General features: G+C 68.5%; 50 protein-coding genes and 2 pseudogenes (1 of these 52 only partly in view). 21 read left to right on the top strand and 31 right to left on the bottom strand.

Translation table 11 applies throughout. The features are described 5' to 3' along the window. On the top strand, window positions 1-673 hold the 3' portion of the coding sequence (locus AC2YG9_RS20645) for a dicarboxylate/amino acid:cation symporter (protein WP_487299883.1). Its footprint begins 602 nt before the window's first position; the window shows 673 of its 1,275 coding nt (coding positions 603-1,275); its start codon lies off the left edge, out of view; its stop codon occupies window positions 671-673. Here the strand turns inward: AC2YG9_RS20645 and AC2YG9_RS20640 are convergent. The 6 genes and pseudogenes from AC2YG9_RS20640 to AC2YG9_RS20615 form a co-directional block, all read right to left on the bottom strand. Further along, window positions 641-765: pseudogene (locus AC2YG9_RS20640) on the bottom strand (hypothetical protein); the annotation flags it as partial. The gene AC2YG9_RS20645 and the pseudogene AC2YG9_RS20640 overlap by 33 nt on opposite strands. A gap of 7 nt (window positions 766-772) precedes the next feature. Next, a complete protein-coding gene (locus AC2YG9_RS20635; RefSeq protein WP_487299882.1) occupies window positions 773-1,417 on the bottom strand; it encodes a glutathione S-transferase family protein in 645 nt (214 codons plus the stop codon). Next, complete coding sequence (locus tag AC2YG9_RS20630; RefSeq protein WP_487299881.1) at window positions 1,417-2,226, bottom strand: glutathione S-transferase family protein; 810 nt, start codon at window positions 2,224-2,226, stop codon at window positions 1,417-1,419. Before AC2YG9_RS20630 ends, AC2YG9_RS20635 begins: the two co-directional genes overlap by 1 nt. Before the next feature lie 326 nt (window positions 2,227-2,552). After that, window positions 2,553-3,833 carry an NAD(P)/FAD-dependent oxidoreductase gene (locus AC2YG9_RS20625; protein ID WP_487299880.1) on the bottom strand — a complete coding sequence of 427 codons (1,281 nt, stop codon included), beginning with the start codon at window positions 3,831-3,833 and terminating at the stop codon, window positions 2,553-2,555. Window positions 3,834-3,975: 142 nt separating this feature from the next. Next, the gene (locus AC2YG9_RS20620) at window positions 3,976-4,827 is read right to left on the bottom strand and encodes an alpha/beta fold hydrolase (protein ID WP_487299879.1); all 852 of its coding nucleotides are present in this window, start codon (window positions 4,825-4,827) and stop codon (window positions 3,976-3,978) included. 14 nt (window positions 4,828-4,841) lie between these two features. Continuing rightward, a complete protein-coding gene (locus AC2YG9_RS20615) occupies window positions 4,842-6,533 on the bottom strand; it encodes an alpha/beta fold hydrolase (RefSeq protein WP_487299878.1) in 1,692 nt (563 codons plus the stop codon). Window positions 6,534-6,635: 102 nt separating this feature from the next. On the opposite strand from AC2YG9_RS20615, the gene AC2YG9_RS20610 reads away from it, so the two are divergent. Beyond that, window positions 6,636-7,217: a TetR/AcrR family transcriptional regulator gene (locus AC2YG9_RS20610; RefSeq protein ID WP_487299877.1), complete on the top strand. Its 582-nt coding sequence runs from the start codon at window positions 6,636-6,638 to the stop codon at window positions 7,215-7,217. Between the two features lie 50 nt (window positions 7,218-7,267). On the opposite strand, the gene AC2YG9_RS20605 is transcribed toward AC2YG9_RS20610, so the two are convergent. Continuing rightward, window positions 7,268-7,762, bottom strand: a complete 495-nt coding sequence (locus AC2YG9_RS20605) for a phasin family protein (RefSeq protein ID WP_487299876.1) — start codon at window positions 7,760-7,762, stop codon at window positions 7,268-7,270. 104 nt (window positions 7,763-7,866) lie between these two features. On the opposite strand from AC2YG9_RS20605, the pseudogene AC2YG9_RS20600 reads away from it, so the two are divergent. From AC2YG9_RS20600 to AC2YG9_RS20575, 6 genes and pseudogenes are all read left to right on the top strand, one after another. Then, window positions 7,867-8,154: pseudogene (locus AC2YG9_RS20600) on the top strand (response regulator transcription factor); the annotation flags it as partial. 121 nt (window positions 8,155-8,275) lie between these two features. Beyond that, window positions 8,276-8,620, top strand: a complete 345-nt coding sequence (locus AC2YG9_RS20595) for a hypothetical protein (protein ID WP_487299955.1) — start codon at window positions 8,276-8,278, stop codon at window positions 8,618-8,620. A gap of 178 nt (window positions 8,621-8,798) precedes the next feature. Next, a complete protein-coding gene (locus tag AC2YG9_RS20590) occupies window positions 8,799-9,149 on the top strand; it encodes a hypothetical protein (RefSeq protein WP_487299875.1) in 351 nt (116 codons plus the stop codon). 54 nt (window positions 9,150-9,203) lie between these two features. Beyond that, window positions 9,204-9,635: a hypothetical protein gene (locus AC2YG9_RS20585; RefSeq protein ID WP_487299874.1), complete on the top strand. Its 432-nt coding sequence runs from the start codon at window positions 9,204-9,206 to the stop codon at window positions 9,633-9,635. A 141-nt stretch (window positions 9,636-9,776) separates the two neighbouring features. Continuing rightward, on the top strand, window positions 9,777-10,727 hold the full coding sequence (locus AC2YG9_RS20580; RefSeq protein ID WP_487299873.1) for an alpha/beta fold hydrolase: 951 nt from the start codon (window positions 9,777-9,779) through the stop codon (window positions 10,725-10,727). Window positions 10,728-10,779: 52 nt separating this feature from the next. Beyond that, a complete protein-coding gene (locus AC2YG9_RS20575) occupies window positions 10,780-11,589 on the top strand; it encodes a DUF7847 domain-containing protein (RefSeq protein WP_487299872.1) in 810 nt (269 codons plus the stop codon). Here AC2YG9_RS20575 and AC2YG9_RS20570 read toward each other — a convergent pair whose 3' ends face one another. From AC2YG9_RS20570 to AC2YG9_RS20515, 12 genes are all read right to left on the bottom strand, one after another. Continuing rightward, window positions 11,590-12,591, bottom strand: coding sequence for an NAD(P)H-dependent flavin oxidoreductase (locus AC2YG9_RS20570; protein WP_487299871.1), 1,002 nt, complete (start codon window positions 12,589-12,591; stop codon window positions 11,590-11,592). It lies immediately after the preceding gene. Between the two features lie 104 nt (window positions 12,592-12,695). Beyond that, on the bottom strand, window positions 12,696-13,154 hold the full coding sequence (locus AC2YG9_RS20565) for a hypothetical protein (RefSeq protein ID WP_487299870.1): 459 nt from the start codon (window positions 13,152-13,154) through the stop codon (window positions 12,696-12,698). Continuing rightward, complete coding sequence (locus tag AC2YG9_RS20560) at window positions 13,151-13,759, bottom strand: response regulator (protein WP_487299869.1); 609 nt, start codon at window positions 13,757-13,759, stop codon at window positions 13,151-13,153. The genes AC2YG9_RS20565 and AC2YG9_RS20560 overlap by 4 nt, the downstream gene beginning before the upstream one ends. A 118-nt stretch (window positions 13,760-13,877) precedes the next feature. After that, window positions 13,878-14,639: a hypothetical protein gene (locus AC2YG9_RS20555; protein ID WP_487299868.1), complete on the bottom strand. Its 762-nt coding sequence runs from the start codon at window positions 14,637-14,639 to the stop codon at window positions 13,878-13,880. Window positions 14,640-14,713: 74 nt separating this feature from the next. Beyond that, on the bottom strand, window positions 14,714-15,682 hold the full coding sequence (locus AC2YG9_RS20550) for an acetyl-CoA carboxylase carboxyltransferase subunit alpha (protein ID WP_487299867.1): 969 nt from the start codon (window positions 15,680-15,682) through the stop codon (window positions 14,714-14,716). A gap of 139 nt (window positions 15,683-15,821) precedes the next feature. Beyond that, window positions 15,822-18,572, bottom strand: coding sequence for a beta strand repeat-containing protein (locus AC2YG9_RS20545; protein ID WP_487299866.1), 2,751 nt, complete (start codon window positions 18,570-18,572; stop codon window positions 15,822-15,824). A gap of 113 nt (window positions 18,573-18,685) precedes the next feature. Beyond that, window positions 18,686-19,636: an L-histidine N(alpha)-methyltransferase gene (egtD, locus tag AC2YG9_RS20540; RefSeq protein ID WP_487299865.1), complete on the bottom strand. Its 951-nt coding sequence runs from the start codon at window positions 19,634-19,636 to the stop codon at window positions 18,686-18,688. Further along, window positions 19,633-20,883, bottom strand: a complete 1,251-nt coding sequence (egtB, locus tag AC2YG9_RS20535) for an ergothioneine biosynthesis protein EgtB (RefSeq protein ID WP_487299864.1) — start codon at window positions 20,881-20,883, stop codon at window positions 19,633-19,635. The genes egtD and egtB overlap by 4 nt, the downstream gene beginning before the upstream one ends. Before the next feature lie 139 nt (window positions 20,884-21,022). After that, window positions 21,023-28,774, bottom strand: a complete 7,752-nt coding sequence (locus AC2YG9_RS20530) for a hypothetical protein (RefSeq protein ID WP_487299863.1) — start codon at window positions 28,772-28,774, stop codon at window positions 21,023-21,025. Window positions 28,775-29,135: 361 nt separating this feature from the next. After that, window positions 29,136-30,185: an HpcH/HpaI aldolase/citrate lyase family protein gene (locus tag AC2YG9_RS20525; RefSeq protein WP_487299862.1), complete on the bottom strand. Its 1,050-nt coding sequence runs from the start codon at window positions 30,183-30,185 to the stop codon at window positions 29,136-29,138. A gap of 68 nt (window positions 30,186-30,253) precedes the next feature. After that, window positions 30,254-30,832, bottom strand: coding sequence for a hypothetical protein (locus AC2YG9_RS20520; RefSeq protein WP_487299861.1), 579 nt, complete (start codon window positions 30,830-30,832; stop codon window positions 30,254-30,256). 11 nt (window positions 30,833-30,843) lie between these two features. Beyond that, window positions 30,844-31,923, bottom strand: a complete 1,080-nt coding sequence (locus tag AC2YG9_RS20515) for an AraC family transcriptional regulator (RefSeq protein WP_487299860.1) — start codon at window positions 31,921-31,923, stop codon at window positions 30,844-30,846. Between the two features lie 77 nt (window positions 31,924-32,000). On the opposite strand from AC2YG9_RS20515, the gene AC2YG9_RS20510 reads away from it, so the two are divergent. After that, window positions 32,001-32,696 carry a DUF2306 domain-containing protein gene (locus tag AC2YG9_RS20510; RefSeq protein ID WP_487299859.1) on the top strand — a complete coding sequence of 232 codons (696 nt, stop codon included), beginning with the start codon at window positions 32,001-32,003 and terminating at the stop codon, window positions 32,694-32,696. Here the strand turns inward: AC2YG9_RS20510 and AC2YG9_RS20505 are convergent. Together AC2YG9_RS20505 and AC2YG9_RS20500 are read right to left on the bottom strand one after the other, a co-directional pair. Next, the gene (locus AC2YG9_RS20505) at window positions 32,693-33,616 is read right to left on the bottom strand and encodes a tyrosine recombinase (protein ID WP_487299858.1); all 924 of its coding nucleotides are present in this window, start codon (window positions 33,614-33,616) and stop codon (window positions 32,693-32,695) included. The genes AC2YG9_RS20510 and AC2YG9_RS20505 overlap by 4 nt on opposite strands. Continuing rightward, window positions 33,613-34,872: a hypothetical protein gene (locus AC2YG9_RS20500; RefSeq protein WP_487299857.1), complete on the bottom strand. Its 1,260-nt coding sequence runs from the start codon at window positions 34,870-34,872 to the stop codon at window positions 33,613-33,615. Before AC2YG9_RS20500 ends, AC2YG9_RS20505 begins: the two co-directional genes overlap by 4 nt. Window positions 34,873-34,942: 70 nt before the next feature. On the opposite strand from AC2YG9_RS20500, the gene AC2YG9_RS20495 reads away from it, so the two are divergent. From AC2YG9_RS20495 to AC2YG9_RS20485, 3 genes are all read left to right on the top strand, one after another. Beyond that, window positions 34,943-35,479, top strand: a complete 537-nt coding sequence (locus tag AC2YG9_RS20495; RefSeq protein WP_487299856.1) for a shikimate kinase — start codon at window positions 34,943-34,945, stop codon at window positions 35,477-35,479. After that, window positions 35,476-36,585 (top strand): 3-dehydroquinate synthase, encoded by a 1,110-nt coding sequence (gene aroB / locus AC2YG9_RS20490; RefSeq protein WP_487299855.1) that lies wholly within the window; start codon window positions 35,476-35,478, stop codon window positions 36,583-36,585. Before AC2YG9_RS20495 ends, aroB begins: the two co-directional genes overlap by 4 nt. A gap of 107 nt (window positions 36,586-36,692) precedes the next feature. Beyond that, window positions 36,693-37,070 carry a response regulator gene (locus AC2YG9_RS20485; RefSeq protein WP_487299854.1) on the top strand — a complete coding sequence of 126 codons (378 nt, stop codon included), beginning with the start codon at window positions 36,693-36,695 and terminating at the stop codon, window positions 37,068-37,070. Here AC2YG9_RS20485 and AC2YG9_RS20480 read toward each other — a convergent pair. Beyond that, window positions 37,067-37,348: a BolA family protein gene (locus AC2YG9_RS20480; protein ID WP_487299853.1), complete on the bottom strand. Its 282-nt coding sequence runs from the start codon at window positions 37,346-37,348 to the stop codon at window positions 37,067-37,069. The genes AC2YG9_RS20485 and AC2YG9_RS20480 overlap by 4 nt on opposite strands. A gap of 45 nt (window positions 37,349-37,393) precedes the next feature. Between AC2YG9_RS20480 and AC2YG9_RS20475 the strand changes: the two genes are divergently transcribed. After that, entirely contained in the window at window positions 37,394-38,038 is a 645-nt protein-coding gene (locus tag AC2YG9_RS20475) for a J domain-containing protein (protein ID WP_487299852.1), read from the top strand. Between the two features lie 218 nt (window positions 38,039-38,256). Here the strand turns inward: AC2YG9_RS20475 and AC2YG9_RS20470 are convergent, their stop codons facing one another. Further along, window positions 38,257-38,955 (bottom strand): phosphatase PAP2 family protein, encoded by a 699-nt coding sequence (locus tag AC2YG9_RS20470; RefSeq protein WP_487299851.1) that lies wholly within the window; start codon window positions 38,953-38,955, stop codon window positions 38,257-38,259. A 199-nt stretch (window positions 38,956-39,154) separates the two neighbouring features. Between AC2YG9_RS20470 and cobS the strand changes: the two genes are divergently transcribed. Both cobS and AC2YG9_RS20460 read left to right on the top strand, forming a co-directional pair. Next, window positions 39,155-40,165 carry a cobaltochelatase subunit CobS gene (gene cobS / locus AC2YG9_RS20465; protein ID WP_487299850.1) on the top strand — a complete coding sequence of 337 codons (1,011 nt, stop codon included), beginning with the start codon at window positions 39,155-39,157 and terminating at the stop codon, window positions 40,163-40,165. Beyond that, window positions 40,162-40,407, top strand: a complete 246-nt coding sequence (locus tag AC2YG9_RS20460; protein WP_487299849.1) for a hypothetical protein — start codon at window positions 40,162-40,164, stop codon at window positions 40,405-40,407. Before cobS ends, AC2YG9_RS20460 begins: the two co-directional genes overlap by 4 nt. Here AC2YG9_RS20460 and AC2YG9_RS20455 read toward each other — a convergent pair. Further along, entirely contained in the window at window positions 40,404-40,790 is a 387-nt protein-coding gene (locus tag AC2YG9_RS20455) for a VOC family protein (protein ID WP_487299848.1), read from the bottom strand. The two genes, AC2YG9_RS20460 and AC2YG9_RS20455, sit on opposite strands and share 4 nt — an antisense overlap. 102 nt (window positions 40,791-40,892) lie before the next feature. Further along, window positions 40,893-41,447 (bottom strand): hypothetical protein, encoded by a 555-nt coding sequence (locus AC2YG9_RS20450; RefSeq protein ID WP_487299847.1) that lies wholly within the window; start codon window positions 41,445-41,447, stop codon window positions 40,893-40,895. Between the two features lie 90 nt (window positions 41,448-41,537). On the opposite strand from AC2YG9_RS20450, the gene AC2YG9_RS20445 reads away from it, so the two are divergent. After that, window positions 41,538-42,137 (top strand): SOS response-associated peptidase, encoded by a 600-nt coding sequence (locus tag AC2YG9_RS20445; RefSeq protein ID WP_487299846.1) that lies wholly within the window; start codon window positions 41,538-41,540, stop codon window positions 42,135-42,137. 236 nt (window positions 42,138-42,373) lie between these two features. On the opposite strand, the gene AC2YG9_RS20440 is transcribed toward AC2YG9_RS20445, so the two are convergent. The 5 genes from AC2YG9_RS20440 to AC2YG9_RS20420 form a co-directional block, all read right to left on the bottom strand. Further along, window positions 42,374-43,195: a flagellin gene (locus tag AC2YG9_RS20440; RefSeq protein WP_487299845.1), complete on the bottom strand. Its 822-nt coding sequence runs from the start codon at window positions 43,193-43,195 to the stop codon at window positions 42,374-42,376. Between the two features lie 71 nt (window positions 43,196-43,266). After that, window positions 43,267-45,051, bottom strand: a complete 1,785-nt coding sequence (locus tag AC2YG9_RS20435; RefSeq protein WP_487299844.1) for an SLC13 family permease — start codon at window positions 45,049-45,051, stop codon at window positions 43,267-43,269. Window positions 45,052-45,098: 47 nt separating this feature from the next. Next, complete coding sequence (locus AC2YG9_RS20430) at window positions 45,099-48,275, bottom strand: efflux RND transporter permease subunit (RefSeq protein WP_487299843.1); 3,177 nt, start codon at window positions 48,273-48,275, stop codon at window positions 45,099-45,101. Between the two features lie 9 nt (window positions 48,276-48,284). Beyond that, complete coding sequence (locus AC2YG9_RS20425; protein ID WP_487299842.1) at window positions 48,285-49,391, bottom strand: efflux RND transporter periplasmic adaptor subunit; 1,107 nt, start codon at window positions 49,389-49,391, stop codon at window positions 48,285-48,287. Window positions 49,392-49,539: 148 nt separating this feature from the next. Next, entirely contained in the window at window positions 49,540-49,944 is a 405-nt protein-coding gene (locus AC2YG9_RS20420; protein WP_487299841.1) for a response regulator, read from the bottom strand. Window positions 49,945-50,062: 118 nt separating this feature from the next. Here AC2YG9_RS20420 and lepA point away from each other — a divergent pair, with 118 nt between their 5' ends. Further along, entirely contained in the window at window positions 50,063-51,874 is a 1,812-nt protein-coding gene (lepA, locus tag AC2YG9_RS20415) for a translation elongation factor 4 (RefSeq protein ID WP_487299840.1), read from the top strand. Further along, a complete protein-coding gene (locus tag AC2YG9_RS20410) occupies window positions 51,874-52,065 on the top strand; it encodes a hypothetical protein (RefSeq protein ID WP_487299839.1) in 192 nt (63 codons plus the stop codon). Before lepA ends, AC2YG9_RS20410 begins: the two co-directional genes overlap by 1 nt. On the opposite strand, the gene AC2YG9_RS20405 is transcribed toward AC2YG9_RS20410, so the two are convergent. After that, entirely contained in the window at window positions 52,062-53,612 is a 1,551-nt protein-coding gene (locus tag AC2YG9_RS20405) for an AMP-binding protein (RefSeq protein ID WP_487299838.1), read from the bottom strand. The genes AC2YG9_RS20410 and AC2YG9_RS20405 overlap by 4 nt on opposite strands. A gap of 112 nt (window positions 53,613-53,724) precedes the next feature. Here AC2YG9_RS20405 and AC2YG9_RS20400 point away from each other — a divergent pair, with 112 nt between their 5' ends. The 3 genes from AC2YG9_RS20400 to AC2YG9_RS20390 are packed head-to-tail and all read left to right on the top strand — an operon-like array spanning window position 53,725 to window position 55,715. After that, window positions 53,725-54,306 (top strand): TetR/AcrR family transcriptional regulator, encoded by a 582-nt coding sequence (locus AC2YG9_RS20400; RefSeq protein ID WP_487299837.1) that lies wholly within the window; start codon window positions 53,725-53,727, stop codon window positions 54,304-54,306. Window positions 54,307-54,356: 50 nt separating this feature from the next. Continuing rightward, window positions 54,357-55,241 carry an SDR family NAD(P)-dependent oxidoreductase gene (locus AC2YG9_RS20395; RefSeq protein ID WP_487299836.1) on the top strand — a complete coding sequence of 295 codons (885 nt, stop codon included), beginning with the start codon at window positions 54,357-54,359 and terminating at the stop codon, window positions 55,239-55,241. A 51-nt stretch (window positions 55,242-55,292) separates the two neighbouring features. After that, window positions 55,293-55,715 (top strand): hypothetical protein, encoded by a 423-nt coding sequence (locus tag AC2YG9_RS20390; protein WP_487299835.1) that lies wholly within the window; start codon window positions 55,293-55,295, stop codon window positions 55,713-55,715. Window positions 55,716-55,938 lie beyond the last annotated feature (223 nt).

Below are 55,938 nucleotides of genomic sequence, written 5' to 3'. Positions count from 1 at the left end.
GGCGCCGGTCGGGGTGTTCGCCCTCAGCTTGAGCGTCGGCCTGCGCACGGGCGTCGCCAGCGCCGCCACCCTGTTGCAGTACATCGTCATCGTCTCGACCATCACCGCCTCCATCACGGTCATCATGTTCATCGTCGTGGCCCTGAGCCGGGCGGCGAAATTCGGCGAGTTCCTGCGGGCCTCCGGGCCGGTGCTGGCGGTCGCCTTTTCGACCCAGTCCTCGCTGGCCAGCCTGCCGCTGATGATCGAGCGGACGCGGGACAACCTCTTCGTTCCCGACCGCATCACCGGCCTGGTGCTGCCGCTGGCGGTGGCCGTGTTCCGCGCCACCAGCCCGGTGGCGAACCTGGCCGCCGCCCTGTTCGTCGCCCACCTCTATGGCGTCGAGCCGGGCCTGCCGCAGATCCTGGCGGCCATCCTGGTGTCCTTCGCCGTGGCCGTCGGTTCGGTCGGGCTGCCGGGCCAGATCAGCTTCTTCGCCAGTGTGGCCCCGATCTGCATCGCGCTGGGGGCGCCGATCGACCTGCTGCCGATCCTGCTGGCCGTCGAGGTGGTGCCGGACATCTTCCGCACGCTGGGCAATGTCACCGCCGACATGGGGGTGACGACCATGCTGGCGAAGGGCGAGCGGGAAATGCCCAACACTGTCATCCCGGACAGCCCGCAGGGCTGAGCCGGGACCCAGGGGCCGCCAGCACAAGAGGTTGACGCAGCCAGATCACGCACCCCTGGGTCCCGGCTCTTCGCTACGCTACGGCCGGGATGACGGAGATTATGAGGGGAACTGAGGCGCCGCGACGCTGTCGTTCTTCTGGGCAGCCTTGGCGCGTTTGAAGCCATCACGCTCGCGCAGCCGGTCCCAATAGGCAGCGACGGCAGGCGGGAAGCCGCTGTCGATCTTCAGGCTGCGGGCCAGCAGCAGGGCGTAGCCGACCGAGATGTCGGCGGCGGTGAAGCGGCCGGCGCAGAGCCAGTCGCGGCCATCGGCCAGGGCCCGGTCGAGACCCTTGAGGCGGGCGAAGAACCAGCGTTCGTAGTCGTCGGCGGCGGCCTCGGCCCGGCCGGGCTCGAAGGTGCGGTAGCGCAGCACCAGGGTCTGGGGGAAGGTCAGGGTCGCCTCCCCGAAATGCAGCCAGTTGAGCCAGGCGCCGTAGGAGGCCTCACCGGGCTGGACCGACAGGGGCGTAGGGCCTTCGCGGGTGGCCAGGTACTGGGCGATGGCCGCCGACTCGCTCATCCGGGTGTCGCCATCGACCAGGAAGGGGATGGTTCCGAGCGGATTGACCTGCAGGTATTCCGGCTGACGCATGCGCGGCGGGAAGGGCAGCAGCTTCAGCTCATAGGGAAGACCCAGTTCCTCCAGGGCCCAGAGGGCGCGGAAGGAGCGGGCGTCGGCGCAGTGCCACAGCTGGATCATCAGAGCGCTCCCAGGCCCCCGACCGGGGCGCTGTTGAAGCGGATATTGTCGCGCTCGATCCCCTGTTGCACCACCGACAATCCGCCCGAGCGGATCATCCATTCGAGGCGGTGGTCGCGGTACTGCCGCTTGAACAGGCCAGCCTCGACGATCTGGGCGACGCCGGCCATGGCGGCGGCCATTTCACGGGCCTGGCCGATGGCGGTGGCCACGGACGGGCGGGCGGCGGCGCGGGCGAACCACTCCGACAGCTTGCCGGTCGGGGGGAAGCCGAATCCGATGGCGCCGGCGACGAAGGGCGCGACGCAGAGGTCGCCCCAGCCGAAGGCCTCGCCGTTGAACCAGGGGCGGTCGCCGAGCTGGGCTTCCAGCCAGGCGTGGAGTTGCGCCAGCTCCTCGCCGGCCTTCGCCTGCATGGCGACGGCCTGGTCGCCGGTGGCGCGCTTGAAGTTGGCGATCTCCGACAAGCCCCAGGTGATGGCTTCGTAGTGGGTATCGACCAGATCCTCGATCATCCGCACGCGGGCGCGGTCGGCGGGGCTGGCGGGCAGCAGCGGGGGGCTCGGGAAGCGGTCCTCGATGAACTCCAGGATGATGGTGGAATCGAAGATGGCCTGACCCTCGACGTAGAGCACAGGCACCTCGCCGCGCGGATTGGCGCGGGCGAACTCCGGCGACACCTGGCCCGAGCCGATGGCGCCGGGAATCCTGGCCTCGAACGGCACGCCTTTTTCGCTGAGGGCGATCTTGACCTTCTGGGCGTAGGGCGAGAGCGGGTGCTCGAGGAGCTCGACAGTCGGGTGGGTCATGGCGGCGTTTCCCTGTGTTTCCGGGACGCTCGCGTGGTTTCCCTCGGGGGCGTCAACAGGCGCTATCAAAGCGGGACCATTATAGCACGGCAGGGGGCGCCAACGATCCATCCCGGGAATCCGGGGCATTCCGACAGAAGGCCCGGAATCGTTGGGGATTAGGTAGCGATAGGCGGCGTGAATGTAGGCGCCGGCGTTGACCGGGCGTAGGCGCCGGCGCGGGGAATGTTGGTGGCCCAGGCCTACGTCGAGCCAACAGTCGCGTCGCGGCCGGATCGGGCTCCATCGAGGCCGAATAATTTTGCCCGGAGTTTATTTCGCGCGGCTCAGTGCAGCTTCAACCGACCCGAAACCCGTTCCTGCAGCAGTCGCGCCAGGGCCAAGACCACGGTCTTGGTCGTGCCCAGGATGGCGCGGTGGTGGGCCAGGTGGAGGCTCATGTAGATCCACTTGGCGATCAGGCCCTCGATGAAGAAGTTGGGGCCGCCAAGCCCGCCCATCAGCGAGCCGACGCCCCGGCTTTCGCCGAGCGACACCAGGGAGCCGAAGTCGCGGTACTGGAAGGGAACCTCGTGGCGGCGCTCGGCCAGGCGGGCGGTCAGGACCTTGGCCAGGTAGTCGGCCTGCTGGTGGGCGGCGGCGGCGCGGGCCGGGATGGTGCGGCCTTCCGTCCAGGGGGCGGCGGCGCAGTCGCCCATGGCCCAGATGTCGGGGGCGGAGGTTTCGAGCCGGTCGTTGGCGACGAACTGGTTGAGGCGGTTGGTTTCCAGGCCGAGCGTGGCGTTGCTCTCGGCCGCCTTGACCCCGGCGGCCCAGACGATGATCGAGGCGGGGATGTCGCCCTTGCTGGTGACGACCAGGTCCTCGTCGATGCGGCTGACCTTGGCGCCGGTCAGGACCTTCACCCCTTTGCGTTCGAGGGCGGTCTGGGCCTGGGCCCCGATGCGCTCGGGCAGTTGGCCCAGGATGCGCTCGGCCGCTTCCAGGATGGTGATGTCCAGGCGGAAGCGCTGGTCCTTGGCCAGACCGCCCAAGAACTCGTTGTGGGCCTCGATCAGCTCGGCCGACAGCTCGACGCCGGTGGCGCCGCCGCCGACGATGGCGATGGCCAGGGACTTGTCGGTCGCGAAGCTGGCGCGGGTGAAGGCGGTCAGCAGGCGGGTGTGGAAGCGCATCGCGTCGGCGGTGTTTTCGAGCAGGTGGGCCTGGTCGGCGCCGGCCGTGCCGAAGAGGTTGGCGCCGGCCCCGATGGCCAGGACCAGATGGGTGAAGGTGATGCTGCGTTCCGGCGCCAGTTCCCTGCCCTGCCCGTCGGTCATGGCGCCGAGGGTCAGACGGCGGGCGGTAGGGTCGAGGGCGGCAAGCTCGCCCAGCGTGAAGCTGAAATGATTGCGGCGGGCGAGGATGGGGTAGCTCAGCCCCTCCTGGTGGGTGTCGAGCGTGCCCGCCGCGACCTCGTGCAGGGTCGGCTTCCAGATGTGGAAGACGGTGCGGTCGATGAGCAGGACCTTCTCGGCGCCCCGCCGTCGGCCAAGCTTACGGCCCAGCTGGGCGGCGAGTTCGAGCCCGCCGGCGCCGCCGCCGACGATGACGATGTCGTAGTGCATGCGGCTATCCCCTTCCGCTGACGGCTGGGGTTTAGGCCTGTTGGGCGTGTGGGGGAAGGCGCCTGTCGCCCCTCCCCGCTATCGTCATCCTAGGCACAAGGCCTAGGATGACGGTAGCAAATGCGGAAACGGCGGGAGAGGCCTACGCCGCCTTCTTCCGCTTCACCCGACCCTCGTCGAGGAACTCCCGGATCAGGGGCGCGCTGAGGCTGGCCTTGCTGACCAGGAACAGGTGGCCGCCATCCTTGATGACCTCCAGCCGGGCGTCGGGGATCAGGCTGGCCAGGAACTTGCCGTTGACCAGGGGGACGATCTTGTCGGCGTCGCCCATCATCACCAGGGTCGGGGCCTTCACGAACGGCAGGAAGGGCACGCTGGTCCAGCCGCCCATGGCGATCAGCTGGTAGAGATAGCCGGTGCGGCTGGGCGGTTCGATACGGCCGATGTGACCGTCGGCGCCGTCCATTTCGCCGCCGTAGAGGGTCTGGAAATTGCGGCGCATGAACTCGGGGTCCACGTAGCGCTTGGGGTCGGCCATCTTGCTGAGGGCCTTGATGTCGCCCGGCACCATGATGACGCCGGCCGAGGTCGCGGCCAGGACCAGGCGGCCGGTGCGCTTGGGATGCTGGAAGGCGAACTGTTGAGCGAGCCCCCCGCCCCAGCTGACGCCCATGACATCGACCACCCCATAGCCAAGCTGGTCGAGCAGCCGGGCCGCCGTCCAGGCCATGGTCCAGGGCCGATAGGGGGTAACGGGCTTGGGCGAGCCGCCGATGCCGGGCATGTCGAAGGTGATCAGGTCGCGGTCGGGGAACCAGTCGGCCAGCGGGGCCATCAGTTCGATATTGGCCCCGATGCCGTTGAAGAACAGCAGGGGGACGCCGTGCGACGTCTTCGGCCCTTGAGCCTTCCAGACCGCGACCCGCAGGGTGCGGCCGCCCGCCCGCAGCATGGAGAACTCGGGGGCGTTGGCGGCTTTGGCGGATCGGGTCATGGAGAGTCTTTCAGCTATTCAAACGCGTAGAGGCCGGGCGCGGGGTCCTGAGCCTTGTACTTCCTGGAGCCCAGGGATTTGGGCGCCGCTTTCTTGTCGCCGGAGCGGGCGGTCAGCCATTCGGTCCAGAACGGCCACCAGCTGCCGGCCTTTTCCTCGGCCTGGCCGTTCATCCAGGCGTCGATCGACGAGCCCGGGCGCTCGGCGCTGTGGAAGTATTTGGCCTTCGGGTTTCCCGGCGGGTTGAGCAGGGCCTGGATGTGGCCGGCCTGCGAGAGGACGAAATCAACATTCGGCGAGCCGATCAGTTGCGTCAGGCGGTAGCAGGCCTTCCACGGGGTGATGTGGTCGGTGACGCCGGCGACGACAAAGACGTCGTTCTTGACGGCCGACAGATCGACCTTGTGGCCGGCCAGCTCGACGGCGCCGTGGTTGCGGAACGGCTGGTGCTCATAGACCGACAGGTAGTCGGAATGGAGCGTCGCGGTCAGGTTGGTGCTGTCGTTATTCCAGAACAGCACGTCGAACGGCGGCGGATCGTCGCCGTGCAGGTAGTTGTTGATGACGTAGTTCCAGACCAGATCGTTCGGCCGCAGCCAGGCGAAGGTCCGCGACAGGCTCGAGCCCTCGAGGATGCCCTTCTTGGCCGAGCGTTGGCGGGCCATCTCGATGCCGTGTTTGGAAACGAGCGCCCCGGCCTCGCTGTCGCCGGCGTCCGGATCGAGGACGCAGACCATCAGGGAAACGGCGCCGATGCGCTCATCGCCCTTCGATTGCAGCTTGCTCAGCAGGGTGGCGGTGGTGATGCCGCCCGAGCAGGCGCCGGAGACGTTGATCTTCTTCGACCCCGTGATCTGGGTGACGACGTCGGTGGCCTCGATCAGGCTGTCGACATAGTCACAAAGGCCCCAGTGGGCGTGTTCCCTGGTCGGGTTGCGCCAGCTGACCAGGAACACCTGGATGCCTTGCGAGGTCAGGTAGCGGACCATCGACTTGTCCGGCGACAGGTCGTTGACATAGGCCTTGTTGATCTGCGGCGGGATGATCATCAGCGGGATCTCGCTGACCGTCTCGGTGGTCGGCTGATACTGGATCAGCTCCATCATCTCGGTGCGGTGGACGACAGCGCCGGGGCCGGTGGCCAGGTTCTCGCCGACCTTGAAGGGGCGTTTGTCGACCTGGCTGACGATGCCGTCGTTCTTGGTCATGTCGTCGTAGGCGTTCTTCAGCCCCTTGAGCAGGGAGCCGCCGCCGGTGTCGTAGGCGCGCTTGATGGCCGAGGGGTTGCCGACCAGGGTGTTGGACGGCGACAGGCTGTCGAGGATCATGCCGGTGACGAAGTTTGCGCGGGCGCGTTCAAGCTCGTCGAACTCGACATCGTCGATCCAGCCGGCGACGCCCTTCTGGACCGCCAGATAGTACTGCATGCCGGCCTTGTAGAGCGGGTTGTAGCGCCAGGCCGGGTCTGCGAAACGCTTGTCCTTCGCAGCGGCCTCGAGCTCGGACTTGCCGGTCAGGATCTTGACCACCTCGCCGTTGAACTTGGCGACATGCTTGAGGGTCTTCACCGGCCGGCCGGCGGTTTCGCGCAACAGCACGCCGACGGCGCCGATCAGGTCTTCACGCGCCACGCCGACGATCGGGTTCAGGCCCCCGGCGTTGTCGGTGGCGCCGCCGGTATCAAGACGGATTCCGGGCTTGGTCATGGTTGCTTCCTCCCCGCGCGCCAGATCGTTCTCGCCCGGCGTCCTCGTTCGGACATATGCTGGACCACGGGTCGGCCAAGTCAACGGGGGAGCAGGATTGCGGTGAGGACAAAGGATCGCATCCTCGAAGCGTCTCGGGAGCTCTTCAACGAGGAGGGCGTCGGGCCGCTGTCGGCGGTCGACATCGCCTCGGCCCTGAACATGAGCGCCGGCCACCTCTACTACCACTTCAAGGGCAAGCCCCAGATCCTGGCCGAGCTGATGGCCCTGCATGCGGCCGAAATCGAGATGGTGCTGGAGGCCATGCGGGAGGCCGTCGCCGCCAGGCCGGACATCGAAACCCTGTGGACGCATGTTCACATCCTGGTCGAGGAGGCCTGGGACGCCCGCTTCTTCTGGCGCGAACCCGCTTTGGCGCTCGGCAACGAGGCGGCGGCGGCGGCGGCGCGGCGGGTGATGGCGGGCCTGGTTTCGGGGCTGGGGGACGCCTTGAAACGCCTCCACGAGAAGGGGGCGATCAGGGCCAAGGCGGAGGCGCGGGACGGTCTGTCGGGCCAGCTGGCGACCGGCATCCTGTTCCATGCCATCGCCCTGGAACTTGGGGGTGACACTGGGCCGCCGCGAGAGCGCGTGGCTCGGGCGGCGGCCCAGGTCATGCTTCCGGCGGCTACGCTCGCGACCTGATCCCGTGGGGGGAGGGGGAGTGGGAAGGGCCGCTATCGCCGGAAGGGTGCTCAGGCGGCTTCGTCAGCGGCCTTCGCGGGGGTCTTCTTCGAAGCCTTCTCGGCCTTGAGGGCCGCGACTTCGCCGGTCAGGGCTTCGACCTGGGTGGTCAGGGCCTGAACCGCCTCGCCGAGGGCGGCGAGGTTGTAGGGGGCGAAGGTTTCGGTCAGCGACTTGCGGACCTTGCCGATACGCTCTTCCAGGGCCGCGCGGCGGTCCTTGGATTGCTTGGTCAGGTCGCCGACCAGGGAGACGACCTTCTTGCCGGCCGGAGCCTTGGCGATGCGGTCGCGGACTTCGTCCTCGATGACTTCACCCTTGGCGACCAGTTGGTCGAACGCTTCGGTGGCGCCATGGGCCAGCTTCTCGGCGCTGTCCTTGGCTTCGGTGAAGGCGCGGCCGTAGGCGCCGACGCCGGCGAGCCAGATCTTGCGGGCGATGTCGAGATCGGCGCCGGTTTCGGCGGCGGGCTTCTTGTCGGTCTTGGTCTTCTTGGCGGCGGCCATGGGAGGCTCCTTGGTATGTCGTGACGCCGGGGGAGCGGCGAATGGCCTCACGATCTAGAGGAGACGTCTAGAAAGATCATTCTAGTCCGACGCGGAACTGGGTTATGGTTACAGCCGGGGGTGTCTGGAGGCCGCAACGGAACCTGCGGTGGACCAAAACGCCCGGTATGGGGAAACGCCGAGCACTTCGCATGGACGGGACAGACGACAACAGACCCCAGGGCGACGACAAGCTCGGTCGGCTGACCAAGCGCGAGCGTGAGATTCTGTGGCTGGTCGACCAGCACCTGAGCAGCAAGGAGATCGGCCGGCGCCTGGGCCTCTCCAACCACACCGTCTCGAACCATGTTCGCAACGCCCTTGAGCGGCTGGGCATGGATGACCGGTTCGCCGCCGCGCGGCTGCTGAGAACCGCCGAAGATGGCATGACACACGGCGTGTCAGGCATGACGGGCGTCATGGCGAACGACGCCGACGCCGACGCAACCTTGGCTCCAGAACACGGAGCCGACCATGACACCCGCCAACGACCACCAGGCCAGTATCGCGACGCCGGGCCTCAGCCAGGCGCTGTGGATGAAGCAGGAAGTGGATCGGTTCGAGGCCTCCTTCCAGAAGGCCCCGCAGAGCGGAACGCCCCTGCCCGTCTGGACCTGGGAGCAGCTGGAACGGCAGCTCGTCAGCCTGTCGTCGGGCCCGGCGATGGCCGCCGCGACGCCCGAACTGATTTCCGCGGTCCGCAAGCAGAGCCGCTGGCTGCCGCCCGAGATGGTGCTGCGGGAGATCCTCTGCGCGGCCTTCGCGGTGATGGATGGGGACTTCGCGCCGCCGGGGTCGGAGGACAGCTCAATTCTCTAGGGCCGATCCAACGGCTCGGACTCATCGTCCTGATCATGGTGATCGCGGCGATGACCTTCGGCGGCGCCCTTTCGGGATTGGTCGCCCTGCAACAACTGATCCGCCCCTGACGTGATCCGGGCGGGTCGCCCGGACTTCACAGCAACGCCCCGGACGGGGGGCGTATCAGGAGGGGACTATGCTGCATCAACGACGCACCGCCGCCGAGGCCGTGGCCACCAAACTCTTTGAAGCCGAAGACGCGCTCGACATCGCCCTGGCGGCGGTGGCCGGCCTGGCCATGACCATGCCGTCGGCCCGCAAGGAAGCCAATCTCTCGGTGATGTACGCCCAGGACGCTTTCGAAGGCGCCACCGAGACCCTGGCCCATCTGACCCGCGCCCGCCGCACCATCATCGACACCCACAAGGCGTTGGCGGTCGCGCGTGATCAGCTGGGACTGCGCACGCACATGGGGCCGGGAAACGACAAGCCCGAGACCGACCCGCTGCCGACGGGTGTCCACCTGCGCGAGGTAAAAGCCGCCTGACAGATCGCCTGATCGGCGCCAGAAAGGGGCTCCACACGTTGGGGTCCCTTTTTCGTGTCACTGCCGCTCTGGTTCATTTTCAACTTCAGCGTCACCTTCCTGGTCACCGGACTGGCCATGTGGAAGGGCGGTCGGCCGGAGCGGTTCGCCGGCCTGTTCATCCTCGTCACCACCATCGCCACATTCCTGCTGCCTGACCGGCGCTGGGCCGATGTCCAGTTCTCGGTGCTCTGGCTGGATAGCTTCCAGTTCGTCGTCTACGTGATCCTCGCCCTGACCGCGGACCGTTGGTGGCCGCTGTTCGCGGCCGCCGTGCAGGGCCTGAGCGTCCTGCTTCACCTCGCCTTCTGGGCGCAGATGAAGATCACCAGCTACGTCTACATGACGGGCTTGAACATCGTCGGCCACCTCCTGCTGATTTCCCTGCTGTGCGGGACGATCGCCTACATGCTGCGAGAAAAGCGGCTGACCCGGACGACCGCCTGAACCCGCCCTTCAGCCCCGGTTCAGGGCGCCGGCGCCACATTACAAAAAAGATCAATGACCCGGCGGTTGTTTCGGAGAACCCTGCGCCCACATCGGCGTTGAGTTCCCCGCAGGGACACGGGCGCAAACAGGAGACGGATCGTGGCGCGTAAACGCCCCAAGGGAGTGCTGGAACTGGGCTGGGCCTGCGTCGAGAGCGGGCTTGCGGGGCGCTTCGAGCATGTGCCGACCCACGAGCTCTATGAGGAGAGCGTGGTCAAGCGCATCAGCATGCCCTGCGGCGGCGACCACGGCTGGACCCTGTCGGCCCTGACCACCCCGCGCGACAAGCCCGCTCCCTGGAAGATCGTCGTCGTCACCGGCGCGCCCAGCTGGGCCGAATACTGGGCGCCGGTGCTGGCCGCCCTGCCCAAGGACCGCGAGATGACCGTCGTCGACCGGCCCGGCTACGCCGGCAGCGAGCCGGTGGAATACGTCGGCGACATCCGTGTCCAGGCCGAGGCCCTGATGCCCCTGCTGCAGGTGGCGCCCGGCCAGAAGCTGCTGCTGGTCGGCCAGTCCTACGGCGCCGCCATCTCCAGCCTGATGGCCGCCAGCCGGCCCAAGGGGCTGGCCGGGCTGGTGCTGCTGAGCGGCTACCTCGGTGATCCGGGGCCGACGGCCCGCATGCTGGTCAAGGTCGGGCAGTTGCTGCTGCGCTTCCTCCCCGTTCCGCGCGACCTGCGCAACGCCGTGCTGGAAGTCGCCGGCCAGCCGGGCCAGCTGATCCACATGCGCCAGGCGCTGGAACGGATCGGCGTGCCGATCCATCTGATCCACGGCGATCTGGACGACTTCGCGCCGATCGAGACGGCCGAGAACCTGGTCAAGGAAGTTCGCACGCTGCGGCCGATGCGGTTCCGCCGCGTACCGGGCGCCAACCACTTCCTGAACGACGGGCCGGCCGACGCCCTGATCGCCGAACTGGAAGCCTGCCTGCCGCAACAGCGGCCGGTGCTGGCAACACTGGGCGAACGGCTGAGCGACGCCGTGGATGCCGCCCGCTTCCTGTGGGCCGACCTGTTCGCCCCCCGGAAGACGGCCACCGCCTGACTCCGCGCTGGCGGCCGGCAACTCGGGCCGCTAGCTTCCCGGCGGGGGAGTCATGTCCGACAGCGTTCAAGGTCCGAAGTTTCGCGTCTTTGCGGCTCTGCGCCGGTTCGGGCGGGTCCTGCTGCGCTACAGCCTGCCGGGCATTGTGTTCGTGGTAGTCTCACACGTCGGACTGTTTTTCTCTGCCTTCCTGGTGCTGGCCTCGACCTACTGGGACTATGTGATCAACTCAGAAGGCAAGGCGCCGCCGGACGCGTTGGTCGTCTCGCTGTGGTTCGGCGCCCTGGTCCTGGCCACTTCCACCGCTCCCCCGCTGGCCGCTCATGCCGCCGACTGCGAACAGGAGGGCCGCCCTGCCCGCTTTGGCGATGCCTGGTCGGTTCTATGGCGCCAGACGCCGCTGACGATGGTCGTCCAGGTCATCCAGACCGTGATGGTCGGGCTGGGCATAATCTTGCTGGTCATTCCCGGGATCATCGCCTCGGTGGTGGTCAGCCTGGCGGTACCGGCCCGGGTGGTCGAGGGCGTCAACCCGCTCAAGGCCATTTCCCGGAGTGTCGATCTGACCGAAGGGGTCCGGTGGCGACTGTTCGGCTACCAGTTGCTTACCGGCGCCCTGGTTCCCTTGCTGTTAGCCTTGGGGGTCTACGCCTTGAGCATGGGCGGCCCGGCCATTGATATGCTGAACACCGGTGAGAACGGCGATTCACCTCTCTACATCGTGGTGAGCGTCGCGCTGGCCGTGGCGCTGATCGCATTCATCGGCTTGGTCGCCTTTGTCAGCGGCCTGGGGCCGGCGGTCGCCTATGCGGAAATCCGCGCGAGCAGTAGCGCCCGCGCGGTCTCCGACGTCTTCGACTGATTACTCCGCCGCCACCAGCCTGGGGCTGGAGACCATGCTTTCCAGGCGGCCGCGGATCAGGTCTTCGGCTTCGCTGATGATGCGGTCGACCAGTTCCTTGCAGGTCGGGATGTCGTCGATCAGGCCCTGGATCATGCCGGCCGACCAGATGCCGCCGTCGGTGTCGCCGTTGGCCAGGGCGTCACGGCCACGGGTGCCGGCGACCAGGTGCTGGACGTCCTCGAACTTGGCGCCGCCGGCCCGTTCGATCTGGACCACTTCCTGGCTGACAGCGTTGCGCATGACGCGGGCGGTGTTGTGCAGGGTGCGGAAGATCAGGTCGGTCTGGCGCTCGTCATTGGCCACCATCTGCAGCTTGAAGCTCTCCGGGATCGGCGCCTCCTTGGTCACGCAGAAGCGGGTGCCCATGTTGATGCCGTCGGCGCCCAGCGCCAGGGCCGCGACCAGGCCGCGCGCATCGCCGAAGCCGCCGGAGGCCAGCATCGGGATCTTCACCTTGTTGGCCGCCGCCGGGATCAGCACCAGGCCGGGGATGTCGTCCTCACCGGGGTGACCGGCGCATTCGAAGCCGTCGATGGAGATGGCGTCGACGCCCATCCGCTCGGCCGACAGGGCGTGGCGGACGGCGGTGCATTTGTGGATGACCTTGATGCCGTGCTGCTTGAAGTGGTCGACGTGCTCCTGCGGCTTGTAGCCGGCGGTCTCGACCATGGTGATGCCGCTCTCGATGATGGCGGCGCGGTACTCGGCGTAAGGCGGCGGCTTGATGGCCGGCAGGATGGTCAGGTTCACGCCGAACGGCTTGTCGGTCAGATCCTTGGTGCGCTGGATTTCCTTGGCCAGCTCTTCCGGCGTCGGCTGGGTCAGGGCGGTGATGAAGCCGAGCGCCCCGGCGTTGGCGACGGCGGCGACCAGCTCTGCCTTGCCGACCCACTGCATGCCGCCCTGGGCGATGGGGTGCTCGACGCCGAACAGCTCGGTAAAGCGGGTGCGAATGGCCATGGTGCGTCTCCCAAACGATAGTTCGGCGAATGCCAAACGTTTGTTGGGAGCAAGCTTAGCAGAACATCACGCGGCGTCAGGCAAGGGGCTAATTTACGCGCCCGTCAACCACCGTTCCGGGCGGCCTCGCGGGCCAGCAGGGCCTCCAGGCCCATGAGCAAGGGCGCGGCGGACGCGGCGTCCATGTCGCCGCTGAGCTTGCGGATGGCCTCGACGTGCACGGCGATGGGCGCCCGCTCCAGCCGGCCCGACTGGCGCTGGCGGTCAGTCAGATCGCAGAGGCTCCACGCCGCTTTGCCGAGCGCCGGCAGGTCCGGCGGGCAGACGTCGATGATGTTGGACGAGCCGCGGTAGACGCCCTCCAGCCAGGCCTCGCCGGGCGGCTGGGCGAAGGCGGCGTCGAGGGCCTCGAGGGCCTCCCTGAGGATGGCGCGGCCCTCCTCGCGCAGGCCGGCGGTCTCGGCCTCGGCCCCGCGCAGGGCGGCCAGGACGGTCCGGCCACCGCTTTCGCCAACCATCTTCGAGAGGTTGGAGACGCGGCGGATGATGGTGACGGCGCTCAAGCTTCGCCCTCCGAGGAACTTTCAGTCTCCGGCGGATTGATTGCATTTCCACGAAGACGGTCGGCGCGGCGTTCGGCCTGGCCCTCGGGCAGCGCTTCGTCCTTGAAGCGGCGGTCGGGACCGGCATAGTCGCCGGCGTCGACGAAGGGGCGCGGGTCGCGGGCCATCCACAGGATGCGCTCCAGCAGGATGCCGGCGGTGATCGGCCGGGTGATGATGAAGTTGGCGCCGCAGTCGCGGGCCTTGGTCACCTGCGAGGCGCGGGTGTGGCCGGAGATCATCAGGGTCGGGACGTAGGCGTTGGGCTCGAGGTTGGAGCGCCGCAGCCAGGAGACCATGTCGTAGCCGTCCGGCCCCGGCATGTCGCAGTCGACGATCAGCAGGTCGACCGGATGGGTCTTGAGGATTTCGACGGCCGCTTGGGCGTCGCTGCACAGGTGGCGGGTCTTGATGCCGAAGCCAAGCAGGATCTGGGTGGTCAGGCGCAGGGAGTAGTTGTTGTCATCGACGACCATGACGATGGCGCGCGACAGGTTGAAGATCGTCCCCATGGTCAGGCCGGTCTCGCCCGCCACCGGTGTCGTTGCTGCGCCTGGCAATGCCATTGATCTACCCGTCCCGGGGAGCAAACTGCCCAAGGCCGGTGACCGAAGGGTAAACGAGCGAACGCGCTCACCCGACTTGAGTGTAGAAATCACTGCCTTGAGGCGTCGCCGGCGAAAGCTACCCGGCCACGCACTGACCCTTGGAGGCCCTGAGGTCGGCTTCGGCCTTGGCCGCGGCGGCGGCGTCGGTGGCCGCCTTGGCGGTGGCCGGGGTGATGTCGAAGCCGCCGACGGAGACATATTTGCCGTAGTCTTTCATCAGGATGTCGACGCGGCCGCCCTTCGCCAGTTGTGTAATGATGCCGGCCCCCTTGCGGGCGTCGGCCAGCCCTCCGGCGCCCAGCATTTCAATGTCGGAAGAGCCCAGCAAGGCGCTGGCGTTCTCGTACTGAGAGGCGTCCATCGCGGGCGGCGCCTTGGTCTTCATGGCATCGACCGTCCAGACCGTGGCCAGCGACGGTCCAGCCTTGAGGACCAGGCGATGCTCGAAGGCGGGCGTCGCTTCGCCCGTCAATCCGGCCTTCATCACCGCGCTCATGTTGGTAAAGGCAGGTGCGGCGAGCAGCACCTTGCCCAAGGCCTCGCCATCGGGCCGCTTGCCGTATTCCAGGATCACGACACCCTTGGCCGGCTTGCTGACCCGACCCATGTCAACGTTGACCTCGTAGACGTCGGTCGACTTCCTTTCGGGAAAGGTGACCTGGTAGGTGTAGGTGGCGACCGTGTCGAACACCTTGCCGTCGGCGCGAGTATAGGCAACGTATTTGACGGCCCAGCCTGGCCCACTGCGGAACGCCTTGCATTCCTTGCTTTGGGCGGCGGCGGGCGCGGCGAGCGCCGCGCAGACAGCAGCGGCGGCGAGAGCGATGATCAGGCGCATAAACAGTCCCCCCTGAAGTTCGAGGGGATCATGGCCGGAGGATGGATGCAATGCGCCCCCGAAACGGGGGGTCTTCAGGCGTCCGCCGGCGCCTTGCGACCGATGGCGTAGTAGCGCTCGGCCCGCTGGGCCAGCAGCTGTTCGGGGCTGAGGTTCAGCAGCAGCTTCAGCTCGTCCTCGATCACATCGCCGACCAGACGGATGGCCTCGGCCGGGTCGCTGTGGGCGCCGCCCGGCGGCTCGTCGATGATGCGGTCGACCACGCCGGTCTTGATCAGGTCCTGGGCGGTGATGTGCATCTGGGTCGCCGCATCCTTGGCCCGGGCGCCGTCGCGCCAGAGGATGGAGGCCGCGCCCTCGGGGCTGATCACCGAATAGATGCCGTGTTCCATGATCAGCACCCGGTTGGCCGCCGCGATGCCGATGGCCCCGCCGCTCATGCCTTCGCCGGTGACGGTGGCGATCATCGGGGTCTTCAGGGTGAGGCAGCGCTCGGTTCCGCGGGCGATGGCTTCCGCCTGGCCGCGTTCCTCGGCCCCCAGGCCGGGATAGGCGCCGGCGGTATCGACGAAGCTGAGCACCGGCAGGTTGAACTGCTCGGCCATGTCCATCAGGCGCACGGCCTTGCGGTAGCCCTCGGGCCGGGCCATGCCGAAGTTATGTTTGAGGCGGGTGGTGGTGTCATGGCCCTTCTCCTGGCCGATGACGAGGACCGGCACGCCCCGGAAACGGCCGAGGCCGCCGAGAATGGCCTGGTCGTCGGCGAACTTGCGGTCGCCGCGCAGCTCGACGAACTCCTCGATCAGCCCGCTCAGGAAGTCGACGAAGTGGGGCCGCTGCGGATGACGCGCGACCTGGGTCTTCTGCCACGGATCGAGCTTGGAGTAGGCCTCGCGGCGCAGCTCGTCCAGTCGGCCGCGCAGGCTGTCGATCTCGGTCTCGAAGGAGCTGGCCCCGGCCGACTCGGAGAGCTTGGACAGCTCCTCGATCTTGCCTTCCAGTTCGGCGATCGGCCGTTCGAAGTCGAGATAATGGTGGACCATGGTTCGCCTAACGCACCCCTCGGGGAAAGGTGGCGAACCTAGTCGCAGTCCGCCCCGGATGGAACCCATATGCCACGATTCCGGCCCCGAGGATGGGTCGGGAAGGCGGCCGACGGGGCCGCCCTTCCCTTCCGGTTCATCAGAACACGAAGCTGCTGAACCCGGACTGCTTGCCGGACAGTTCGATGGCGAAGTCGGCCACGCCGTCGCCGTTGACGTCCCCCTGGACCAGGGTGACCGTCTTGGACGCCGCCGTGACGGTCAACTGGCCCGCGACGCCCGTGAAGGCCGCGACCTTGGTGAAGGCCTGATCGCCGGCCAGGCCGCTGTCGGCGTCGATGGCCGACAGGTCGATGACGTCGAACTTGTCGATATCGGCGATGACATCGCGCCCCGCCACGCCGACAGTGCTGTCGCCGATGTCGGTATAGACGAAGGTGTCGCCGCCATTCCCGCCGCTGAGGATGTCGCGGCCGGCCCCGCCGTCGAGGACGTCGTCGCCGTTGCGGCCAGACAGGGTGTCGTCGCCCTCGTAGCCGGTCAGTTCGTTGGCCCCGTTGTCGCCGGTAAGATCGTCATTCAGCGCCGAGCCACCGACATTCTCGATGTTGTAGAGCCGCCCCGAGCCGCCGAAGCCGTCGTCGATGATCTTGCCGTTCTGCAGGTTGACGGTGACGCCGTGGGTCGCCGTCTCGACCTCGGCGATGCCGTCGGCGTTGGTGTCGACCAGTCGCGTCAGGGTGAACTGGGTGATGGTGTCGACGCCGTCGCCGCCGTCGATGCGGGCCGGGGCGTCGTCGACCTGGATGTCGTCGTCGCCGCCAAGCGCATAGAGGATGTCGCCGCCGCCGATCAGGAACAGGTTGCGCTCGTCGCTGCCGGTAAAGCGGTCGACGAAGCGGGTGTGGGAGCCCAGGCCCTCGATGGAGCTCATGGTCTCGGCGTTGCCGAAGCCGTCGTTGGCGATGGTCTGGGTGGAAAGGTCCGCCACGACGCCTTGCGTGGCGTTGAGGTTGTAGAAGCTGACCCGGTCGAAGCCGTCGCCCCCGAGGAAGGTGTCGTCGCCGCTGCCGGTTCGCAGCAGGTCATCACCGTCGCCGCCGTCCAGGGTGTCGTTGCCGCCATTGGCGCGGATCTGGTCGAAGCCGCCCAGGCCGACCAGGACGTTGTTCTGGGCGTCGCCGAACAGGATGTCGTCGAAGTCCGTGCCAGTGACGTTCTCGACGTTGTAGATGAAGCCGCCGTCGCCGAAGCCGTCATCGAAGATGCGGTTGGACAGCAGGTTCACGAAGACGCCCCCCAACGCTTCCTCCTGATCGGGGATGCCGTTCGCGTCGGGATCGGTGAAGCGGAAGGCGGAGAATTCCAGGCTGTCGACGCCAGCTCCGCCGTCGAGGGTGAAGGTCGCCCCGGCCAGCAGGATGTCGTCATCGCCGCCGCGCGCATCGACGGTGTCGCCCGTGCCGGCGTAGATGAAGTTGACCCCGCTGCTGCCCAGGAAGGTGTCGGCGAACAGGGTGCCCAGGCCGACGCCCTCGATGGAGGTCAGGGTCTCGGCGTTGCCGAAGCCGTCGTTGAGCACCTGCTGGGTCTCGAGATCGACGTAGGCGCCCGCCGTGGCGCCGTTCTCGAACAGGCTGATGCGGTCAAAGCCGTCACCGCCGTTGAAGCTGTCGACGCCCTGGCCGCCGCGCAGCAGGTCGTCACCGTCGCCGCCGTTCATGACGTCGTCGCCGCCGAGGCCGCGGATGATGTCGTCGCCGCCCTGGCCGCTCAGCACATTGTTCCCCGGGTCACCGAGCAGCACGTCGGCGAAGGCTCCGCCGCTGGCGTTCTCGATATTGTTGAGGTTGTCGGTCCCCAGGATGGCGTCGCCGGCGGCGTTCAGCCGCTCCCCGTATCCGGAGCCCAGGACGACGGTGACGCTGCCTTCGGCGTCGCTGTAATCGACGGTGTCGCTGCCGGCGCCGCCGTCGAGATAGTTGAAGCCGTTGCCGCCATTCAGCACGTCGTCGGCCGCGAAGCCCTGGTCATCGAAGCGGGTGATCGGCCCCGAGGTGCCGATGGCCAGGAAGCTGATCGTGAATTGGCCGTCGCCCAGCAGGGTGTCGTCGCCGTCGCCGCCGTTCAGCGTATCGGCGCCGTCCTGGCCGGCCAGGACGTTGGCGCCGGCATCGCCGGTCAGCACATCGTCGACCACCGACCCCGACAGGTTCTCGATTCCGGTCAGGGTCATCAGGCCGTGGCCGGTGTCCTGGGCCGCACCCTGCAGCCGCAGGTCGACGGTGACGCCGGCCGGCCCGGCCGCGCCGATGTCGCCGTTGCTGAAGAAGCTGACGGTGTCGGTCTCGGTCCCGCCGTCGAGGGTGTGGTTGCCGGCGCTGACTTCCAGGAGGTCGTCGCCGCCCCGGCCCGACAACACGTCATCGCCCGAGGTCCCGCCGGAACCGGCGACGCTGCCCCAGATCCAGTTGGCGCCGCCGTCGCCGCTGAGGGTGTCGCCATAAATGGTGCCCGAGACATGCTCGATGCCGATAAGGGTGTCGAGGCCGTGACCGGTGTCCTGGGCCACGCCCTGGATGGCCAGGTCGACCGTCGCCCCGACCTGCGGGTCGCCCGGCAGCAGCAGGAAGGCGGCCCGATCGATGCCGGCGCCGCCGTCCATCACATCGTCGCCCTCGCCGCCCTGGACATAGTCGTTGCCACCGCCGCCGATGACCGTGTCATTGCCGTCGCGGCCGCGCAGCAGGTCGTCGCCGTCACCGCCGTCGAGGATGTCGTCACCGCCCTGGCCGACCAGGATGTCGTTGCCTTCGAGGCCGGTGATGGTGTCGTCCGTGGGGGTCCCGCCGATGTTGTCGTCGCCGGGGGTGCCGATGATGTTGGCCATGTGAGAATGCTCCGCTCAAGCCCCTGAAGGGTCGTGGGCGGCACCCTATTTTGAGCACAGGCGCTTTGCAAACCCGTGTTCATCGAAACGTGATCGGCGTGCGGTAAACGGGTTCAGGCGGTCAGCAGCGCCAGGGCGAAAGGGAACTCCGGCGCGATCCACAGCCGCTCGATCGACCAGCCGCCGGCGGAAGCCAATGACTTCAAACGGCTTTCGTCGAATTTGTAGCTGCTCTCGGTGTGGATCGTCTCGCCGGCCGCGAAGGCGAAGCGGCGCCCGTCAATGGTTACCGACTGGGCCTGGCGCGCAACCAGATGCATCTCGATGCGGGCCTGTGCGGCGTTCCAGACCGCCCGGTGCTCGAACCCTTCAAGGTCGAAGTCGGCGCCCAGTTCGCGGTTGGCCCGCTCCAGAAGGTTGAGGTTGAAGCGGGCGGTGACCCCGGCGGCGTCGTCATAGGCCGCCTCCAGGACGGCGGCGTCCTTGATCAGGTCGGCGCCGAGCAACAGCTGGCCACCGGGGCCGAGGTGCTCGCGCATGGCGGCCAGCAGCGGCCCGGCCTCCCCGGGCGGAAAGTTGCCGATGGTCGAGCCGGGGAAGAAGCCCAGGCGCGGCCGTGAGCCGGCGGTCACCTCGCCGGACAGATGGGTGAAGTCGCCCGCTACGCCGCGCACCGGCAGATCGGGAAAGGTCTGGGCCACCGCCTGGGCGGTGGCGCGGGCGGCGCCGGGGTCGATTTCGACGCAGAGATAGCCGGCGGGCGCCTCCAACGCGCCCAGCAGGGCGACGGCCTTGGCGGCCGAGCCGCTACCATACTCGACGACCGTGCGGCCGGGGCCGATGGCCCTGGCGATGTCGGCCCCTTGCTCGGCCAGCAGGGCCATTTCAGTGCGGGTCGGGTAATATTCGTCCAGCCGGGTGATCTCGCCGAACAGGGCCGAGCCGGCCGCGTCATAGAACCACTTGGGCGGCGTCGCCTTGGGGCTGGCCGACAGGCCGGCGATCATGTCTTCGGCGAACAGGGCCCGCTCGAGGTCGGGGTGCAGGCGGGTCAGCTGATTCATGAACAGTCTTTCGCGAGGCGCAGCCCGGAGAACATCCAGCGCTGGTGCGGTTCGAAGAAGTTGCGGTAGCTGGCCCGCATATGGGCCATGGGCGTCACGCAGGCGCCGCCGCGCAGCACCTGACGGCCGGACATGAACTTGCCGTTGTACTCACCCACCGCCCCGGCCGCCGGGGCGAAGCCGCGATAGGGGCTGTAGGCGCTGGCCGTCCACTGCCATACGTCGCCGTATATTTGCTCATCGGCAGAGGCGGCGGTGCGCAGGATGCCGCTGTCGAGGAAGTTGCCGGCGATCGGTCGCGTCTCGGCGACGGCCTCCCATTCGGCTTCGATCGGCAGGCGGGCGCCGGCCCAACGGGCGTAGGCCTCGGCTTCGTAGAAGCTGACGTGACAGACCGGGGCGTCCGGATCGACCACTTCGCGGCCCGCCAGGGTGCGGCGGGTCCAGACCCCGTCGGCCTGCTCCCAGTAGGCGGGGCTGCGCCAGCCCTCGGCCCGGGCGCGGTCCCAGCCGTCGGACAGCCAGTGGGCGGGGCTTTCGTAGCCGCCATCCTCGATGAAGTTCAGCCACTCACCGCAGGTCACGAGGCGGTCGGCCAGCGAGAAGGGTTCGAGCCAGACCTTCTGGCGGGGCCGCTCGCAGTCGAAGGCGAACCCGCCCTGCCCGGCACCGATCTCGACCAGTCCGCCGTCGTGGGCGATCCAGCCCTGGGCGCGCGAGGGGCCGGTGGCGGGAGCGAGGTCCGTGCGGTAGGCCGGGGCGCCCGGGTGCAGGGCGAAGAGGCTGAGGATGTCCATGAGCAGCAGCTCCTGATGCTGCTCCTCATGGTTCAGGCCGAGCTCCAGCAGCGGCGCGAGCTCGGCGACGAGGGCCGAGGGCGCCTCGTGGAACAGCCGGGCGAGCGCCTCATCGACCCGCAGGCGCCAGTCGATGACCGCCTGAACGCCCGGTCGCGTGACCAGGCCGCGGTCGGGGCGCGGATGCCGCTCGCCGACGGCCTCGTAGTAGCTGTTGAACAGGAACCGGGCGCTTTCCGGCGCCTCCGGGGCGTAGCCGTGCGGGCGCAGGATGAACTCGTCGAAGAACCAGGTGGTGTGGGCCAGGTGCCATTTGGTGGGGCTGGCGTCAGGCATGGCCTGGGGCTGCATGTCCTCCGGGCTGAGCGGCTCGGCCAGATCCAGGGTCCGCTGCCGGACCCTTGCCAGCGATGCGGCCAGCGTCTCGCGATCGTCGGTGTCGAATGCCATCCCGCCTCTCCCAACGCGCAAGACGGCTCAACGCTCCGCCGCGGTGCAGGAGAACATATAGGGACCAAACGCCGTTCCGCCACAACGAAAAAGGCCGGCCGCCTGTCGGCGACCGGCCTCTCCCGGATTGTCGTCCGCCCTAGAGCAGGAAACGCGCGGCCGTCAGGGTATGGGCGCCGTTGATCAGCACCTCGAAGTCGGCGACGCCATTGCCATCCACGTCGCCGTAGACATGGGTGTTGGTCCCGTCGAACTCGTAGCGCAGCTCGCCGGCGACGCTGTTGAAGGCGCCCGTGCCGATGAAGCTGAAGGCCTGGTCGGCGGCGAGACCGGTATTGGCGTCGATCGGGCGCAGGTCGATCTGGTCGACGCCGTCGAAGTCCAGGATGACATCGGCGGCCCCGACGGCGCTGTCGGCCAGCGCCTGCAGGACGAAGAAGTCCTTGCCCGCGCCGCCGGTCAGGGCGTCGGTTCCCGCCCCGCCGTAGAGGTAGTCGTTGCCGTTGCCGCCGTCGAGGGCGTCGTCGCCGCCCTCGCCGTAGAGCTTGTCGTTGTCATCACCGCCATTGAGGGTGTCGAGACCCAGGCCGCCACGCAGGGTGTCGGCCCCGGCCGCGCCGTTCAGGGTGTCGTCGCCGGCGCCGCCGTTGATGGTGTTGCCGAGGGCGTTGCCCGTGCCCGTGAAGGCGCCGGAGCCGGTGAAGAGCATGATCTCGACATTATCGGCGAGAGTCAGGCTGGACAGGGCGGTCTTGACGGTATCGGTCGTCCCCTCGCCAACCAGCTCGACCACCACGTCGCCGAGGCTGTCGATGACGTAGGTATCGTTGCCGATGCCGCCGGCGGCGTAGTCGTCGCCGCCCTGGCCGTCGAGGGTGTCGTTGCCCTCGTTGCCGAGCAGGTCGTCGGCGCCGAGGCCCCCGAACAGCTTGTCGTCGCCGACGCGGCCTTCCAGAAGGTCGTCGCCGGTCCCGCCGGTGATGCTGTTGGCGAGGCCGTTGCCGATCCCCGTCACCGCGCCGATGTCCCCGAAGGTCAGGTTCTCGACGTGGTCGGTCAGGGTGTAGCTGTTCAGCAGGCTGATGACCCTGTCCGTGCCGCCGTTCAGCGCCTCGACCACAACGTCGCCGACATCGGTGACGTTGTAGGTGTCGTTGCCGGCTTCCCCGGTCAGGGTGTCGGAACCGCCGCCGCCGTTCAGGGTGTCGTTGCCCTGGCCGCCGAACAGGCTGTCGTCGCCGAGGCCGCCGTTCAGGGTGTCGTCGCCGGCCAGGCCGCTCAGGGTGTCATTGCCCGCCCCGCCGGTGATGATGTTGGCCAGCGAGGTGCCCGTGCCGACGAAATCGCCCGTGCCGTTGAAGGTCAGGTTCTCGAAGACGCTGGAGATGATGGTGTAGCTGTTCAGGTTGGTGACGATGGTATCGATGCCGCCGCCGACGTCGCTGATCGTGTCGCCGGCGCTGTCGACATAGTAGGTGTCGTTGCCGGCCCCGCCCTTGAGCGAGTCCTCGCCGCCGCCGCCGTGCAGGGTGTCGTCGCCCTCGTTGCCGTTGAGCACGTCATTGCCCGTGCCGCCGGTCAGGACGTTGGCGATGGTGTTGCCGTTGGCGGTGAAGTTGCTGGCGCCCGAGAAGGTCATGTTCTCGACGTTTGCCGCCAGGGTGTAGCTGCTCAGGCCACTGACGATCACGGTGTCGATGCCGATGCCGGCCTCGGTGACCACATCGCCGGCGTTGTCGACATAGTAGGTGTCGTTGCCCAGGCCGCCCTGCAGGATGTCGGCGCCGCCGGCCCCGTCCAGGATGTTGTTCAGCGTGTTGCCGACCAGGGTGTTGGCGGCCGCGTTCCCGGTACCGGCGATGGCCGAGCCCAGGAGGACCAGCTTCTCCACCTCGTTGGCGAGGGTGAAGTCGATGGTGGTGTTTATGGTGTCCGTGCCGCCGGCGGCAGCCTCGACCACCACATCGCCGATGTCGTCGACGACATAGGTGTCGTTGCCGGCCGCGCCTTCCATGCGGTCGGCGCCAAGGCCGCCGTTGATCACGTTGTTCGCGGCGTTGCCGTAGATCTCGTTGTTGAGCCCGTTGCCGGTCAGGTTGAAGGCGCCGAGGCCGTCGCCGCGCAGGATCTCGATGTTCTCGCCGAGGGTCCAGTTGATGTCGGTGACGACCGTGTCGATGCCCCCGGTGAGGGTCTCGACCGTCACGTCGGTCCCCTGGGCCACATAGAGGGTGTCGTTGCCGTCGCCGCCGATCAGGGTGTCGCCACCCGCGCCGCCGAACAGGATGTCGTCGCCCGCCCCGCCCGTCAGGACGTTGGCCAGCGAGGTGCCGATGCCATGGAAGTTGCCCGTGCCGGTGAAGGTCAGGTTCTCGATGGTGGTGGCGACCAGATAGTAGGCGTTCAGCGCCGTCTGGACGGTGTCGACGCCGCCGGTGTCGCTGACGACCTCGTCCTGGTGATCGACGATGAAGATGTCATTGCCCAGGCCACCCCTGAGCGTGTCGATGCCCGCCCCGCCGTCGAGGATGTTGTTCTGGTCATTGCCGGTGAGGGTGTTGACCAGGGCGTTGCCGGTCCCGTGGATGGCGGTTCCGGTCAGGGTCAGCCGCTCGACGTTGTCGGTCAGGGTGTAGTCGATGCCGGCCACGACCAGATCGTCGCCCTCGTTGGCCAGTTCGACGACCAGGTCGCCGGCGGCGTCCACCTCGTAGGTATCGTTGTTGGTCCCGCCTTCCATGACGTCGGCGCCGGCGCCGCCGTTGAGGATGTCGTTGCCGGCGCCGCCGACCAGATGGTCAGCGTTGCTGGTCCCGGTCAGGGTGTCGTTGCCGCCCTGGCCCTGGAAGTCGACGGCCACGACCGACGCCGAAACCGACGGCGACACGACGTTGGGTGAGGCGTTGGTCGACACCGGCAGCACGTTCACCGTGCCCTGCGAGGAGCCGAAGGCGCCGGTGACGGTGTAGTTGAACGAGCCGCCCGAGACGCTGCTGGCGACGATCACCAGCTTGCCGTCCACAAGGCTGACGGTGACGCCGTCGCCGCCCGAGACGGCCGTGACCGTCGGGCTGAGATCGTCCGCCGCGAACTCGTCGTTGAGCAGCAGCAGCGAGGCGTCGATCGACGAGGCGATGCCGATCGTGGTTTGCAGGATGTCGGTATTGGCCCCCGGCGCCGTCTGGGCCAGTTCCGCGGCGGTCTTGGTCCCGTCGCGGAACTGGGCCAGCTCGATGCTGATCAGGTGGTCGGTGCCGTCCGGCGATCCGACGCGCAGGTCGGTGATGTAGAGCTCGCCGTCCTGCATGAAGGTGACGTAGTCGGCCAGGGCGCCGGTGAAGACGGCGGTGTCGAAGTCGGCGCCGCCATCGATGATGTCGTTGCCGGCCCCGGCTTCGAGGGTGTCGTCGCCCGCATCGCCGTGCAGCTCGTCGAGGCCCGCGCCGCCGACGATGCGGTCATTGCCGTCGCCGCCGAACATCAGGTCATCGCCGCTGAGAGCGGGGTTGTTCTCGGCGGCCGCGTTGTCTTCCTCGTAGAGGATCTCGCCGCTGAAGCCGGCCGTGCCGCTGATGCCGTAGATGCCGTCGCCGAGCAGCAGGTCGGCGCCTTCGCCGCCTTCAAGCGTGTCGCCGCCCGAGCCGCCGGCGATGATGTTGTCCTGCTCGTCGCCGGTCAGGAAGTCGTCGCCGTCCCGGCCCGAGAGGTTCTCGATGCCGCTGGCGATGAGGGTGCCGGCCCCGAACGCCTGTTCCGAGCCCTGCAAGGCCAGGGAGAAGGTGATGTTGGTCGGGGTTTCGCCCTGGATGCTGAAGATCAGGGTGTCGTTGTCGACGCCGCCGTCGACGGTGTGGTTGCCCGTCCCGACTTCCAGCAGGTCATCGCCTTCGTTGCCGAGCAGGAGGTCATCGCCGTCCTGGCCCCACAGCCAGTTGGCGTCGGCGTTGCCGTCGATGGTGTCGTTGTAGATGGTCCCCGACGCATGCTCGATGCCGATCAGGGTGTCCATGCCATGCCCGGTGTCCTGGGCCACGCCCTGGATGTTCAGGTCGATGGTGGCCCCGACCTGGACCTCGGACGGCTGCAGCGAGAAGGCCACGCGGTCGGCGCCGTCACCGCCGTCGATGGTGTCGTCACCCTCGCCGCCGTGGACATAGTCATTGCCGTCGTCGCCGTAGACCAGGTCCGCGCCGTTGCCGCCGCGCACGAAGTCGTCGTCATCGCCGCCGCGGACGTCGTCGTCGCCGCTTTCGCCGCGAACGGTGTCCTGACCGGCGCCGCCGTAGAGCTTTTCATTGCCGGCGCTGCCGCGGATGAAGTCGCCGAAATCCGAGCCCTCGACCGCCTCGATGGAGCTGAGGGTGTCGTTCAGGCTGCCCCCCTCGGTGCTGGCGAAGCCGTTACCGCCGGTGTTGAGGATAACGGTGACGGCCTCGGTGGCGGCGGTGTAGACCGCACGGTCCTCGCCGTCGCCGCCTTCAAGCGTGTTGTTCCCCGTGCCGCCCGTCAGCTGGTCATCGCCGCCGGCGCCGACCAGCCGGTCGTCGCCCGCGCCGCCGTCCAGGACGTCGTTTCCGATGTAGGCCGGGTTGCTGAACTGGGTGGCCAGGTTCTCGATCACGGTGATCGGACCCGAACCGCCCTGGGTGGAGAGCATCCGGATGTCGCCGTCGCCCAGCAGCAGGTCGGCGCCGTCGCCGCCTTGCAGAATGTCAGCGCCCTGGGCGCCGGCCAGGGTGTTGTTGGCGCTGTCGCCGATCAGGGTGTCGTCCCCGACCGTGCCGGCGACGTTCTCGATGCCGCTCAGGGTCATCAGGCCCTGGCCGGTGTCCTGGGCCGCGCCCTGAAGGTTGAGGTTGACGGTGACGTTGAGCGGCGGGTTGGTGTTGTCGAACAGCCGCACGGTGTCGACGCCATTGCCGCCGATGAAGGTGTTGGCTCCGATCCCGGATTCCAGCAGGTCATTGCCGTCGCGGCCGTCGAGGTAGTCACCGCCGCTTGTGCCCCACAGCCAGTTGTCGCCGCTGTTGCCGTAGAAGGTGTCGGCGAAGGTGGTGCCGGACACGTGCTCGATGGCGATGAAGGTGTCCATGCCATGGCCGGTGTCCTGGGCCGTGGTGATGGCCAGGTCGACGGTGGCGCCGGCCTGGATGTCGGTCGGCAGGGACAGGAACATGCTGGCGCGGTCGAAGCCGTCGCCGCCGTCCATCAGGTCGTTGCCCTCGCCGCCCGAGAAGAAGTCGTTGTCGGCGCCGCCGTAGGCGATGTCGTTGCCGTCGCGGCCGCGCAGGAAGTCCTCGCCGGCGCCGCCGTGCAGGGTGTCGTCGCCGCCCTCGCCGATCAGCAGGTCGTCGCCGCCCAGGCCCGTCAGGACGTTGTTGTTGTTGTCGCCGTCGAGGGTGTCGGAGATCTGCGAGCCGATGACGTTCTCGACGCCGGTGATGATGTCGCCGCCGCCGTCGCCCTGGCTGCGGAACACGTTCTCGGGACGCAGCAGGTAGACGCCGACCCCGATGCCGTTCACCACCGAGATGTCCTCGTAGGAAACGGTGTCGATCCCGTCGCCGCCGGTGATCACGTCGTTCCCCAGGCCGCCCAGCAGCAGGTCGTCGCCGCCGCCGCCGTCGAGGGTGTCGTTGCCCGCCCCGCCGCGCAGAGTGTCGGCGCCGTTGTAAGCCGGGTTGTTGAAAAACACCGCCAGGTCGCTGGTCTGGGTGATCGGACCCGAACCGCCCTGGTTGCTGGTCATCCGGATGGCGCCGTCGCCGAGCAGGACGTCATTGCTGTCGCCGCCGTCGAGGATGTCATTGCCGCTGTTGCCGGCCAGGACGTTGGCGCCGGCATCGCCGGTCAGGGTGTCGTTGAAGGCCGAGCCCGACAGGTTCTCGATGCTGTTCAGCGTAACCGTGCCGCCCGTTGTGGCCTGGGCCACGCCCTGCAGCAGCAGGGAGGCGACGATGCCGCTGGTGAAATCGTTGTTGTTGAAGAAGCTCGCCGTATCCGTCCCGTTGCCACCGGTCAGGACGTTTGCCCCGGCCGAGCCGGTTTCCAGCAGGTCATCGCCGTCGCGGCCGTCGAGGGCGTCGCCGCCGCCGTTGCCCCAGATCCAGTTGGCCTCGGCGTTGCCGTAGAAGGTGTCGGCGAAGATGGTGCCGGAGACGTGCTCGATGCTGATGAAGGTGTCCATGCCATGGCCGGTGTCCTGGGCCGTGGTGATGGCCAGATCGACGGTGGCGCCGGCCTGGATGTCGGTGGGCAGGGACAGGAACATGCTGGCGCGGTCGAAGCCGTCGCCGCCGTCCATCAGGTCGTTGCCCTCGCCGCCCGAGAAGAAGTCGTTGTCGGCGCCGCCATAGGCGATGTCGTTGCCGTCGCGGCCGCGCAGGAAGTCTTCGCCCGCCCCGCCGTCCAGGGTGTCGTCGCCGCCGTGGCCGACCAGCAGGTCATTGCCGCCGAGGCCGGTCAGGACGTTGTTGGCGCCGTCGCCCTCGAGGGTGTCGGAGATCTGCGAGCCGACGACGTTCTCGACGCCGGTGATGATGTCGAAGCCGCCGTCGCCCTGGCTGCGGTTCACGTTCTCCGCCCGCCAGAGATAGACGCCGACCCCGATGCCGTTGGCGACCGAGATGTCTTCGTAGGAAACGGTGTCGACGCCGGCCCCGCCGGCGATGTTGTCATTGCCAAGACCGCCATAGAGCAGGTCGTCGCCGGCGCCGCCGTCGAGGAGATCGGTCCCCGCCCCGCCGATCAGGGTGTCATTGCCCGCCACGGCGCCGTTGGCCGGATTGAGGGTCAGGTCGGTTTCGAACCCGATCGGACCCGAGGCGCCGGTCGCCGAGTTCAGGCGGTAGATGCCGTCGCCGTAGAGCTGGTCATCGCCGTCGGCGCCCATCAGGGTGTCATTGCCCTCGGCCCCGGCCAGGACGTTGTTCGCCGCGTCGCCCGACAGGCTGTCGCCGAAGGTCGAGCCGGACAGGTTCTCGAAGCCGGTCAGCACGACCGAGCCGCCGCCGGCCACGGTCTGGACGAAGCCCTGCAGCGCCAGGCTGATGTTCACGCCGCTGGTGAAGTCGTTGTTGTTGAAGAAGCTGGCGGTATCGGTGCCATTGCCGCCGCTGAGGGTGTTGGCGCCGGTCGAACCGGTTTCGACCAGGTCGTTGCCGTCGCCGCCGCTCAGGGTGTCGCCGCCGCCCTGGCCCCAGATCCAGTTGGCGCCGGCGTTGCCGGTCAGGGTGTCGGCCAGGGTTGTGCCCGAGACGTGCTCGATGCCGATCAGGGTGTCCATGCCGTGACCGGTGTCCTGGGCCACGCCCTGGATGCCGAGGTCGACGGTGGCCCCGACCTGGGCGTCGGACGCCTGGCTGAGGAAGAAGTTGGCGCGGTCGATGCCGTCGCCGCCGTCCATCACATCGTTGCCTTCGCCGCCCTGCAGGAAGTCGTCGCCGGCGCCGCCGTTGAGAATGTCATTGTCATTGCGGCCGCGGAGGACGTCGTCGCCGTCGTCGCCGTTGAGGATGTCGTCGCCGTTCTGGCCGATCAGCACATCGACCCCGCCCCGGCCGGAAAGGACGTTGGCGCTGTTGTCGCCGACCAGCTGGTCGCCGAAGTTCGAGCCGATCAGGTTCTCGATGCCGATCAGGGTGTCGGTCTCGCTGCCCGAGAGGGTCTGTACGCTGAAGACATTGCCGACCACGCCTTCGGTCGCGTCAACGTAGGTCGCCGTGTCCGTGCCCGCGCCGCCGTCCAGGGTGTCGCTTCCGCCGCCGCCATTGAGGACGTCGTTGCCTTCCAACCCCTGCAGGGTGTCGGCGTCGCCGAGGCCGCTGATGGTGTCATCGCCCGTCGTGCCGGGCAGGATGTTCGGGCCGTTGTCGCCGACGATATCAGCCATGATGTGGTGCCCCCAGATTGCGCTATCGGTCGGCTAGAGCATCCCGGCGGGCGGCGGCAGTGCAAAAAACACGACCCATTTCCCCCGAAACCGACACCAGCCCCGTCAGTTTGGGCGGTAATCCTACTCACGGACCGGCGGTCGCCTAGGGACCATGCTTCTCGGGCGAGTGGCGCATCCACCTCGTTTGTCGGCAATCCGACCGAATAATCCGCGATTCTGGACGATCTTGGCTGATAACCGCCCCCAAGGACGCGACAATTCGCCGCGCCTCTTAACCAAGTGCGACAGGCCGTCGCACCCGTAGGAGGTGCAGAATCCCCGACCCCATAAGGGTTTGACCCATTTCGGGGCGCTGGCTTCAGAACCCGTAAAGGTCCTTGAACGCCGGGTCCCGGGCGGCGATCTGGCGGGCGCAGTCCACCATCACCTTGGCCTGTTTCCAGGTGGCGTCGTCCTGCATCTTGCCGTCGAGCATGACCACGCCCGTGCCGTCCGGCATGGCCTCCAGAATGCGGACCGCGAACTTCACCTCGTCCGGATCGGGACTGAAGACCCGCTTGGCGATGTCGATCTGGCTGGGGTGCAGGGACCAGGCGCCGGCGCAGCCGAGCAGGAAGGCGTTGCGGAACTGCTGTTCGCAGGCTTCGGGATCGTCGATCGCGCCGAAGGGGCCGTAGAAGGCCTTGATGCCATGGGCGGCGCAGGCGTCGACCATCCTGGCGAAAGTGTAGTGCCAGATGTCCTGCTGGGCGGCGATGCGCGGGGCTCCGTCGGCGCGAGGGTCTTCGATGACCTTGTAGAAGGGATGGCCGCCGCCGACCCGGGTGGTCTTCATGGCGCGGCTGGCGGCGAGGTCGGCGGGGCCCAGGCTGATGCCCTGCATGCGGGGCGAAGCGGCGGCGATGGCCTCGACGTTGTTCACCCCCTCGGCGGTCTCGAGGATGGCGTGCAGCAGGATGGGCTTCTTCAGGCCATGGCGCGCTTCGAGGATGGCCAGGAACTGGTCCATGTAGTGGATGTCCCAGGGGCCCTCGACCTTGGGCACCATCATCACGTCCAGCCGGTCGCCGACGCCCTCGACGATCTGCGTCACGTCGTCGAAGTGCCAGGGGCTGTTGAGGCAGTTGATGCGGGTCCACAGACCGACGCCGAGGGCGGCGAAATCGGTCGCATTGGCCATCTCGATAAACCCGGCGCGGGCGGCGTCCTTGGCGTCGGCGGGAATGGCGTCTTCCAGATTGCCAAGGATGACGTCGGCCTGCTTCGCCATCTCCGGAACCTTGGCGCGGACCTTGTCCAGATGCGGCGGCACGAAGTGGATCATCCGCTCGACCTGCACCGGCAGCTCGCGCGGCGGCGTCGGGGCGCCGATAGCCAGAGGCTTGAAGTATCCCCGCGGCGTCTTCATGGCGCTGTCCCCTTCGCAGTTGCGAGATGCTGTTTGCGGCGCAGGGTGCGAGGCGTCAAGGACGCCGGCTAAAGCGCGACGATGTAGAGGACCGTCACCAGGGTGGTCTTGCCCTGGCGGGACACGGTGACGAGGTAGCGGTGAGTTTCGGTCAGGTCGCCTTCCAGACCCTCGACCAGATTCACCTGTTCGGAGGCCCGGCGGGCCAGGACGGCGCTGAGCTGCGGCAGGCGGACGAATCCCTCACGATTGGCCGGCGCGACCTCGGCGGTCAGGGCGCTGGCCTTGCGCAGCCAGTAGCGGCTGTCGCTGACCGGCGTCGTGTCGCCGGTGAGCCGGAATTCGTAGCCGTTGGAATAATTCTCGCACCAGCCCAGCGTGACCCGAAGGCCCGCCCCGCTCTTCAAGGTCGCCGTCTCCTCGCCATGGCGAAGCTTGAGCCGGATGCTTTCGTTGTTCGGCCCTTTCTCGAAGCCGATGTCGGACACCACCATGCGGAAGCGCGCGCTGGGCAATTTGGCGCGGTCGAGGCTCGGCTTGTCGCGCTCCGCCACCGTGCAGTCGTCGATGAACTTCTCGGCCGCCAGCGCCGGCGCGGCCATCAGCAGGGCCAGCGCCGCGATCGGCAGAGCGATTTTCAGAGTCACGTCGAGCCCCCTCAGGTCCCGTACCTTACCTCACGCGGCGACCTGCCCGTCCAGCGCTTGAACGCCCGGGAAAAGGCCGCCGGTTCCGAGAATCCGACCAGGTAGGCGGTCTCGTTGACCGAGACCTTGCGGGCCGAGAGGTAGTCGAGGGCCAGGCGGTGGCGCAGTCCGTCGAGCACCGCCTCGAAGGTGGCGCCCTCGGTCTTCAGGCGGCGGAACAGGGTCTGGCGGCTGATCCCCAGCTGGCCGGAAGCGTAGTCGACACTGGCCCTGCCCGTGTGCAGCACCGGCATCAGCAGGGCCTCGACCCGGCCGCGCAGGGAGGTCGCCTGGCGCAGGTCGGCCAGCAGGGCGTCGGCCCGTTCGGTCAACACCCCGAAGGCATAGCCCGGCAGCCGGGCGACCGGGTGGTCGGCAAGGCTCATGTCCATGCGGATGGCGTTCCAGTCGGCCTCGAACCTGACCGGCGCCTGCCAGACCCGCTCGTACTCGGCCGCATGGGCGGGGCGAGGATGGGTGACCTCGACGGCGGTGACGATCTGGCGCGGCAGGAAGCGGCGCGGGCCGCAGATAAAGCGGGTGAAGGTGCTTTCCGTCAGTTCGGGAAAGGCGTTGGGCCCGGCCCGCTGATCGACCAGCCAGACCTCCTCGCCGCGCATGGCGATGGTGAACCGTTCGCCGTCGGCCACGCCCTCGACCTCCATCACCAGGCGGCCGTAGCGGTTCAGCTGGGCGAAGGCGTCGGTCATGGTCTCGGCCGCGTGGCTGATCAGCCCGACCACGGACAGTTCCGACAGGTCGAGCGCCTCGGCGAAGTGCAGCGACAGGGCCGGGGCGTCGCAGGCGGCGATGGCCGCCCGCATCAGGGCCATGTATCGGACGAAAGCCACGCGGCCGTCGAGGTCAACAAGCTCCGCCTCGGTCAGGTCGGCAGCCGCCAGCAAGCCCGCGCGGTTCGCGCCCCGGCCGGCCGCATAGTCGGCCAGGCCCCTCGCCAGGCCGGCGGCGACAGTCGCCCGCGCCGAGCCCGGCGGCGCATAGGTGGCGGCGGGGCTGCAACCTGGGATCAAGTCTTTGGTGTCCGGCGTCATGGCTTCTCGGCGCGTCCTGACGGAGGCTGGCCCTCAATAGCCTCCGGGCCAAGTGACAAACAGGAAAGAGTGCTTCCTTGCTCGGTCTGACCCCCATCGCCCTGGTCCATGTCGCAGGCGGGATGGCCGCCATCATCGCCGGTCCGGTCTCCCTGCTGGCGCCGAAGGGCCGGTGGCTGCACCGCAAGGCCGGAACCATCTTCTACTACGCCATGCTGGTGATGGCCGGGTTCGCCCTGCTGGGCGCCCTGATGCGGGGCCACAAGGTCAACCTCTTCGCCGCCGGCCTGACCCTGTATCTGGTCGTCACGTCCTGGAGCATCGTGAAGGCCCGTATCGGGACCCTGACCCGCGTGGAGCGCTGGGCGCCCTGGGCCGCCCTCGCCCTGGCCGCCGGCGCGGCGGGCGTCGGCGTCGTGATGACGGCGGTTCCGGGCTTGTTGACCGAAGGAGACGCCGGGGCGCCGCCGAGCACCCTGATCTTCGGGGTCTTCACCCTGGTCGCCACGCTGGCGGCCGGCGCCGACCTCTGGACCCTGCGCCGGGGAGGCCTGACCGGCGCGGCGCGGATCTCGCGGCACCTGTGGCGGATGTGTCTGGCCCTGTTCATCGCCATCGGCTCGTTCGCCGTCCAGGCGCCGCTGCTGGCGCGGCGCATGGACCTGCCGCCGCCGCCGTCCCTGAGCATCTTCGGCCCGGCGCTGGCGGTGCTGGTGCTGATGGCGTTCTGGCTGATCCAGGTGCGGATCGGGCGCCGCTTCAAGGCGGCTTAGGTCTTGCGCCCCAGCGGATGCTTGCTCTCGACCACGGCTTTGAGCCGGTCGCCGGCCACGTGGGTATAGATCTGGGTCGTGGCGATATCGCTGTGGCCGAGCAGGGTCTGGACGACCCGCAGATCAGCGCCGCCCTCCAGCAGGTGGGTGGCGAAGGCGTGGCGCAGGACGTGAGGGCTGACCTTGCCGGGGTCGATGCCGGCGGCCAACGCCGCCTCCTCCAGCAGCTGCGAGAACCGCCGGGGCGTCAGCCGGCCCGCCTTGCCCCGTGAGGGGAACAGCCAGGGGCTCTCCTTCAGGCCCTTGGGCAGGAACTGCTGGCGCACCGCAAGCCAGGCCTTCACCGCCTCACGGGCCGCGCCGTTCAAAGGGGCCAGCCGCTCCTTGCCGCCCTTGCCCTTCACAATGAGGTAGGCCGGGTCCCGCGCCAGGGCCGCCAGCGGCAGGGCCACCAGTTCGCTGACCCGCAGACCCGAGGCGTAGGTCAGCTCGATCAGGCAAGCCAGGCGTAACCCCTGTCCGCCGTCCTTCGCCGAAGCGGCGGCGAGCAAGCGGTCGACCTCATCTCGCGTCAGCACCTTGGGCAGCGGCCGGCCCTGTCTGGGCGCCTCGACGCGGCGGGAGGGATCGTCCGTCCGCCAGCCCTCACCGAGCACGAAGCCGTAGAACTGCCGCACCGCCGCCCGCCGCCGGGCCGCCGTCGAGGCCGACAGCCCCCGCGCCGACAGGTCGATGAACCAGGCCTCGATGTCCTCCGCCGCCGCATCGGCGAACCCCCGGCCCCGGCGGGCGAGGAAGCCGGAAACGTCCTCCAGATCCTTGCCATAGGCGGTCAGGGTGTTGCGGGCCGCGCCCCGCTCGGCGGCCATCATTTCGAGAAAGGCTTCGGGCCAGCCCCCGCCTGCTCCGGCAGGGCTCATTTGGGAGACAGGGCGAGGATGCCCTCGACCGCGAAGGCCCGCGCATCCTGCACAAGACCGGCCTTGTTGAGGGCCCGAATGATGAAGGCCCGGTCGGCCGGCGAAAGCGTCCCCGCCTCACCGGCGATCCAGACGGCCAGCAGGCCCGTCTCGCCCTTCAGGCCCGCGTTGGCGGCGTTGTCGAGGGCGAACAGCCGGGCTGGCGGGACCGTCGACTTGTCGACCGCGAACGCCGCGAAGGCGTCCCGCGCCTCGCCGTCCATCGGCGCCCCCAGCGCATTGAGATAGAGCGCCGCTGTCCGGGCCAGCGGATTGCCGACCACGCCGCGCTGCACCAGGGCGTCCTGCACGGCGTCCAGGTTCTGGCCGCTGGCGGCGGCAATGGCGGCGTCGAGCAGGTCGAGGTCGTGCGGCTTGGCGCCGGGGATGACGTCCTGGGTCAGCCCGGCGCGCAGCGCCCGCGCCGCCGCCAAGTCGCCGATCCGCAGATACTGGCGGCCGGCGCGGATCGGATCAGTCTGCAGCAGGTCCGGAGCTGGAGGCTGTTCGGGGACTTCGACCTTGCTCACAGGCGGGACCCGGCCCAGCCGTCGCGCCAGGGCCTTCAGCACGCCGGTGCGTTCCGACGGAATGGTCATCGGCCCGCCGACCATCAGGTTATTCATGAGGCCGCCGAACTCAACGTCCCTGGCCTTTTCCTGGGCGAGGGTCAGGGTCAGTTGGGCGGCGTCGGTCTGACCGGAAATCGCCTGGCAATAGGCGCGCAGCCGCAGCCAGTAGGCCTCGCCCCGCCCGACCGTGACGCCCTGCTCGATGCGACAGGCGCGATCGTCGTCGCCGGTGATCAACGCGGTCTCGGCGGCGACTTCGGCCAGGACCGGATCGGCCGCCAGGTTTGGAATGCGCTCGACCGACAGGCTGGCCGAGGCCGGCTCGCCCAAGGCCAGCAACGCCTTGGCCCGCGCCGCCGCCAGCGCCCGGTCTTCGCCCGCGCCGTCCGGCGCGTTGGCGCCCGTCGACAGCACTCGCACCGCCAGCGCCCGGGCGGCCGGGCTCAGCGGCCTGGCCCCGATGGCCGGCATCACCCGCCGCGCCAGCTCCGCCGAGGAGCCCTTCCACAGGTCGCCGCCAAGCCCCGTGTCCCGGGCTCCGCCGGAGAACACGTCCGGCGCGGTCAGCGGCGCGACCTCGACGCCCTGGGAATTGGCGGCGGTGGCGAGAAGGCAGGCGGCCAGGAGGGGCGGGAGCAGCTTCATGGCCTCTACTCTACGCGCAAAGGACGGAGTTTGTTGAGCAGGTGCGATACGCCGTGTATCGCCATTCCTCGTGACCGCCTCCCCGCCTCTTCCGCGAGCCAGGACCATCGCCCTCGTCGGGCTGATGGGCGTCGGCAAGTCGAGTGTCGGGCGGCGGCTGGCCACCGCCCTGGACCTGCCGTTCAAGGACGCCGACACCGAGATCGAGGTCGCCGCCGGCCGCACCATCCCCGAAATCTTCGAGGCCTTCGGCGAGGCCGAGTTCCGCGATGGCGAGCGGCGCGTTATCGCCCGGCTGCTGGACGAGGCCCCCATGGTGCTGGCCACCGGCGGCGGGGCCTTCATGAACGACCAGACCCGCGCCCTGATCAAGCAGCGGGCGCTTTCGATCTGGCTGAAGGCGGACGTCGAGATTCTTGCCCGCCGGGTCGGACGCAAGGACAACCGGCCGCTGGTCCAGGGCAAGGACCCGCTGGCGGTGCTCACCGCCCTCGCCGAGGTCCGCTATCCCGTCTATGCCCAGGCCGACATCACCGTCGAACTGGGCGAGACCCCGCATCAGGAGTCGGTCGCCGCCATCCTGCGCGCCCTGGAGGCCCACGCTTGACGATTCTCGTTCCTGTCGCGCTCGCCGGTCGTGAGTACGACGTCGTCATCGGGACCGGTCTGATCGACCAGGCCGGCAGTTATATCGCGCCGCTGCTGAAGCGCGGCCGCACCGCAGTGGTCGCCGACGAGACGGTGGCCGGGCTGCACGCCGGGCGGCTGATCGACGCCCTGGCCCGCGCCGGGGTCGAGGCGCATCTGATCACCATTCCGCCGGGCGAGGCCTCCAAGAGCTTCGAGGGCCTGGCCGATCTCTCTGACCGGCTGCTGGCCCTGGAGCTGGACCGGGGCGACCTGATCGTGGCGCTGGGCGGCGGCGTGGTCGGCGACCTCGCGGGGTTTGCGGCCAGCATCTACAAGCGCGGCATCGACTTCATCCAGATCCCGACCACCCTGCTGGCCCAGGTCGACTCGAGCGTGGGCGGCAAGACGGCGATCGACACCCCGCGCGGCAAGAACCTGATCGGCGCCTTCCACCAGCCAAGTCTGGTGCTGGCCGACCTCGACGTGCTCTCCACCCTGCCGGACCGCGAGATGGCCTGCGGCATGGCCGAGGTCATCAAGTACGGCCTGCTCGGCGACGCCGGCTTCTTCGTCTGGCTGGAGGCCAACGCCGCCGCCGCCATGGCCCGCGACCCGGCCGCCCTGGCCGAGGCGGTCCGCCGCTGCGTGGCCATGAAGGCGGAGATCGTCATCGAGGACGAGAAGGAACAGGGCCGGCGCGCCCTCCTGAACCTCGGCCACACCTTCGGCCACGCCCTGGAGGCCGAGAACGGCTATGGCGAGGCCCTCAAGCACGGCGAGGCGGTCGCCGCCGGCTGCGCCCTGGCCTACCGATACGCCGCCGATCAGGGACTGTGCCCGCCGGCGGACGCGGTCCGCGCCGAGGCCCTGCTGGCCTCCGTGGGCCTGCCCACCCGCCTGGATCAGGTCGCCGGCCATCCCTTCGAGGCCGCCGCGCTGGTCGGTCACATGGCCCAGGACAAGAAGGCCGAGGGCGGCGCCATCACCCTGGTCCTGCCCACCGCCATCGGGGCCTCCCACGTCGCCCGCAAGGTCGATCCCGGCCCGCTCACCGCCTTCCTGCGGGCCGAAGGGGCGGTCTGAAAGTTTTTGACCCGCATGGTGGAACCATCGGAAACCCTACCCGTTGTTGACCCTTGCGCGGAGGCAGTACGTCACGCGTGCGGGTTAGGGCGGAGGGGTTCGCATTGATGGTCGATAGCGTCGCGGGTCTCGACGGCCTACGTGTGCTGGTCGTGGAAGACGAAATGCTCGTCTCCATGCTGGTCGAGGACATGCTGACGGAGTTCGGCTGCGCCATTGTCGGCCCGGCCCCCGATCTCGACCAGGCGATGAGCCTCGCCACCGACGCCGAACTCGATGCGGCCATCCTCGACGTCAACGTCGGCGGCCGCCAGATCTTCCCCGTCGCCGACCAGCTGAAGGCCCGGGGCATCCCCTTCGCCTTTGCCTCGGGCTACGGCGAGGCCGGCCTCGTCGAGGCCCATCGCGGCTCCCCGGTGTTGCAGAAGCCGTTCCGCCAGGGCGACCTGGAGCGGGTGCTCAAGGAACTGGCGGCGAAGCGCTAGCTTTCCCCCGGCGCCGTCGCCTTCACCGACAGGGCATGCACCGGCCCGGCCAGCTCTTCACTCAGAACGCTGTAAACCTGCCGCTGGCGCGCCACCCGGCTCACACCCGCGAAGGCGGCGCTCTCGATGGCGACGTTGAAATGGCTCTCCCCGCCCTCGCGGTGACCGCCGTGGCCGCGGTGACGTTCGCTGTCATCCACCACCTCCAGGCGGGAGGGGGCGAAGGCCGAGGTCAGCTTGTCGCGGATGGCGGTCATTATGGGGCTTAGATCGGTCATGTTCAATTCTGGAAAACGCCTATTTGTAAGCCCATACTTCGTGTGATGAGCCGCGCCTTTCAATACCGTCCCAGATTTGTCGACATCCGCGTCCGCCCGCCCAAGGAAGGCGAGCAGGAAGCGGAGAACGACGTCCACGCGCTCAAGCCGGGCGAACGGGCCTGCGACCACGCCGGCTGCCGCCTGGCGGCGACTGCCCGCGCCCCCAAATCCCGCGAGATGATGAACCAGCACTACTGGTTCTGTCAGGGCCACGCGGCCGAGTACAACAAGCAGTGGAACTTCTTCGCCGGCATGAGCGACGAGCAGGTCGCCGAGGTCCAGGCCGCCCGCATCACCGGCGAGCGCCCGACCTGGTCGATGAAGGCCAGCAACCGCAGCCGCGAGGCCCAGGCCGGCACCCGTGACCCGGGCGCCTTCGCCGATCCCTTCAGCCTGTTCGGATCCGGCGCCTCGACCGTACAGCACAAGGCCCGCACCGATGGCCGCCAGCTGGGCAAGATGGAACGCGGCGCCTTGGCCGACCTCGACCTCGACGACACCGCCGAGCCCAAGGACATCAAGAAGCGCTACCACGAGCTGCTGAAACGCTGTCACCCCGACAGCAACGGCGGCGACCGCTCGGCCGAGCACAAGCTGCAGCGGGTCATCCAGGCCTGGAAGACGCTGAAGAAGGCGAAGCTGGCTTAGGTATCCCGGGAGGCAATTCCTCCCCCCTTGGGGGAGGGGGACCGCGCGCGAAGCGCGGGGTGGTGGGGGCAGCGCCGGCCTATCAGAATTCAGAGCGTTCTGGCGCGGCGGCTGCGGCTGCGTTCAGGGCCAACCCCATCCGCCGGCGCTGCCCCCACCACCACCGCCTGCGGCGGCGGTCCCCCTCCCCCAGAGGGGGAGAAACTAGAACGCCCCCCCTACCCCTGCGGCGTCTCCTCCACGTCGCGGATCCACCACTTCTCGACCGCCCACACCGCCAGCCAGCAGGCCATGGCCCAGGCCGCGCCGACGCACCAGCCGGCCAGCACGTCGCTGGGCCAGTGGACGCCGAGGAACACGCGGCTGACGCCGACCAGCACGGTCAGGACGATGCCCATGACGATCCCGAAGACCTTCACCCGCGTGCGGTTGGCGAACCGCGCCATCAGCGCCCCGAAGGTCAGGTAGATCACCGCCGACATCATCGCGTGACCGCTGGGGAAGCTGGTGTGGATGGCCTCGACCAGCCGCCAGGACTCTTCCGGCCGCTCGCGCCCGAACACCCCCTTGAGCGTCTGGCCCAGCGCCGTCCCGCCCAGCGCCGCCACCAGCAGCACCAGGGCCTCGCGCCAGCGCCGCAGGCTGCACAGGAAGCCGACCACCAGCAGCACGAACAGGGTCAGCACCGTCCAGCCGCCCAGCGCCGTGATGTCGCCCACCGCCTCGCGCAGCCAGCGCCCGCCGATCGGCGTCGTCGGATCGCCGGGCGCGCGGAACATCAGCAGGATCGCCCGGTCGATGCCCAGGGTGTCGCCCTCGCCCACGTCGTCGGCGATCTCGATGAACGACAGCACGCCGACGGCCAGCACGAGCAGCGCCGCGACCGCCGCCAGCTCCGACCGGGCAGCGGCAAGCATCCGTAGCGTCAACCCGGGCCAACGCTCCGGCTGCAACAATTCCTTACGGTTCATGCACCCAAACCTCCACGCCTGCCCCGATCCGTACGCGGATCGGATCAGGCAGGCGCGCCTCTCACAAAATATCCTCGCGATCTCGATCGCGAGGAGGCGAACGAGTGTTTGCCGAACGCCTCAAACGCGCTATCGAACCTGCAACATGGCCGACCTTATCGACAACCCCGCCGCCGCCGATCCGTTGCTCTCGCTTGTCCCCGACAAGCAGGTTTCCGTGCGTGACGTCTTCGGCGTCGACAGCGACATGAAGGTGCCCGCCTTCAGTCACCGCGACAGCCACGTGCCTGATCTGGACGAGGCCTACAAGTTCGACCCGCAGACCACGCTGGCCATCGTCGCCGGCCTGGCCTTCGACCGCCGCGTCATGGTCCAGGGTTATCACGGCACGGGCAAGTCGACCCACATCGAACAGGTCTGCGCCCGGCTCAACTGGCCGATGGTCCGCGTCAACCTCGACAGCCACGTCAGCCGCATCGACCTGGTCGGCAAGGACGCCATCGTCCTCAAGGACGGCAAGCAGATCACCGAATTCCGCGAAGGCATCCTGCCCTGGTGCCTGCAGCGCCCGATGGCCCTGGTCTTCGACGAATACGACGCCGGCCGTCCGGACGTGATGTTCGTCATCCAGCGGGTGCTGGAAGCCGGCGGCAAGCTGACCCTGCTCGACCAGAACAAGGTCATCCGCGCCAACCCCTATTTCCGCCTGTTCTCGACGACCAACACCATCGGTCTGGGCGACACCACCGGCCTCTACCACGGCACCCAGCAGATCAACCAAGGCCAGATGGACCGCTGGTCGATCGTCACCACGCTCAACTACCTCGACCACGACGTCGAGGCCGAGATCGTGCTGGCCAAGAACCCGGCCTACGCCACGGCCGAGGGCCGCCGCACCCTGGCCGCCATGGTCCGCGTCGCCGACATGACCCGCAACGCCTTCATGAACGGCGACATCTCGACGGTCATGAGCCCGCGTACGGTCATCACCTGGGCCCAGAACGCCGAGATCTTCGCCGGCGACATCGGGCTAGCGTTCCGGATGACGTTCCTGAACAAGTGCGACGAGCTGGAACGGCCGACCGTGGCGGAGTTCTACCAGCGGGCGTTTGGGGAAGACCTGCCCGAGAGCGCGGCCCGGGTGAAGGTGGCGTGACCACCGACGCTCCGGCCCCTCTCGAAGAGGCCGGAACGCCGCCCTGGCCGCCGGGACGCCGCGGCGTCAATTCCGGCCTGCTCTGGGGCATGCTGTTCTTCCCCTGGCTCTACGTCTGGTTCTTCCTGGCGCCGGGCTATGCCTGGTGGCTGAGGATCGGGGCGTTCGTGTTCGCGTTTGGGCCGGTGGTGTGGCTGATCCTGACGGCGACCGGCGTCGTGCCTTCGAGGCCCGCCTACTAGCCGGCCTGCGCCAGGCTGAGCACGTTCCCTTCGCTGTCGGGGAAGAAGGCCACCTTCGCGGCGCCATCGGGCGAGGTCCAGATGCCCAGCGCGTCCTGGCCCATCCCCTCGTAGATCGTCATCACCACGCCCTTGGCGGTCAGCGCCTGCACCGCCGCGACGATGTCGGTCACGTTCCAGCCCACCACCGGATGCGCGCCCGGGACCCAGCCCGGCAACGCGGTCATGCGGATTTCCGCCCCGGCGCCGAAGGTCAGGAAATCGCCGAAACCATCGCTGCTCTTCAGGCTGAGGCCGAGGACGTCCTGGTAGAAGGCCAGGGCCCGGGCGCGGTCGATAACCTGGACGAAGGCTACCGGGGTGGCGGAAGCGGTGATGGTCATGGCTGTGAGGTCTCCCGTTTGGCCGCAGACTGCGGGGCCGGCGGCGGCTGTGCAATCGCCTGAAAGGGTGATTTCGCCGGCCTCGCCCGTTTTCCCGCCCGGCTATTCAAGCGGCGTGGCGACGCGCTTGACGACCGGGACGTCGGCGAAGGCGGGATTGAGGGACCGCAGCACGGCGACATCACGCGCCTGATGATCGAACAGCCCGACCCGCCCGGTCATCGAGCCGCAGGGCGTGTCGACATAGAGCTCGCCGACATAGGCCAGTTCGCCCGCCGCGACTTCAAACTCCCAGGTCGGCGGCGTGCCCTTGTTCTGCAGAAGGCCGCCCCCCACCGGATAGAGAATGTACCTGCCGGGTTTGAGGCTGATGACGTTGATCCGGCCGTAGTGGTCGTCGAAATGCGACTTCAGCATGCCGCCCTCGATGTTGGCGTCGGCCACGCGGCTGAGGTTGTCGTAGTGGCCGTGCCTGGCGACGCCGACCAGGAAGACCCGCCCGCCGCCACAGGCGCGCGGCGTGCCGCCGGTGACGATGATGCGGGCCTCCGTGGGCCCCGGCGGCCTCTGGTTCTGCGGCCAGTTCTGGATCGGCATGGAGGCGCAGGCGCCCAGCAACAGCGCGGCGGCCATGGCCGACAGGATCGACAGTTTCACGCAAATACCCCCCTTGAACGGGACCAGTCTGGCAGAACGGTTCGCACGCGGCCATGCTAGACCTCAGCGGACGGCCCACCCCGAGAGACCATGTGTAACAACTACGCCAACCACATCCCGGTCGGGGAGATCTTCGAGATCTTCAGCGAGAGCCGGTTTCCGCTGGTCTTTCCGAGCGGTCCGCCCAACCTCGAGCCCAACGACGATATCCGCCCGACCGACGCCGCGCCGGTGATCCTGCCCGACGGCGCGACGACGACCCTGGTCCGCCTCAAATGGGGTCTCCTACCCAGCCAGCCCAAGCGGCCGCCGGTGATCAACATGCGGTCGGAGGGCCGGCGGTTCGAGAAGGGGCGGTGCCTGATCCCGGCCTCCTCCTTCTTCGAGTTCACCGGCGAGAAGTATCCCAAGACCCGCTGGCGCTTCAGCCGCAGCGACGGCGACTGGTTCTGTTTCGCCGGCTATCAGAACGGCCCAAATACGAAGAATGGCGAGGACGCCCGCTTCAGCCTGCTGACCGTCGACCCCGGCCCCGACATCGCCCCCACCCACGACCGCCAGCCGGCCGTGCTGGACCGCGCCGACTGGGACCGCTGGCTGGCCGGCGAGGAGGGCCTGCTGAAGTCCTCGCCGGCGGGAACCTGGGTGATCGAGGAGGCGCCCCGCGCGCCGAAGGGTTCGCTGCTCTGAGCGAAGATGAATATGTCTAGACATAGGATTTTCATCCACGCCGCGACCGCCGGCAGAGGTGCTGGATCGAGGGTGGTGACACGGTGGTTTCCGGCCGACACCCGGAGGGTGTTCAACCGGTCGAAATGACGCTTCGGGCGGTCGCCCGGTAGGTCTCATGGTGTTGAATTATAACAGTATTTTTCCGACCATCGATGCTATAATGGCCGGGCTTCGACAAGCCACGGACCGAAGCGTCAGTTCCTGAACAGCTGCAGGATCAGGTTGGGCTGCTGGTTGGCGATGCTCAGCGCCTGGATAGCCAGCTGCTGCTTGACCTGCAGGGCCTGGAAGCGGGCGCTTTCCTTGGCCAGGTCCGCGTCGACCAGCCGGCCGATCGAGGTCTCCAGGGTGTCCTGCAGCTTGCTGATGAAGGTCTCGTGGGTCTCCAGCGCCTTGGCCCCGGTCCCCAGTTTGGCCACCGCCCCGTTGACGCCCTTCAAGGCGTTGTCGAGGTTGGTCAGGTCGGCGGCGGTCACCGTCGTCAGGTCGGCCAGCGTGCCGCTGATCAGCCCGCCGGTGGTCGACAGATCGACGTGGTCGACGTTGATGGTGTCGGTCGCGGCGCCATTGGCCAGGGCGCGGACATTGCCGCTGCTGCCGGCCGAGATCAGGCTGACGCCGCCGAAGGTGGCGTTGGAGGCGGCCAGGTCGATCTGTTTGCGGAGGGCCACATAGTCGGACGACAGGGCGGCGCGGTCGGCGGCGTTGATCGAAGGATCGGATGCGGCCAGCATCTTCTCCTTCATCTGGCTTAGCAGGTCGCTGATCGTCTCGCCGCCGCTGATCGCCACGTCGACGATGGAGACCCCGCGCTGCAGCGAGCCGGTGACGGCGTTCAGGGCGCGCAGTTCGGAGCGCTGGCCCTGGGCGATGGCCCAGACGGCGCCGTTGTCTTTCGGGGATGAGATTTTCAGGCCGGTGCTGATCCGGCGTTGAACCTCGAACAGCTCGGTGTTGACCGCGTTCAGGCTCTGCAGCGCGATCATCGCGCTGTAATTGGTGTTGATGCTCAGCATGGCCGGCCCGTTCTGGTGTCCGCTGACGCGGAAGGGCCTTTTGCCCCGCTGGCACGATTACCCGCCCGGGGTTAGCGGGCGGTGAATGGCCAGAACAGCGAGATGAGCAGCGGCGCGACGAGCAGGATGATCACCGACAGCGGCGCCCCCAGCCGGGCGTAGTCGCCGAACCGGTAGCCGCCTGGCCCCATGACCAGGGTGTTGCACTGGTGGCCGACCGGGGTGAGGAAGTCGCAGCCGGCTCCCACCGCCACGGCCATCAGGAAGGGATCGGGGCTGAGGCCCAGCTGCTTGGCCAGGCCCATGCCGATCGGCGCGACGATCAGCACGGTGGCGGCGTTGTTGAGGAAGGGGGTCGCCAGCATGGCCACGGCCATCATCGCCGTCAGGGTGACCAGCGGCGGCATGCCGTGGAAGGCGCCCGACAGGGCGGCGGCGATCAGGTCCGCCCCGCCGCTCTTCTGGATGCTGTCGCTGACCGGGATCAGGGCGGCGACCAGGATCAGCACCGGGGCGTCGAGGGCGGCATAGGCCTCGCGCATGCGCAGGGCGCCGACGGCGACGACCAGCACGGCGGCGATAAAGAAACCGGCGGCGACGGGAAGCAGACCGGTGGCGACCACCACCATCGCGCCGGCGAGGATTACCGCCGGGGCGATGGCGTGGCGGATGCCGCCCAGCCGCACCTCGCGCTCGGCCAGGGGCAGCAGGCCCAGCGCCCGCAGCGCTTCGGGCAGGCTTTGCTCGCTGCCCTGCAGCACCAGGATGTCGCCGCTGCGCAGCCGCGTTGAACTGAGCGGCCCGCGCATGCGGTAGCCGCTGCGGCTGACGCCGATCAGGTTGACCCCGTGGCTCTCATGCAGGGCGAAGCTCTTGGCGCTCTCGCCGATCAGGTCGCTGTCGGCCCCGATCACCGCCTCGACGACGCGGACCTCGTCGGTCGGTTCGGCCAGGGCGACGGGGCGGTCGGTCAGGCTGAGCTTGAGGCCCGCTCGGACGATCAGCTCATTGAGTTCCTGCTCCTCGCCCTCGAGCAGCAGGGTGTCGCCGGGCAGGATCTTGCGGTTGGGGTGCGGGGCGCTGATCCGCTTGTTGTCGCGCAGGATGGCGACGACCTGGTTGGAGCCGTCGCCGAACTTCTGGATGTCGGCGACGCGGCCGCTGCGCCACGACCACCCTACGGGGACCTCGACCTCGGTCATGTAGGCGTTGGCGGCCAGGGCGGCGTCGACGCTGATGCTGGCCTTGCGGTCCCTCGGCAGCAGCCGGTAGGCGAAGGTCAGGTAGAGGATGGCGATGACGGTCAGGATGCCGCCGACCGGGAAGTAGTCGAACATCCCGAACGGCACGCCGGTCGCCTCGCCGCGCACCTCGGAGACGATGATGTTTGGCGAGGTGCCGACCAGCACCGCCAGGCCGCCGACCAGGCTGGCGAAGCTCATCGGCATCAGCACGCGGGACGCCGGCGTGCTGGTTCTCTTGGCGATCTGAAGGGCGGTCGGCATCATCAGGGCCAGGGCCCCGACGTTCTTGCTGACCATGGACAGGACGGCGGTGGCGGCGCTGAACACCGGCACCTGGCTCTTCTCGGACTTCAGGTGGGGAACCAGCGGCCCCACGATCGTGTCGACCAGCCCCGACCGCGCCACCGCGGCGCTGAGCACCAGGGCGCTGGCGATGATGATGACGATGTCGTTGGAAACCCCGTCGAAGGCGCTCTTCACCGGGATGACGCCAATGACCACGCCGACGGCCAGGGCTCCGAGCGCCACCAGGTCGTAGCGCCACCGGCCCCAGATGAAGACGATCACGGTCAGGCCGACCAGGCCGAACGACAACGCCTGCTGCAAGGTCATGTGAAGCGCCCCATCGGGCGGGTAACGCGATCCGCTCTCCGGGGTTCCTAGGTCACCAGCGGCAGACCGCCCCCGTGCGCCGTCTCAGGAACATCCTTCGCCGGTCCGGTCGGCCCTCGCAGGGTCATCTTGTAGTCCTTCCAGCGCACCGACCGGTCCTTGCGGATCAGCCAGCGGGCGAAGCCCATGATGTCTTCGAGGATGGTGTACATCACAGGCACGAACAGCAGGCTGAGCAGGGTCGAGGTGATCAGGCCGCCGATCACGCCGATGGCCATCGGCTGACGGAACTCGACGTCCTCGCCCAGGCCCAGGGCCACGGGCAGCATGCCCGCGCCCATGGCCACGGTGGTCATCAGGATCGGCCGCGCCCGCTTGTGGGCGGCGTCCATCATGGCGTCGTAGCGGGTCTGGCCAGCGTTGCGCGCCTCGATGCCGTACTCGACCAGCAGGATCGAGTTCTTGGCGGCGATGCCCATCAGCATGAGCAGGCCGATCAGGGCCGGCATCGACAGGTTGGTGCCGGTGACCAGCAGGGCGAAGAAGGCTCCGCCCAGGGCCAGCGGCAGGGCCATCTGGATGGTGATCGGGTGCAGGAAGCTTTTGAACAGCAGGACCAGCACCGCGTACATCAACAGGATGCCGGTCAGGAAGGCGGTGGCGAAGCCGACACCCAACTCGGCGAAGGCCTCGACGTCACCAGACGGCTGCACCGAAACCCCGGTCGGCAGGTTCGTCATCGACGGCAGCGCCTTGACCGCCTTGTCGGCGTCGCCCAGCGCCATGCCCGCCAGTTCGGCGGTGATGGTGGCGTTGCGGCTGCGGTCCAGCCGGTCGATCTGGCTGGGGCCGGCGCCGAAGGTGATGTCAGCCACCGCGGCCAGCGGCACAGCCTCTCCGGACGCGGTCGGCACCCGCAGATTCTGGATGACGCCCAGTTCCTCGCGGGCGTCCTCGGTCAGGCGCAGGCGGATGGGGATCTGCCGGTCGCCGAGATTGAACTTGGGCAGCAGCTGGTCGATGTCGCCAAGCGTGGCGACGCGCACCGCCTGGCTGATGTCGCTGGCCGAGACGCCCATGCGGGCGGCGACGTCGGGCTTGGGCGTGACCAGGATTTCCGGCCGGGCGATGTCGGCGGTGTTGACGACATTGGCCAGGCCCTCGAGGCCGCGCATCTCCTGCTCCACCGCCCGGGCGGCCTTGGCCAGGGCAGGGCCGTCGTCGCTGGTCAGGGTGACGTTGTAGAGCGGGGCCGAGCCGTCGACGCCGAAGCGGATGCGCACCCCGGGCAGGTCCTTGAAGCTCTTGGCGATGTCCCGCTCGAACTCCTGCTGCGACAGCTTGCGGTCATGCTTGGGAACCAGGTTGGCGGTGATCGCCGCCCGCCGCACATCGCCCAGCGCAGCGCCCGACCCGCCGGGACCGGTGGCGGCCAGACCGGCGCCGACGCCGCCGTAGACGCTCTTCACCTCAGGCCGGGCCTTGAGGATTTCGGTGATCCGCAGGACGACCGCGTCGGTGTCCTCGATGGTCGAGCCGGGCGGAAGCTCGACGCTCATGGCGCTGTAGCCCTGGTCGCCGGCCGGAATGAACTCGCCCGGCACCAGGGTGGCGACGAAGATCGACAGCACGAAGAAGACGGTCCCCATGCCGAACGACAGGCCGCGGTGGCGCATGCCCCATGCCAGCGACTTGAGGTACCCGGCCATCCAGAACGGGTCCTTGTGCTCGCTCATCTTCGGGGTCTTCTTGAGCAGATAGGCGCTCATCAGCGGGGTCAGCATCCGCGCCACCACCAGCGAGAACAGCACCGAGACGCAGGCGGCCAGCGCGAAGCTCTTGAAGAACTGGCCGACCACACCCGGCATAAAGCCCACCGGAGCGAACACCGCCACGATGGTCGCCGTGGTCGCAACGACGGCCAGGCCGATCTCGTCCGCCGCCTCCATCGCCGCCTGGTAGGGCTTCAGATTGTACTGCTGCATATGCCGGACGATGTTCTCGATCTCGACGATGGCGTCGTCGACGAGGATGCCGATAGTCAGCGACAGGGCCAGCAGGGTGACGACGTTGAACGTCTGGTCCAGCGGCGCGAGGATGGCGAAGGTCGGGATCAGCGACAGGGGAATGGCCGTCGCCGTGATCAGGGTCGCCCGCCAGTCGCGCAGGAACAGGAAGACCACCGCCACCGCCAGGATGGCGCCGAGCAGCAGGGCCTCGACCGAGGCGTTATAGCTGGCCTCGACGTACTGCACCGTGGAGGTGACCTCTTCGATCTCGAGGTCCTTGCGTTCTTCGTCGAGCTTTTCGACGGCCTTGCGCACCGCCTTGCCGGCCTTGACCTCGCTGCCGTCGCGGGTGCGCAGCATGGAGAAGGAAACCACCTCCTGGCCGTCGAAACGGGCCCGGATGCGTGGCTCGGTCCAGCTGTCTGTGACAGCGCCCAGGTCGCCCAGCCGCACGCTGCGGCCACCGCCGAGCGCCACCCGCTTGTCGGCCAGCTGCTGCACGGTGTCGGCTCCGCCGAGAGTGCGGATGGCCCGCTCCTCGCCGCCGACCGTGGCCCGGCCGCCGGGCAGGTCGGCGTTGATGGCCCGCAGGGTCTGGCTGACCTGGGCCGCCGTGACGCCCTGGGCCGCCAGCTTGCGCGGATCCAGCTCGACGCGGATCTCTCGGCTCACCCCGCCTTCGCGGGTCACCTGGGCAATGCCGGGAATGGCCAGCAGCCGCTTGGAGACATCGTTGTCGACGAACCAGCTCAGCTGCTCGGGGTTCAGGCTGCCCGACCGCACCACATAGGTGATCAGCGGCTGGCCGGAGATGTCGATGCGCTGGACAATGGGCTCGGGAATGTCCTGCGGCAGGTCGGCCCGGACCGAGGCGACGGCGTTGCGCACGTCGTTGGTGGCCCGTTCCAGGTCGGTGCCGATCTCGAATTCGACGGCGGTGTTGCTGACCCCGTCACCGACGGTCGAGCGTACATGGCGCACGCCGTTGAGGCCCGTCAGGGCGTCTTCGATAATTCGGGTGACCTGGCTTTCCAGCTCCGGCGGCGCGGCCCCGGGCTGGCCAGCGGCGACCACCACCAGCGGAAAATCGATGTCGGGGAAATTGTTGACCCGCATCTGCAGGAAGCCCTGCACCCCGGCCAGGGTCAGGATGATGAACAGCAGGACGACCGGAATCGGGTTCTTGATCGACCAGGCGGAGATGTTGCGGAACATCAGCCGCCCCTAGCGTTTGGGCTGGGCGGCGACCACGCGGACATGGTCCCCGTCGGCCAGGAAGCCGGCTCCGCCGACCACCACCCGCTCGCCGGCGTTCAGGCCGCCGGCGATCTCTACGCTGTCGCCGACCCGGGCGCCCGTGGTCACTTCGCGGAAGTGGGCCTGGCCCTTGGCGTCTATGATGTAGACCCCGGCCTTGGAGTTGCGGAACACCACCGCCGACTGCGGCAGGGTCAGGGCCGGCTGGTCGCCGACATCGATGCTGGCCTTGGCGAACATGCCGGGCCGGAAGGACTGCGGCGAGGCCAGGCTGACCCGGGCCAGGCCGACACGGGTCTGGGCGTCGACGCGGGGGGTGACCAGGCGCAGGACGCCGCCGGTCTGGCCGCCCTCGTCGCCGGTTATGACGGCGGGCATGCCCGAACGCAGCAGGTTCAGCTGGGCTTCCGGCACCTCGCCGGCCAGCTCCAGCCGGCCGTCGCGGACCAGGCGGAACAGTTCGACGCCGGGCTGGACGATCTGGCCCTTGACCACCGAGCGGCTCGAAACCCGACCGCTGACCGGAGCGCGCACGCTGGTCTGGGCCAGCTGGGCGGCGGCGGAGGCGGCCTGGGCCTCGGCCTGGGCGACGCCGGCCGAGGCCGTGCGCTGCCGGGCCAGGGCCGTGTCCAGGGCGGCCTGGGAGAGGTAGCCCTTGGCCTTCAGCTCCTGCGAGCGGCCGAGCGCGGCGGTCGCCTCGGCCAGGGTCGCCTTGGCCGACAGCACCCCGGCCTCGGCCTGGCGCAGCGCCGCCCGCTGGACGGTGTCGTTCATCTTGAGGATCAGCTGGCCCTGGCGGACCCAGTCACCTTCGTCGACCAGCACCTGCACGGCAGTCAGCCCGCCCGTCTCGGCGCCGACGATGACCTCGTTCCAGGCGGTGACGCTGCCCGAGACCTCGACCCGCCGGGGAAGGCTCTGCAGAGTGACGACGGCGGCGGTGACGGTCTGGGCGACCTTGGCCTTGGGCGCCTCATCCTTCTTGCCACAGGCGGCCAGCGGCAGCGCCATGGCGAGGGCGAAGGTCACAGCGAGGGTCCGCGTCCGGCCGGGCCGGTCGGTAAAGGCGCGCACGTCGAGCTCCCCAGTCTGTGCAATCGTCAGCGGTATCTAGGCTTTTGCGATCATATCGCAACCGCGAAGAGCCAGCTTTCCGCTCCGAGGACGCGGCGGAAGACACGGTTCCGACAGACTGCTGACAAAATAGGGACAGGCGGCCCGGTCAGGCCTCGTTGCGATCGGCCCAATGGCCCGGGTCCGCCGTCGCCAGGACAGAGGCCACCTTGGCGGTGAGCTCCTCGGCCGCGAAGGGCTTGAGCAGGTAGCCGCCGGCCCCTGCGCGGATGGCCGCCTGGATATCGACCCCAAGGCCCGAGGCGCTAAACACCAGCACGGGGGTGTCCTTGAACCGCTGGCGCAGGCGGACGCGGCCGATCAGCTCCAGGCCGGTCATGCCGGGCATGCTGACATCGACCAGCAACAGGTCGGGCCGGCCCAGCACCAGGTACTTGAGGGCGTGCTCGCCGCTCCAGGCCGTGGCCACCTCATAGCCGGCGGCTTCCAGCACCAGCCGGGCGTATTCACGGACCGGTTCGTCGTCGTCAACGACAAGGATGAGTGGCGCCATTCGCATACCTCTCGCGATGCGAACGCTCAATATGAGGGTAAGGTTCTGAGGAAGGGTAAATCCACCGCGCGCCGCAAACCCTCGCAAGCGGAGCGATTTGTGCTAGACGCGCCCCACCATGGCGACCCCACCTATCGACAAGATCCGCAACTTCTCCATCGTGGCGCACATCGACCACGGCAAGAGCACCCTCTCCGACCGCCTCATCCAGGAGACGGGCGGCCTGACCGCGCGCGAGATGACCGAGCAGGTCCTCGACAACATGGACATCGAGAAAGAGCGCGGCATCACCATCAAGGCGCAGACCGTGCGCCTGGAATACAAGGCCAAGGACGGGGAAACCTACATCCTGAACCTGATGGACACCCCCGGGCACGTCGACTTCGCCTATGAGGTCAGCCGCAGCCTGGCCGCCTGCGAAGGCTCGATCCTGGTCGTCGACGCCAGCCAGGGCGTCGAGGCCCAGACCCTGGCCAACGTCTATCAGGCCATCGACAACAACCACGAGATCGTCCCGGTCCTCAACAAGATCGACCTGCCCGCCGCCGAGCCGGACCGGGTGCGGGCCCAGATCGAGGACGTCATCGGTCTGGACGCATCCGACGCGGTGCTGTGCAGCGCCAAGAGCGGCATCGGCATCCCCGATGTGCTGGAGGCCATCGTCACCCGCCTGCCGGCGCCCAAGGGCGATCCGAACGCGCCGCTGAAGGCCCTGCTGGTCGACGCCTGGTACGACGCTTATCTCGGCGTCATCGTGCTGGTGCGGATCTTCGACGGCACGCTGAAGGCCGGCCAGCGGATCAAGATGATGAACGCCGGGGCCAGCCATCTGGTGGATCGGGTCGGGGTATTCCTGCCCAAGAACACCCCGGTCGAGAGCCTGGGTCCCGGCGAGGTCGGCTTCTTCACCGCCCAGATCAAGGAAGTGGCCGACGCCGCCGTCGGCGACACCATCACCGACGAGAAGAAGCCCACCGCCGCCGCCCTGACGGGCTTCAAGGAAGTGCAGCCGGTGGTGTTCTGCGGCCTGTTCCCGGTCGACGCCGCCGACTTCGAGGACCTGCGCAGCGCCATCGGCCGTCTGCGCCTGAACGACGCCAGCTTCAGCTATGAGATGGAAACCAGCGCCGCGCTGGGCTTCGGCTTCCGCTGCGGGTTCCTGGGGCTGTTGCACCTGGAGATCATCCAGGAGCGGCTCAGCCGCGAGTTCGACCTCGACCTGATCGCGACGGCGCCCAGCGTCGTCTACAAGATCGCCCTGACCCACGGCGGCGGCGAGATCGAGCTGCACAACCCGGCCGACCTGCCCGATCCGACCAAGATCGAGACGATCAGCGAGCCGTGGATCAAGGCCACGATCCTGACGCCGGACGAGTACCTGGGCGGGGTCATCAAGCTGTGCCAGGACCGCCGCGGCGAGCAGCGCGAACTGTCCTACGTCGGCAGCCGGGCTATGCTGGTCTACGACCTGCCGCTCAACGAGGTCGTCTTCGACTTCTACGACCGCCTGAAGAGCATCTCGAAGGGCTACGCCAGCTTCGACTACCAGATCGAGGGCTACCGCGCCGGCGACCTGGTCAAGATGCAGATCCTGGTCAACGCCGAGCCGGTCGATGCGCTGGCCATGCTGGTCCACCGGGCCCGCGCCGAGCAACGCGGCCGGGGCATGGTCGAGAAGATGAAGGAGCTGATCCCGCAACACATGTTCGTCATCCCGATCCAGGCGGCCATCGGCGGCCGGATCATCGCCCGGGAAACCGTGCGGGCCCTGCGCAAGGACGTCACCGCCAAGTGCTACGGCGGCGACGCCAGCCGCAAGCGCAAGCTGCTGGACAAGCAGAAGGCCGGCAAGAAGCGCATGCGCCAGTTCGGCAAGGTCGAGATCCCGCAGGAAGCCTTCATCGCCGCCCTGAAGATGGACGACAACTGATGCTGCCGGCGGAGGGCGACGGGGTCACCCTGCTCGTCGATATTCCGCTGACCCGCATCGGGGCGGGCGACACCGGCGTCATCACGGCGATCCGCCGGGCCGACGACGGACGCCTGCTCTACACCATCGAGCTCGACGGGCATGACGCCGCCCGGGTCGATCTGGATGCCAGCCAGTTCGGGCTCGACTAGTCCGCCAGCAGCTTGCGCAGCTCGTTCTTGGCCACCTTCTCGAGGGTGGCGCGCGGGAAGCTGTCGACGAAGCGGACCTCATGCGGCTGTTTGAAGCTGGCCAGCTGGGCCTTGCAGGTCTCGAGGATGGCCGCTTCCAGACCGTCCACGCCGCTGGCCGCGATGACGAACGCGACCGGGACCTCGTCCAGCATCGGATGGCGTTTGGCGACCACGGCCACCTCGCCGACGCCAGGCACCGAAGCAACCACCCGCTCGATCTCCGAGGCCGCGACGTTCTCGCCGCCGACCTTGAGCATGTCCTTCGAGCGGTCGGCGAAATAGAGGTAGCCGTCCTCGCCGCGCCGGACGCGGTCGCCGGTGATGAACAGGCCGTCGGCGGTGAAGGCCTTGGCCGTCGCCTCGGGATCGTGGGCGTACTCCAGAAACAGCGACAGCCCCCGGATGCCGCCGACCAGCAGGTCGCCGGTCTCGCCGACCGCGACCGGCTGGCCCTCTTCATCCAGCACATGGATGTCGTAGGCCGGTGAGGGCCGGCCCATCGACATCGGGGCGTCGGGGGCGGTGGGCGAGCCGACCGTGCCGTGGGTCATGGTCTCGGTCATGCCCCACCAGCCGACGGTCTTGACGCCGAACAGCCTGTCCGTGGCCGGGTCGCAGATGCCGTTACCGAAGTTGCGGTAGCTGTGCTGCGGCACGGGCTGGCCGGCGATGGCCTTCAGGCAGAAGGGCACCATCGAGGTCCAGGTGCAGCGGTGCTTGAGCGACACCGGCCAGAAGCGGCTGGCCGAAAACTTCGGCATCAGCACCGCCGTGGCCCCGGCCCAGAAGGCGGCCAGCACGCTGTAGACCTGGGCGTTGGTGTGGAACAGCGGGAGGTAGACGAGGTGCACGTCCTCCGGGACCAGGCCTTCGTTCTGGGCGCACATCCGCCCGCCCCACAGGGCATTGGCGTGGGTCCACAGCACGGCCTTGGGGCGCGCCGTGGTGCCGCTGGTGTACTGGATGCCGAAGTGGGCCCAGGGGTCGTGCGGGCGCTGCGCCAGGGTGGCGGGATCGGCGTCGAGGGCGGCGAAGGGTTCGAACCCGTCGGCCACGCCCGGCTCGCCGCTGTCGTTGTCGGTGACCACGGTCCAGGCCAGCTGCGGCGCCGCCTCGCGGACAAGACCGGCCAGCATCGGCTGGGTGATCGCGCCCACAGCCCCGCTGTGCTCGGCGAAATAGCGGACCTCGTCGAGGCTCGACTTCGTGTTGGTCGTCACCGGCACGGCCCCGGCATAGGCGCAGCCCAGCCAGCTGATCACCGACTCCGGACAGTTCTCCAGATGCACCACCACCCGGTCGCCGACCTTGACGCCCCGCGCCTGCAGCCCTGCCGCCAGCCGGCGCACGGCATCGGCGAACTGCCCATAGGACCAGGTCCGCCCCTCACCCTCAAAGGGCTCCCAGACCAGGAAGGGATGGTCGCCGCGCCAGGCGGCGCGGGCGTCGATCAGGCTGCGGATGTCCATGCCCTCGAAGGGCGTCAGGGGGCGCGGTGCGGTCATGGCGTCTAAGTGCAATCCCGAAGTCAGATCGTAAAGGGCGCCGTGGCGTCGGACAGATGTCCAACTGAGGACCCGGCCTTTTTCGCCGCGCGGCATTCGCTATCCTGCCGCCATGACCAAGCCCAACCCGACTCGCGAACGGCTGATCGCGGCGGCCTTCGCCGTCGTCGCCCGCGAGGGGCTGGAAGCCGCCAGCGTCAAGACCATCGCCGCCGAGGCCGGCATCACGCCGGGGCTGATGCACTACCACTTCCCGACCAAGGACGCCCTGCTGGAAGCGGCCATGCGGCGCGGACTGGACGACTATCGCCAGCGGCTGATCGCCCGCCGCTCGGCCACCCCGCCCGAGCAACAGTTGGCCGCCTTCTTCGCCGAGGCGCGGGACGGGGCGGAGGCCGACGCCGACTTCTTCCGGGTGCGGCTGGCCTTCGCGGCCCAGGCGTTGAGCCACCCGGCTCTGGCCGACGTTCTGCGCGAGCTGAACGCCGCGGCCGTGGCCGAAGCCGCCCTGACCTTCGCCGCCGCCGCCGGGCGCCCGGAGGCCAATGACCGTGACCTCGCCCTGGCCGCCACGCTCAAGGCCAGCTTCGACGGCCTGATGCTGGCCTGGCTGAACGACCCCGCCTTCCCGCTCGACGCCGCCCGGGACATCCTTGAAGGCGCCGCCCAGCGCTGGATGACCCCCTTGCCGTAAACCGCCATACGCATTATTTGGTTGGTTGACCAACCTAAACGGAGGCGAGGATGCGGATCGTGATGACGGGGGCGACGGCCGGCATCGGCCTGGTTGCGGCCAGACATCTGCTGGCCCAGGGGGCGGAACTGACCATCGGGGCGCGGCGGCCGGACCAGGCGCCGGCTGCGCTGAAACGCCGAAGCCGACGGGAGCCGCTGGACCTGGCCGACGTCGATCAGGTGCGGACCTTCGCCGCCGTCCAGCCGGACCAGCCGATCGATGTGCTGCTGCTCAACGCCGGCCTGCAGAACGTCACCGGCGGGCGCAGCCGGCAGGGCTACGAAGTCACCTTCGCGGCCAACCACCTGGCCCATCAGCTGCTCATCCGCCTGCTCCTGCCGAAGATGGCGCCGAACGGGCGGATCATCCTGACCGCCAGCGGCACGCACGATCCCGAAGAAAAGACCGGCATGCCGCCGCCCAACCACGCCGACGCCAACCGCCTGGCCCATCCGGACACCGACCCGGAGCGGGACGCCTCGCAGGGCGTTGCCGGCCGGCGGGCCTATTCCACCTCCAAGCTGTGCAACGTGATGACCGCCCGGGAGCTGGCCCGGCGGCTGGCGGCGACGCGGCCGGACGTGATGGTCGCCGCCTTCGACCCCGGCTTCACCCCCGGCACCGGCCTGGCGCGGGACTACCCCTTCCCCCTGTCGCTGGTCTTCCGCTTCATCCTTCCCCTGGTGGTCCGCGGCGAGCGGATCAGCACCCCGGCCAATTCCGGACGCCTGCTGGCGGAGCTGGCGACCGATCCGCGCTGGGCCGGGGCGCGGGGCGACTATGTGTCGGTGCGCAGCAGGGGCATGAAGACCCTGCCGCCCTCGGCCCTGGCCCGCGACGACGCCGCCTGCGCGCGGCTGTGGACCGACAGCGAGGCCCTCGCGCCGATCTGACCAAATCGGCCTGACCTCGACAGGGCGGGGCGCAGGCGCCATCTGTGCCCCATGACCCCCGAAGACGCCGAACTGCTCGAGCCCTACCACCAGGAAATCGGCCGCCTGGCCCTGGAGGCGGCCGACGAGACGGCCACGCGCCTGCTCGTCTATGCCGAGATGGATGCCGACGGCCTGACCGCCGACCTGTTCTTCGACGACCCCGAACACCCCGACGACATCCGCTACCGCCTGTGCCCGCCGGTCATGGAGAGCATCATCGAGGCCTATTGGGACGCCTGCCGGCAAATCGACCCCAAGGGCGAATGGGCGACCCTGGCCTATGTCATCGAGGACGGCGGCTTCCGGGTGGAGCTGAAGTACCCGGAAGAGATCGACGAGCTGCCGGACGAGGACATCAGCGACCGGCGGCCCGTGGTGGTGGCCAGCGTGTTCGGCCCGGGGCTGGTGGACTACTCGCGGCCGGGGGTCTGAGGGTTGGGGAACCGCCGCGTTATCGAAGCGGAACCATTATAGCACGACGGGGGTTGATGCGTCGGAAGTTCTCCCCGCATTTTCAACAACTTGACACCAATCAGCTGTCCGCCTGTAGAGGCGTTTCAGCCTCTCCGGGGACGGCTTTCGACCACCCTGGAACCACCCCGCAGCGGGCGCGATGGCCCAAGGCCGAGTGACGTCAAAATCGGCGCCTGAATCT

It is taken from the genome of Caulobacter sp. SRI_014 (genome assembly GCF_057586315.1).
The sequence above is the reverse complement of the archived record's forward strand: the minus strand, read 5'-3'. Positions and strand labels throughout refer to the sequence as shown.

What these genes read in the sequence shown, in the direction of transcription:
- AC2YG9_RS20455 (WP_487299848.1), bottom strand. Translation starts at nt 40,790, where the DNA reads ATGACCATCACCGCTTCCGCCACCCCGGTAGCCTTCGTCCAGGTTATC.
- AC2YG9_RS20530 (WP_487299863.1), bottom strand. Translation starts at nt 28,774, where the DNA reads ATGGCTGATATCGTCGGCGACAACGGCCCGAACATCCTGCCCGGCACG.
- AC2YG9_RS20390 (WP_487299835.1), top strand. Translation starts at nt 55,293, where the DNA reads ATGACCCCCGAAGACGCCGAACTGCTCGAGCCCTACCACCAGGAAATC.
- AC2YG9_RS20430 (WP_487299843.1), bottom strand. Translation starts at nt 48,275, where the DNA reads ATGTTCCGCAACATCTCCGCCTGGTCGATCAAGAACCCGATTCCGGTC.
- AC2YG9_RS20405 (WP_487299838.1), bottom strand. Translation starts at nt 53,612, where the DNA reads ATGACCGCACCGCGCCCCCTGACGCCCTTCGAGGGCATGGACATCCGC.
- AC2YG9_RS20555 (WP_487299868.1), bottom strand. Translation starts at nt 14,639, where the DNA reads ATGCGCCTGATCATCGCTCTCGCCGCCGCTGCTGTCTGCGCGGCGCTC.
- AC2YG9_RS20550 (WP_487299867.1), bottom strand. Translation starts at nt 15,682, where the DNA reads ATGGTCCACCATTATCTCGACTTCGAACGGCCGATCGCCGAACTGGAA.
- AC2YG9_RS20560 (WP_487299869.1), bottom strand. Translation starts at nt 13,759, where the DNA reads ATGGCATTGCCAGGCGCAGCAACGACACCGGTGGCGGGCGAGACCGGC.
- AC2YG9_RS20440 (WP_487299845.1), bottom strand. Translation starts at nt 43,195, where the DNA reads ATGCTGAGCATCAACACCAATTACAGCGCGATGATCGCGCTGCAGAGC.
- AC2YG9_RS20500 (WP_487299857.1), bottom strand. Translation starts at nt 34,872, where the DNA reads ATGAAGCTGCTCCCGCCCCTCCTGGCCGCCTGCCTTCTCGCCACCGCC.
- AC2YG9_RS20435 (WP_487299844.1), bottom strand. Translation starts at nt 45,051, where the DNA reads ATGACCTTGCAGCAGGCGTTGTCGTTCGGCCTGGTCGGCCTGACCGTG.
- AC2YG9_RS20595 (WP_487299955.1), top strand. Translation starts at nt 8,276, where the DNA reads ATGACACCCGCCAACGACCACCAGGCCAGTATCGCGACGCCGGGCCTC.
- egtD (WP_487299865.1), bottom strand. Translation starts at nt 19,636, where the DNA reads ATGAATCAGCTGACCCGCCTGCACCCCGACCTCGAGCGGGCCCTGTTC.
- AC2YG9_RS20480 (WP_487299853.1), bottom strand. Translation starts at nt 37,348, where the DNA reads ATGACCGATCTAAGCCCCATAATGACCGCCATCCGCGACAAGCTGACC.
- AC2YG9_RS20620 (WP_487299879.1), bottom strand. Translation starts at nt 4,827, where the DNA reads ATGACCCGATCCGCCAAAGCCGCCAACGCCCCCGAGTTCTCCATGCTG.
- cobS (WP_487299850.1), top strand. Translation starts at nt 39,155, where the DNA reads ATGGCCGACCTTATCGACAACCCCGCCGCCGCCGATCCGTTGCTCTCG.
- AC2YG9_RS20605 (WP_487299876.1), bottom strand. Translation starts at nt 7,762, where the DNA reads ATGGCCGCCGCCAAGAAGACCAAGACCGACAAGAAGCCCGCCGCCGAA.
- AC2YG9_RS20625 (WP_487299880.1), bottom strand. Translation starts at nt 3,833, where the DNA reads ATGCACTACGACATCGTCATCGTCGGCGGCGGCGCCGGCGGGCTCGAA.
- egtB (WP_487299864.1), bottom strand. Translation starts at nt 20,883, where the DNA reads ATGGCATTCGACACCGACGATCGCGAGACGCTGGCCGCATCGCTGGCA.
- AC2YG9_RS20575 (WP_487299872.1), top strand. Translation starts at nt 10,780, where the DNA reads ATGTCCGACAGCGTTCAAGGTCCGAAGTTTCGCGTCTTTGCGGCTCTG.
- AC2YG9_RS20570 (WP_487299871.1), bottom strand. Translation starts at nt 12,591, where the DNA reads ATGGCCATTCGCACCCGCTTTACCGAGCTGTTCGGCGTCGAGCACCCC.
- AC2YG9_RS20410 (WP_487299839.1), top strand. Translation starts at nt 51,874, where the DNA reads ATGCTGCCGGCGGAGGGCGACGGGGTCACCCTGCTCGTCGATATTCCG.
- AC2YG9_RS20635 (WP_487299882.1), bottom strand. Translation starts at nt 1,417, where the DNA reads ATGATCCAGCTGTGGCACTGCGCCGACGCCCGCTCCTTCCGCGCCCTC.
- AC2YG9_RS20470 (WP_487299851.1), bottom strand. Translation starts at nt 38,955, where the DNA reads ATGCTTGCCGCTGCCCGGTCGGAGCTGGCGGCGGTCGCGGCGCTGCTC.
- AC2YG9_RS20505 (WP_487299858.1), bottom strand. Translation starts at nt 33,616, where the DNA reads ATGAGCCCTGCCGGAGCAGGCGGGGGCTGGCCCGAAGCCTTTCTCGAA.
- AC2YG9_RS20545 (WP_487299866.1), bottom strand. Translation starts at nt 18,572, where the DNA reads ATGGCCAACATCATCGGCACCCCCGGCGACGACAACATCGGCGGGACC.
- AC2YG9_RS20590 (WP_487299875.1), top strand. Translation starts at nt 8,799, where the DNA reads ATGCTGCATCAACGACGCACCGCCGCCGAGGCCGTGGCCACCAAACTC.
- AC2YG9_RS20485 (WP_487299854.1), top strand. Translation starts at nt 36,693, where the DNA reads ATGGTCGATAGCGTCGCGGGTCTCGACGGCCTACGTGTGCTGGTCGTG.
- AC2YG9_RS20420 (WP_487299841.1), bottom strand. Translation starts at nt 49,944, where the DNA reads ATGGCGCCACTCATCCTTGTCGTTGACGACGACGAACCGGTCCGTGAA.
- AC2YG9_RS20525 (WP_487299862.1), bottom strand. Translation starts at nt 30,185, where the DNA reads ATGAAGACGCCGCGGGGATACTTCAAGCCTCTGGCTATCGGCGCCCCG.
- AC2YG9_RS20515 (WP_487299860.1), bottom strand. Translation starts at nt 31,923, where the DNA reads ATGACGCCGGACACCAAAGACTTGATCCCAGGTTGCAGCCCCGCCGCC.
- lepA (WP_487299840.1), top strand. Translation starts at nt 50,063, where the DNA reads ATGGCGACCCCACCTATCGACAAGATCCGCAACTTCTCCATCGTGGCG.
- AC2YG9_RS20400 (WP_487299837.1), top strand. Translation starts at nt 53,725, where the DNA reads ATGACCAAGCCCAACCCGACTCGCGAACGGCTGATCGCGGCGGCCTTC.
- AC2YG9_RS20630 (WP_487299881.1), bottom strand. Translation starts at nt 2,226, where the DNA reads ATGACCCACCCGACTGTCGAGCTCCTCGAGCACCCGCTCTCGCCCTAC.
- AC2YG9_RS20395 (WP_487299836.1), top strand. Translation starts at nt 54,357, where the DNA reads ATGCGGATCGTGATGACGGGGGCGACGGCCGGCATCGGCCTGGTTGCG.
- AC2YG9_RS20475 (WP_487299852.1), top strand. Translation starts at nt 37,394, where the DNA reads ATGAGCCGCGCCTTTCAATACCGTCCCAGATTTGTCGACATCCGCGTC.
- AC2YG9_RS20615 (WP_487299878.1), bottom strand. Translation starts at nt 6,533, where the DNA reads ATGACCAAGCCCGGAATCCGTCTTGATACCGGCGGCGCCACCGACAAC.
- AC2YG9_RS20445 (WP_487299846.1), top strand. Translation starts at nt 41,538, where the DNA reads ATGTGTAACAACTACGCCAACCACATCCCGGTCGGGGAGATCTTCGAG.